Raw genomic sequence first — 57003 nt, 5'->3', positions numbered from 1 at the left:
ATCGCCCATGGTCACGGATGTTGCGATAGCTCAATTCGTTCAGGTAATTCCAGACAGTGTTAACCGACCGCGCCCACCCGCGCAGAACGGGCGCATGCCTGTCCTTGATGCGCAATTGGAGGGTTCTGGTGGTTTTCATTCTGGATTGGCCTTCATCCATATTGTTCAGCAAAATAGCGCGTTTTCCATGGTTTTCTCAAGGTTGGTCTAGTGGAGAATTCATTCGCCTCGCTATCCCTCCTCCCCGCACTAAAGTACGGGGTATCTCGCGGAGAAAACCGATGATCAGGCTGGAGTCAGTCAGCATCAAGGCGCTTGCGAATCGGCTCGAATTCAGGCGTCGCCCGGCGTGGCAAAGGGTCTGGGATACCTTGCTCGATCGCCTGCCAGTACCGCCAAGGCACCTTGGCCGAACCCAGTTCGTAGTCCATACCGTCCCAACTGTCCTCGCGGAAGCTGTAGAAAGCCCAATGCAGGCGGTTTCGCTCCAGCACTACCAGCACATCCTCCAGATACTGCCGACACCCCGGCAGACGCCGCATGCAGCCGAACTCACCGACCACCAGCCGCGATCGAGGCAACTTGACGGCGTCAGCCCAGGCCAGGGGCTGTTGCAGGTACTGTTCGACGCGTTGATCACCCCATACCTGCTGCCGACCGGCAAAAGGTGCCGGACCGGGATAGGCGATTGGGCGTTCGCGCGCCATGTTTGGCGCACTGGTGGCCGCATAGGGCTCGTACATATGGACGCTGTAGAGCACCCGGTCGTCGCTCATGGGGGCCGGCCAGTAACTGAAGGCATCCGCCGCTGCGAACCAGCCGGCGTCGAGCATGATCGGCGTGTGGCCGTCGACCTCACGGATCGCGGCGATCACCTGCCGGTATAAACCCGGCAGGTCGCGCGCACCGCCCTTTTCACCTGTGTACCACTGTTGCATGCGCTGGGCAGGCGCATGTTCGGCAAGGCCCCCCTGCTTTTCCGGTGCAGGTTCGTTGATCAGGTTGTAGGCGGCAATGGCGGGATGGTCCTTGAGCTCTGCGGCCAGATCGCGCCAGAAGGCGGCCGCCTGGAACCAATAGGCTTTGTCCTGCCACAAGCGGTCGTCGAAATTGCCGTCGTTGTTCTGTGACCAGCGCATGCCGGGCAGGGACAGCGGCGCGATGACGACCTTGAGACCGGCCTGGTGAGCGCGGTCCAGGGTGCCGCGCAACTGCTGCAGGTCGGCAGCCGGCACGCCTTGGTATTGATCGGCGTTGCCGAGCAGGAAATCACGTTGCGCAGGTTGCCATTTGTCATAGGACAGCCGCACCCAGGTGGCACCATAGCGACGCAGGGCGTCGAAGTAAGCTTGGTCGGGCGGCAGGCGATTGAAGCTGTTACCGCCGTGGCGCGGGGTGTTCCAGAAATCGATGAGGTCGGCGGCGAAAACGGGCATGGCCAGTAACGCCAGGTAGCCGGCGAGGATGAAGTGAAGCATGCGGGCCTCCCTGGCCACGGGACAAGAACGCCAAGGTTACCCACCCGCGCCCAGGCAGGCAGCGATTGAAGCATTGCCAGACATTACCGCTGCTGCGACACCAGCGGTCTTTACAGGGCCAACCCCAGCAGTACGGTGAGCTCCAGCAACTCCAGCAGCGCGCCCGCCGTGTCGCCGGTCGTCCCGCCGAGTCGCTGGCACATTGAGCGACGCAAGGCGAAGAATACGACGACCGCCGCCAACAGAGGGCCGACTACCGCCCACCCGCCCAGCACCAGGCAGCCCGTCGCGCTGGCGAGCAGTACCCAGCCGGCTGCACGACGCGGCAGGTGCTCGGCCAGTGCCTGCCCCAACCCGCCCTGGCGCACATACGGTGTGCCAAGGAACAAGCCAAGCATCGCCGCCCGCCCCACCACCGGTGCCAGCACCAACAACGCACCCGCCCCACGCTCGACCAGCACCCACAGGGCGCAGAACTTGAGCAGCAGGGTCAGCACCAGCGTCACCACGGCAATCGGTCCGCTGCGCGGATCCTTCATGATCCGCAGGGTCCGCTCACGGTCGCCGAAACCGCCGAGCCAGGCATCGGCAGCATCGGCCAGGCCATCGAGGTGCAAGGCGCCGCTGAGTCCTACCCAAAGCGTCAGCAGCAAAGCGGCCTGCAACGGCGCCGGTGCTCCTTGGAGCAGATGACTGGCCAGCCACAGCAGCACACCGAACAGCAGCCCCACCAACGGATAACACAGCAGCGAACGCCCCATGTCACGCGGTTCCGGCATGCCCGCAAGGCGCACCGGCAAGCTGCTGAGAAACTGCAGGGCTATCCAGAACGGCAGCATCTCATGCCTCCTCGATCAATGTGCCATCGGCCTGTACCCGCAGCCGTGCCAACGCGCCATGGCCGACCTGCACCTGCATCAGCTGAGCAGGTGGCAGACCACGGGCCTTGGCCAGCAACAGACGCATCACGCCGCCATGGGTCACCAGCAGCACACGCTTGCCGGCATGCTGTGCGGCCAGGCGGGCGACCGCCCCCTGCACACGCTCGGCGAACGCGGCGACCGGCTCGCCGCCAGGCGGCGTATAGCCATAGGGATCGGCCCAGAACCGCCCCAGCTCATCGGCCTGATCCTGCATGATTTGCAGCGCACTCCGGCCTTCCCATTCACCAAAATGCAGTTCCTGTAGGTCCGCGTCCGACTGCACGGGCAGGCCCAGGGTCTCGGCGAAGCGCGCGCAGCGCTGCAACGGGGAGCTGACCACGACCTGCCATGGCCCCGCAGCGGCCAGCGCTTCGCGCATCTGCTGCCAGCCCTTGGCGGTCAGCGCGTCGTCCAGGCTGCCGCGAAAGCCGCCGCCCAGCTCGGTTTCGCCATGGCGCAGCAGGTCGAGGATCATGCCGGGCGATCCGCCACCGCCGCCTCGGCGAAGGTCGCCATCTGCCCGTGCAGTGCACAGGCCAAGCGCATCAGTGGCACGGCCAGGGCCGCACCACTGCCTTCGCCCAGGCGCAGGCCCAACGCCAGGAGCGGTTCGGCCTGCAGGTTTTCGAGCAGCGCCTGATGCCCAGGCTCGGCGCCCTGGTGGGCGAACAGCAGCCAGGGCTGGCAATGCGGGTTCAGGCGCACCGCGAGCAGCGCGGCGACGCTGCAGATGAAACCGTCGACCAACACCGCGATGCCGGCTTGGGCGCAGGCCAGGTAGGCCCCGGTCAGCGCTGCGATTTCCAGCCCACCGACACAAGCCAGTGCCCGCAGCGGCTGGTCGGCTTGCAGCGCATGCAGCGTGCGCGCGCGCTCGATGACTTCGGCCTTGTGCCGTACTCCCGCCTGATCCAGACCAGTCCCCGGCCCGCTCAGAGCCAGCGCCGGACAGTCCAGCAGCACGCACGCCACAGCGGCGGCAGCGGTGGTGTTGCCGATGCCCATCTCTCCCCCGATGAACAACTGAGCCCCGCTTGCAGCGGCACGCAGCGCGCTGTCCCGCCCAGCCTGGAGCGCGGCCTGCAACTGCTCGTCGCTCATCGCCGGCTGGCGGGCGAAGTTGGCGGTGCCGGCCCCCAAACGCAGGTGCCGCACGCCTGGAAGGTCGAGGCCGAGGTCGATGGTACCCAGGTCGACGACATCGAGGCTGGCACCCAGTTCGCGGGCCAATACGCTGATGGCCGCACCACCGCCAACGAAGTTGCGCAGCATCTGCCCGGTGACCGCCTGGGGATAGGCGGAGATGCCCTCCTCCACCACGCCGTGGTCACCGGCGAACAGCGCGATCGCGACCCGCTCCAGGCTCGGCCGCTCGCAGCCTTGCAAGCCAGCCAGGCGCTCGGCCAGGCCTTCGAGCTGGCCGAGGGAACCGGCAGGCTTGGTCAATTGCCGCTGGCGCTCGCGGGCCTGCTGCAGGGCGGTTTGGTCAAGCGCTTGGCACGCGTCGCGCCACCAGGTCTGGGTCATAATGCGGGTCCTTTGAGCATGAGGGGCAGGCCGGCCACGGTCAGCACGACACGCTGGCAACGCTCGGCCACGGCCTGGTGCAGCCAACCGGCCTGGTCGATGTAACGGCGGGTCAGCTCGCCCATGGGCACTACGCCCAGGCCGGTTTCATTGCTGACCAGGATGAGGGTGCCAGGCAGTTGCTCCAGGCAGTCGAGCAGCGCATCACGCTCGCTGGCCAGGCGTTGTGGGTCTTCGAGCATCAGCAAGTTGGTCAGCCACAGGGTCAGGCAGTCGACCAACAGGCAGCGCCCTGCACCAGCCTCGGTGCGCAGCACGTGGGCCAAAGCCAGGGGTTCTTCGATCAGTCCCCATGTCGCTGGTCGACGCTGGCGGTGCAGGCGCACACGTTCATTCATTTCGCCGTCGAGCGGCTCGCTGGTGGCGATGTAGGTGACCGGCAAGCCACTGTCGCTGGCCAGTTGCTCGGCCAGACGGCTCTTGCCCGACCGGGCACCGCCGAGAATCAGGTTGCGCATCTCAGGCGACTCCACAGAGTTGGCGCAGCAGCGCGGTGTCCAGATGGTTTTCCACCAGGTCCGCAAGGCGTTCGATGTCGCGTTCGCGCAGGGCCTCGTAGTCGACCGTCTGCACATCCTCAAGGCCTGCCCAACGCAGCAGGGCTGCACAGGACGCACTGCCCTCGAAAAGGCCATGCAGATAGGTCGCGAGAATCTGCCCATCGGCGCTGATCGCACCGTCGCAACGTCCATCGGCAAGCTGTAAGGCAGGGTGTTCCAGCGCCGGGCCGCTGGTCACGCCAGCATGAATCTCATAGCCGGCAACCGCCGCTTTCTCCAGGTTCAAGGTGCCGGCGACGTTGCGCAGCTGCTTGTCGGCTTCCAGCACCGTGGCGTAGTCGAGCAGGCCAAGTCCAGGGCTGGACCCAGCCGGGCCTTCCAGGCCTAGCGGGTCGTGCACCTGGTGACCGAGCATCTGCAAGCCTCCACAGATGCCGATGAGCTTGCCGCCATAGCGAAGGTGCCGGGCGATGGCGCTGTCCCAACCGCGCGCACGCAACTGAGCCAGGTCACCGCGCACGCTCTTGGAGCCGGGAAGGATGATCAGGTCCGCCGGCGGAATCGGTTGGCCGGGGCCGATGAATTGCAGGTCCACCTGCGGATGCAGGCGCAATGGATCGAAATCGGTGTGGTTGCTGATGCGCGGTAGCACCGGGACGATCACCTTGAGCACCCGCTCACCCTTGACCGCCTGGCGCACGTCGATGGCGTCCTCGGCTTCCAGGTGCAGGTCGGTGACATATGGCAGCACGCCCAGCACCGGTTTGCCGGTGCGCTGTTCCAGCCAGTCCAGGCCCGGTTGCAGCAAGGCGATATCACCCCGGAAGCGATTGATGACGAAACCCTTGACCCGCGCCTGCTCGCTGGGCGAAAGCAACTCGAGGGTACCGACCAGGTGGGCGAACACGCCACCGCGGTTGATGTCGGCCACCAGGATCACCGGGCAGTCGACCGCCTCGGCGAAGCCCATGTTGGCGATATCGCCGGCACGCAGATTGATCTCGGCAGGCGAGCCCGCCCCTTCGACCATCACCACCGGAAAGGCGGCGCCCAGGCGCTGGTGCGACGCCAGAACCGCCTGCATGGCGATGGCCTTGTAGTCGTGGTAAGCCACTGCATTCATGCTGGTGACCGCACGGCCATGGATGATCACCTGGGCCCCGGTATCACTGTTGGGCTTGAGCAACACCGGGTTCATATCGGTGTGCGGCGCCAGCCGGCAAGCCTGGGCCTGCACCGCCTGGGCCCGGCCGATCTCGCCACCGTCGGCGGTAACGGCACTGTTGAGGGCCATGTTCTGCGGTTTGAACGGCACCACGCCGATGCCCTGGCGCAGCAGCCAACGGCACAGGGCGGTGACCAGCGTGCTCTTGCCGGCATCGGAGGTGGTGCCTTGCACCATGAGGGTGGTCATGCCGTTTCCTTCTGATAGGCGGCCAGCGCCTGGGCCAGGCGTCGTTCGTCCGCGTCGTTGGCGGGCAAGCCCAAGCGCAGCGCCGCAGGCTGCTCGAACAGCCGCACGAGGATGCCGCGGCGGGCGAGAAAATCATGCAACTGCGCGGCGCGTTCGCAGCGTACGTACTGGAACAGATCGCAGCCGCCGGCTGGCGCCAGGCCGTGCTCACGTAACAACGTGGCCAGGCGCTGGCTGGCTGCATTGCAGCGCACGATCTGGCGACCATGGGCGGCCTGATCGGCGAAACAGGATTGCGCCAGCACCCGGGTCGGGCCGCTGACGGTCCACGGCCCGAGCGCCTCGGCCAGACGCTGCAACAACGGCAGATCGGCGACCACGCAGCCCAGCCGCACCCCGGCCAGACCGAAGAACTTGCCGAACGAGCGCAACACGATCAGGCCCGGGCGTTCGGCGCAGTCGATCACGCTGAGGGCAGGCGTGTTGTCCATGAACGCCTCGTCGACCACCAGCCAGCCACCCCGCGCAGCCAGCCGTGCATGCCAGCCCAACAAACGCTCGCGCGCAACGCAGCGGCCAGTGGGGTTGTTGGGGTTGACCAATACCAGCACGTCGAGGCTGTCGATCGCTGCATCTACCGCGTCATCATCGAGTTCGACCAACCTGTGTCCGGCGCGCTGCCAGGCCAGTGGATGCTCGGCATAGCATGGCGACAGCACGCCGACCCGGCCCACGGGGCGTAGGGTCGGCAAAGCCTGGATCGCAGCCTGCGAACCAGCCACCGGCAACAACTGGCGGACGCCGTAGTAGCCCCGCGCCGCCTCTTCCAGGCCATCCTCGGTTTCCGGCAGGCGGGCCCACGCCTCCAGCGCAATCGACGGGATCGGGAACGGCCAGGGAGCAATGCCACTGGACAGGTCCAGCCAGTGCTCACGCGCGATGCCGTAATGCCGCACCGCCCGCAACAGGCGGCCACCGTGTTCAAGCATAGAGATAGCCTCCCAGCGCGATCAGCAGCAACCACAACCAAACGCCACGCTGTACCAGGGTCCAGCCACGCTCGATGGCGTCGGCGTCGGCCATCGGTCCCTCGCCCAGGCGCGGGCGCTCGTGCAACTCGCCGTGATACACCGCAGGCCCGCCCAGTTCGACCGCCAAGGCCCCGGCACCGGCTGCCATCACCGGTCCGGCGTTGGGGCTGTCCCACCGCGGCGCCTGCTGGCGCCAGCAGCTCAGGGCCAGACGGGTCTTGCCAAGCACCGCGTAGGTCAGCGCCACCAGCCGTGCCGGGACGTAATTGAGGACGTCATCGATGCGTGCCGCGCACCAGCCGAAACGCTCGAAGCGCTCGTTGCGATAGCCCCACATGGCGTCGAGGGTATTGCTCAGGCGATACAACACCACGCCGGGGGCGCCTGCCACCACGAACCAGAACAGCGCGGCGAATACCGCGTCGCTACCGTTCTCCAATACCGACTCGGTGGCCGCTCGCGCCACGGCGGGCTCGTCCAGCTCACGGGTTTCCCGGCTGACCAGATAGCCAACCCGCCGCCGCGCCTCCGCCAGATCGCCCAGGCGCAGGGCATTGGCCACCGGCAGCACATGCTCGCCCAGGCTGCGCAGCCCTAGGGCGCAGTACAACGCCAGCACGTCCACCAGCCAGCCGATACCGGGCAGCCAGGACAGGATCAACGCCACCAGAGTCAAGGGCACCACGGCCAGGAACCAGGCGCTCACGCCATGGCTGCGCCAGCCTCGCCCACCGGCATTCAGACGCCGCTCCAGGCTCGCGGCCAAGTTACCGAAGCCCACCAAGGGGTGACGCCGCTTCGGTTCACCGAGCAAGGCATCCAACGCCACCCCCGCAACGGTCAGCAAGGCCACGCTCATGGTTGCTCTCCCCAACGGTTTTCAAACAGCATGTCGCTCAGGGGCCTCTCTTCGGCCCACTGCTCCTGTACCAGCATGGGCGCGGCGTAGAATTCGTGGACCGGCCCCAGACACAGCACAGCCACCGGCTTGGCCCCGGCGGGCATGCCCAGCAGCTCGGCCAAAGCCTGCGGATCGAACAACGATACCCAGCCCATGCCCAGCCCCTCGGCCCGGGCTGCGAGCCAGAGGTTCTGGATAGCGCAGGCGAGCGAGGCCAGGTCCATTTCCGGCAGGGTGCGGCGACCGAAAATGTGCGCGTCGCGCTTGTCCATCAAGGCCGCCACCAACACTTCGGCGCAGTCATCGATGCCTTCGACCTTGAGCTGCATGAACGCGTCGGAGCGCTCGCCCAGTGCCTCGGCCGTGCGTACCCGCTCCGCTTCGACCAGCTCCTGGATGCGCCCGCGCAGCTCGCGCTGGCTGATACGGATGAACCGCCACGGCTGCATCAGGCCGACACTGGGAGCCTGGTGCGCGGCGGCCAGCAGTCGGTGGAGCACTTCAGGGGACACCGAACCTGCAGCGAAATGGCGCATGTCGCGACGCTCGCCGATGACCCGATAGATGGCTGCGCGCTCGGCGGCGCTATAGGCGTGCTCGCTCATGGTCGCAGCAGCGCCGCCGTCGCTTCGGGGCTGGAGGGGAAATAGAAGTGCACATACGAGGCAGTCAGGCGCCCCTGGCGATAGACCGCTTCGTTGCCACGCCCGCCATTCGGGCTCTGGCCGCGAGCGATCGGCTGCAGTTCGGTACTGGTCAGCGAGTGGTGGTAGGTGTGGCCCCGCAAGGTGCCTTCGGGCAATTCCACCGCTTGCAGAGCCAAGGCCGCCAGACGCTTCTGCATGGTCGCCTCGCCTGCCAGCAGGCCGAGCAGCTCAGCGCGCTCACCGGCCACATCGGTCAGTGCCTCGAGCAGGTAGAGCATGCCGCCACACTCCGCCAGCAAGGGCTTGCCGGCAGCGTGGTGAGCGCGTATCGCCTCGCTCATCGGCGCGTTGGCAGCCAGTGCGTGATGGTGCAACTCGGGATAGCCACCCGGCAAGTACAGGCTGTCGACCAATGGCAATTCGCGGTCGTGCAACGGCGAGAAGAATTCCAACTGCGCGCCCAACTGGCGCAACAGGTCGAGGTTGGCACCATAGGTGAAGGCGAACGCCTCGTCCCGCGCCACGCCGATGCGCACGCCGGTCAGCGAGGCGGCGAGCGCTTGCGGCTCGGGTTCGGCGAAGGCCACTGGTGGCGGCAGGGCAGCATCGCAACTGGCGCCGAGCGCTTCGGCGGCAGCGTCCAGGCGAGCATCCAAATCGTTGAGTTCGCTGGCCTGCACCAGGCCCAGATGCCGACTGGGCAACTCGATACCACGCTCGCGCGACAGCCCGCCATACCAACGCAGGCCTTCGGTCAGGCTGCCTTCGAGCAGTTGCGCGTGACGCAGGCTGCCGACGCGGTTGGCCAGCACCCCGGCAAACGGCAGATCGGCCTGATAACGGGCCAAGCCCAGGGCCAGGGCGCCAAAGGTCTGGGCCATGGCAGTGCCATCGATCACCGCCAGTACCGGCACGCCGAAATGCCGCGCCAGGTCGGCGCTGGACGGGGTACCGTCGAATAGGCCCATGACCCCTTCGATGAGGATCAGGTCGGCATCCCCCGCTGCTTCCCACAACAGGCGGCGGCTTTCCTGGGCACCGATCATCCACAGGTCGAGCTGATAGACCGGGGCGCCACTGGCGCGCTCGAGAATCATCGGATCGAGAAAGTCAGGCCCGCACTTGAACACCCGGACCTTGCGCCCGAGGTTTCGGTGCAGCCGGGCCAACGCCGCGGTGACGGTGGTCTTGCCTTGACCGGAGGCCGGAGCCGCGATCAACACAGCCGGGCAGTGACGCGCTTGGCTCACAGTTCGACGCCCTTCTGCGCGCGGATGCCGGCCTGGAAGGCATGCTTGAGCATGCCCATCTCGGTCACGGTGTCCGCCATGTCGATCATTTCTGGCTTGGCCGCACGACCGGTGACGATCACATGCTGCATGGGCGGACGGGCCTGGAGGTCGGCCAGCACCTGATCGAGATCGAGGTAACCATGCTTGAGGGCGATGTTCAGCTCGTCGAGCACCACGAACTGCACAGAAGGGTCCTGCAACAACTGACGCGAAACCGCCCAGGCCGCTTCAGCAGCGGCGATATCGCGCTGACGATCCTGGGTTTCCCAGGTAAAGCCTTCGCCCATGACGTGGTAGCGCACCTGTTCGGGGAAACGCCGGAAGAACAGCTCTTCGCCGGTGCTGTTGCGGCCCTTGATGAACTGCACCACACCACACTGCATGCCATGACCCAAGGCCCGGGCGAGCATGCCGAAGGCCGAGCTGCTCTTGCCCTTGCCGTTGCCGGTCAAGACCAGCAGCAGGCCGCACTCGTTGGGGGAATTGGCGATACGCTCGTCGATGACCGCCTTCTTGCGCTGCATGCGCGCCAAGTGGCGTTCGTCGCGTTCGGTGGATTCGCTCATCAGGGGTCTCCGCTGGCTGACGCCACGGGAAAAAGCGGCGACAGATCGATAGGCAGGCAAACGGAGAACGCGCAGGAGCCGCGGCCACGGGCCACGGTGCACCGCGCATCACCCTCCGTGATGCCGTTGGCAGTAACAGGCCGGTCTCCGGGCTCGTGAGTGGGAACGGGTCCCAGGCCTGCGCGCCTTCCCGGGTACCGCTACCCAGTGGCCATGCGCGACCATCATCTCACCTACCGTTGCGGGGGCAGCGCCGGAATCGCGCCTTGCTGGCGCCCACCGACTTCCCAGTTTCACCCTGCCCAGACAAGCTGGCAGGGCACCTGAAACACGCCGCGAAGGTTAGAGGGTTGCACCCGGAGCGTCAATCGAACACGGGTGAATCGGCCCACACCCGATCGCCCGCCCCGGTTGGCAGCGCCGATCAGGCGCCGAAAAAGCGCTCGACCAGTTCCGCGTCACCCAGGCGCTGGGTATAGGCCGCTTTGTCGAAGGCCTGACCGGTGCGCAATTCGTACACTACGGCATCCTGTGGCTTGGCCACCTGGCGTAACTTGACCTTGAGGAACCGATAGTCCACACCGGCGATTTCAGTCAGCGCCTCGATGCGAAAGTACGAGCCGGGCAAGAACAAGGTCTCCGACTCGAGACGGTTGGCCGAAAACGCCGTTATCGGTACCCCCTTGCTGTAGGCCCCCGCGGGCAATTCAAAGACCACCGAGGTGTCGTCGAACAAACCGGCCTGGCCACTGCTCGCCTGCTGCTCGGGGTCGGAGGCGAACTGCCGGACTTCGTACGGATTTTCAGTGAAGGACATCAGGTCGGTGTTGACCAAGGTGTCCCCCACCTGCAACGGCCCGCCGCGCAGCGCCTGGCCACTGGTGCCGCGCACCCCATGCCCCCCGCGGAACAGCGGCACCTGTGGGCTGGTTGGCAGCAATTCCATCGAGTCAGCGAGCTTGTTGAGGAAGGAGACTTCATCGGCAGCCGTGAAATCGCGCGTACCGTGGCGCAGATAGTCGTTGATCGAGTCGTCCGCCGTGTAGATCTCGATAAGCCCGTTGCGGTATTGGCCATCGAGCTTGTAGGTGTACTCGGGCACACCTTCATCATCGGCATAGCTGAAGCCTTCGCCATCGACGTGAAGGTCGCTTTCATGCTCCACCTGGGCAATCTGCTGCCCTTCGAGCAACGCTTCATGTCGCGCCAGAGCTGCATCGGACATGGCGACGCTGCGCGCTTCGTCGAGGCGCATGTACTCGTCCCAGAACGCAGACGGTTCGGCGCTGGACACTACCGGTGGCGACCCGCCGATCAAGCGCGGTGGCTCCAGCAAGCGCCATCGGCCCTGAGCATCCAGACGCACCGGACGCAGGGGGCCGAAGGCGAACGGATTGTCAGGGTCGACGATCAGCCAATGCTTGAGCTCATTGCTGTAACGCACACGGTAAGGCAGTCCGTCCAGTTCGATCCAGCAAGCGCCGTTGTCGCCGACCCGGATGCCACGCAACTCGTCGCTGCCAACCCACTTGTCGTCGAGGACTTCATTACCCTCCTGCCCCCGCAGGGCTTCCTGGGGCGAAGCGGCTTCGCTCCACTCGGCCAAAGAGACCTCCGCTTCATGAAACGGCGACATGTAGGCAACGGAAGCATGGCTGGCCAGGGTCGCAGCGTTCATTTCCACCATGCTCAAGGTGACGAAGATCGCATCCATGATGGCCGCGCGGAGACTGGCGTTGCGCTCGCGCAGCGTGCGCGCCTGGGTGACCAGGTCGAGGTCGACCGCCAGCTTCAGTGTGCCCAGCGCAGCGCCGGCCAGACCCAGACCACCCAGCAGGGGCGCGAAGTAGCAGGCAAAGCGAATCCCGACGGCGAGGTAGCCGCTGAACATCGCTTCGCGCAAGCGGTGGTTGTCGGTGATCATTTCAGCGGTGCGGCGCATGTTCTGCGCGGCATCCGCTGCTAGCTTGGCGAACAGACCTCCGCTAACCGGCCTGCAGCGCGCCTGGATCAGCGCCCACGCGCTGACGTCGTCGGCGCTGTCGGCCAACTGCCGCAGTGCGGTACGGGCAACATCGGTATCGACATCCAGGCTTGGATCAGGTGCCACCTGTTGCAGTACCTGATCGAAGCCTGCCGGCGTCTGCAAGCGCAGACGCAGCCAATGCGCAAGGTCGTTGCCGCTGGCAAAGGCGCGCAGTGGTTGGCGGTCGTAGGGCATGTACCACACCACGCGCCCCTCGGCACCGTGCAACAGGTAGAACCCGGCAGTGCCCAGGGCGGTGCCCGGGTAAGCATTGACCGACCAAAGACCGGCGCTGGCGCCTGAGCGCAACAGCGCCATCGTCGGCACCAGGCTGGCATCGGTGAACGCTTGCGCCACCTCGGCACGCAGGGCATCGGCATCCTCGCTGCCGATCAAGCCGTCGCGCTGGGCAGCCTTGCACTGGGCAAGCCAGCTGACCTTGGCCAGCAATTGGAAGCCCTGGCCATGGGCGACCCAGAATGCGTCAACCTGCTCGCGGACCTGCTGGCCGAAATCCAGCGCCCAGAAATCGTGCTGAACATCCCGCCCCAGCAGCGGTACTTCATTGTGCTCGTCGAAGGCGGTGGCATCGGGCCCCTGACGATAGAAACCGCCATACAGCTCGAGCTCGTCGCTGGCCTCCTGAAAGCCCGGGGAGAAGCGCTCGATCATCAACTCGGTAAAGCGCAACGACTTGATCGGCCGCTGATAGTGGACGAAACCGGTGAAACTGCGCGGGCTCGAGACGGCCGTATTGAATTGGTGCCACCACACATGATCCGGATCCCATTGCTTACCGGTGTGGCGTTGCAGGATCGTGCGGGCCTGACGACGGGCGAGGGTCAGGGGCTCGGGGTAGTCACGCAGCAGGTCGTCCGCGAGCTTGGCAAGCTCACGCGCACACCCCATTACCTTGAGGTTGTGCCGCAACCCAGCTAGAACATCCAGCATGATCGTCTCCAAGAACATTGAAAGGAGACGACATGCTGACCAGCCCCACGCCCGAGGAGGCGTTAGATAGTTAGGGCGCTGCCTTCAGGCCGGAAAAAACCGATCGGCCAATGCCTGCACGCGCAGCCTGAGGCTGAACAGCGCCTTGTCGAACAACTCGCCGGTGCGCAGATCGTAGACCGGCCCGGCGGCCGGCTTGGGAATCTCGCTCAGCGATACCAGGATGAAACGATAGCCCTCTCCATACACCTGCTTGAGCGCCTCGACACGAAAGTAGTGGCCGGGCAGGAACAGGGTTTCCGCTTCGTCCCAGTACATTGAGAACGCGCTGATCGGTGTGCCGCTCTGGTAGTGCCCGGCGGGCAACTCGAAGATCACAGAGCTGTCATCGAATCGCCAATGTTGCTCGCCCTCGTTGATCAACTCGGCAGCGAAACCCGGAGCCATGTAGGGGTTCTCGGTGAAGGAGGTGAAGTCGGTATTGATCAGCACGTCGCCGACACCAACCCGACCGTCACGGAAATGCAACCCGCCCGTACCTCGATGGGTACTGCCACCTCTGAACAGCGTGACTTCATTGTTGCTTGGCAGCTCCTGCAAGGTATTGGCCAGATCCCTGATGTAATCGTCCTCGTCACCATAGCGATAGCTGCCTGTGCGGAACACATCGTTGATTTTTGCATCGCTGTCGGTGTAGTACTCGATCAAGGCATTGAAATAGCGCCCATTGGCGTCACGATAGCTGTACTCCGGGACGCCATCCTTCATCAGGCAATCCAGACCGTGGCTGTCCAGGTCCGGTACCTGAGTTGGGCTCATCGTGGTGATAGTGGCGTCCTTGAGCAAACGCTTCTGGCGACCCAGGGCGCGGGCCGACACGGTTTGACTGCGGGTACCATCGAACTTGACGTATTCGTCCCAAAGCGCCGACTGCTCGCTGGGCAGAACCGTGTTCTGCGGCGGGCTGACGCCAGCCAACGCCGGTCGCTCGAGCAACTGCCACTCGCCATTGCCATCGAGCTTCACTGGCCGTAACGGCGCGAGCGCGAAAGGGTTGTCTGCCGGCACGATCAACCAGGTTGCCAGGTCCTGGCTGTAGCGCACGCGGTAGTTCAAACCGTGCATGGCGATCCAGGTACTGCCATCGGAGCGCACCTGGATGCCCTGGAGGGGGCCTTCGCTGATCCGCTCCGCCAGCAGCAGTTCGTTGACGTCGATGTCCGCCAGCAACAGGTTCGGCGATGCGGCCACCCGCCACTGGCCAAGCGAGGCATGGGCTTCATGCATCGGCGCCTGAAAAGCCAGCAGGGCGAAGCTGGACTGGAAGCCGAGATCGGACAGGTACAGCGCACCGAACAGGCTTTCGAGCATGGCCTGGCGTAAGGCATCCTTGCGCGCTTGCGCATCCCTTGCACGGGCTGCGGCATCGACGTCGAGCGCCACCTTGACGAAGGTTGCGCCGAGTATGGTCAGTGCGACAGGCCATCCCAAGGGCGCGAACCCGGCGAACACGTTGAGAAACGCCGAGAGGTAACCGCGCAGCATGGCCTTGCGCAGGTCATCGTTGGCGAGCATGTCCCGGCCATTGCTCACCAACTCCTGGCTCGCTTGCTCGGCCATGTGGGCAAAAAGACTGCCCTGGAGCGATCGCTGCCTGAACTGCAAGACCGCCAAGGCACCGTCGTCCGTTCGGCTGTTGGCCAGGCTGCGCAAAACCCCTTTGGCTTCGACGAGGCGAGCCTGATCCCGCAGATCTTCCACCGCCGCCTCGGCGTAGGCGGTCAGCATATCTTCGTCACGCAGCTCCTGGCGCAACCACTTCACCATCGCCATCTCGTCGGCGAACCCGCGTAAGCCATCCACCGCCCAGGGTCGCCACAGCAGACTGCGACCATCATTGGCCTGCAAGGTGAAAAAACAATCCCGGCCCTGGCTGACCAACTCGCAGGACTTTATCGTCAGCTCCGTCGACAGACTTTGCTCACGCAGCTGCTCGACCGTCGGCATCTGCCGCGGCGCCAAACCGGCGATCACCAGGTTACGCAGGCGTGCCAGGTCGGTCGTGCCGATACGCCCTGCCCGGCCGGCCCGCTCGCCATGGGCGAGCAACGTGACCTTGGCGAGCACGCGAAACTCGTCGCCATAAGTGGCGATGAATTGCTCGACCGTACTCCGGTACTGCGCGGCGAAGTCCAGCGCCCACAGATCCTGCTGCACCGCGCTGCCAAGCATGGCGACCTCGTTGCGCTCGTCGAATACCCTGGCATGGGCGCCCTGGCGATAGAAGCCGCCATAGACGTCTAGTTCGTCGGGCGCATATTGAAAACGCAGGTCGAAGCGCTGAATCACCAGCTCGACCAGACTGATCGACGCTACTGGCGACCCACTGTGCTGCCACCCGGAGAACGTGCGATTACTGGTTTGCGCAGTGTCGAACTGATGCCACCAGACAAAGCGTGGGTCGATCTTCCTGCCGGTGTGCTTGAGTAATAGGCGCTTGGCGTGCTCGTTGGCCGCCACGAATGGGTCCGGATAGCTTTCGAGCAGTCGGTCGATCAAATCGACCAGGGCCTTGCCATTCCCCAGAGCCTGGAAGTCATGCTGCACGCGCGCTGTTGTTTCGGTCATGTACTACCCCGATGTCGTTATCGAGCGCACATGCTTGCAGCGCACGCCTTCGACAGGCGGTACATGGCTACGACCTATCGCCGAAATCCTGGCGACGGGTCATGGTACAGGGGCATGCCGGCCAGTCAGGGGTTCTGTGCCAGGTGCCCCGAAGGAATCACGCGCTTGGCCTGCAGGTAGGCCTTGGACCAGTAGCTGTTGGAGAGGTAGTCCAGACGCACGGTGCCGCCTGAGGAAGGCGCATGGACGAAGCGGCCTTCACCCACGTAGATGCCGGCATGGCTCACCTGCGAACCGCCATTGGTGGCGAAGAACACCAGATCGCCCGATTGCAGCGCATTGAGCGGCACGCTTGGCGCACGCATGACGATCATGTCCCGGGTGGTACGGGGCAGGCTGATGCCAGCGGCATCACGGTAGACATAACCGATCAGACCGCTGCAGTCGAAGCCGGCATCCGGCGTATTGCCGCCCCAGCGGTACGGCGTGCCGACCAGACCGATCGCGCGGATCAGCACGTCGGCCGCCACCGGCGAGGCCTCGGCCTGGCTGTTGTAGCTGACCTGCGGCTGCACCACCGGCGCGGGTGCAGGGGCACGACTGGAACAGGCGGCAAGCAGTGCCGCCAGGGAGAGAATTGCAAAACGCGCCATCATCGCCATGGCCAAAGCATCCTGTCTGAGACCGAACGGCCGCAGCCGAAAAGAGTTGAGAATTTAGATTAGACGCTTTCTGTAAATGCGCACGGCGGCGAGCTTTTTTTCAAAGCATCGCCGCCGTGGGAGGATATATCAATTTGATATCAGTTGCGCGCGATATTGGTCGGCGCCATGGCCAAGGCACGCTTGGCCTCGATGAACGTCTTGCTCCAGTAGCGATCACCGAGATTATCGATGCGCACGCCACCGCTGCGGCGGCTGCTGGAATGGATGAACTGGTTGTCACCCAGGTAGATACCGGCATGGCTGACGCGGCCGCGGCCATTGGTGCTGAAGAACAGCAAGTCGCCTGGCTTGAGTTTGTTGCGGGCCACTTTCGGGGCATCGACGTTGATCATTTCGCGGGTCGAGCGCGGCAGGGTCATGCCGGCTTCTTCACGGAACAGGTAGCCGATGAAACCGCTGCAGTCGAAACCCGATTTTTCCGAGGTACCGCCAAAGCGGTAGCGGGTGCCGATCAACGACATGCCGCGCTCGAGAATGCTGTCGGCCAGTGCCGGCAACTGGTAGGGCTTGCTGCTGGAGAATGCTTGGAGGTCATCGTCAGTGGCCACTTCCTCTTCGCCGAAGACGGACGAAGCAGGCGGGCTGACCTTGGCGGCCGCTTGAGCGGTGACCGAGGGGTGATCTGCAGGTTGCGAAACCGGGCCCTGGGAGGCGCAGCCGAACAGCAGAGTCACGAGTGCGAGTGGCACGAGGGGTGCGAAGCGCTTGAGCATGGGCACGACCGTGTCTGTAATCCTTTAGAAGGATGCGACTATGCCTTCTATCAGGATCATTTGCAAATTTTATCGAAAAAGATGTGACTTTTTCTGTTTGCGGCTGCAGCCCAGGTTTTCCGGGGCCTACCAGCCCAGTGTTTCCTTGAGGAAAGGGATGGTGAGCTTACGTTGCGCCTGCAACGATGCCTGGTCGAGACGCTCGAGCAAGTCGAACAACGCACTCATGCTGCGCGTCCCTCGGGTCAGGATGAAGTGCCCCACCTCATCGGTCAGGTGCAGGCCGCGCCGAGAGGCACGCAATTGCAGGGCGCGAAGCTTGTCCTCATCGGACATACCGCGCATCTGGAAGATCAGTGCCAGGGTCAGCCGGGACTTCAGGTCGGCGAGCTTGATCGGCAACTCCCGGGGCGAACTGGAGGCGGCCAGCAGCAGCCTTCGACCGCTGTCACGCAAGCGGTTGAACAGATGGAACATGGCCTCTTCCCAATCGGCTTTGCCGGCGATGACATGCAGGTCATCGATGCACACCAGTTCGTACTGCTCCAGGTGATCGAGCAGTTCGACACCGCGATCGAGCAACTGCGCCAATGGCAGGTAGACGGCCGGTTCGCCCAGTTGCTGGAAGCGGTGGGTGGCTGCTTGCAGCAAGTGGGTACGACCGACGCCCTGTTTGCCCCAGAGATAAATCAGGCTTTCGGTCCAGCCGGCATCGGCCTCGCATAACCGCTCGACATAGCCCAACGCCGCGGCATTGGCGCCCGGATAATAGTTGATGAAGGTGGCGTCATCGCGTAGACGCACACCCAGGGGCAACTGGATCGGTTTCATGCTGACGGGCGGTCGGGGGGACCCTTGCTGAACAGTGTGCAAAGTCTATACCTGCAGCGCGGGCGGCACAATCGCACAGGCGCAGACCCCAAGGAAAATCAACGAGTTGCGCCAAGATCCGCAACCGCTGGGAGTCCCCCCCGGCTCGTTAGAGTTCCGGGTCCACATCTCCGGCATACATGTCCGAGTCTTTGTACAGCCCGTGCACATGGCGCAGCAGCACCATGATCACCGCCGCCACCGGCAGCGCCAGCAGCACCCCGGTGAAGCCGAACAGCTCGCCGCCGGCCAGGATGGCGAAGATCACCGCCACCGGGTGCAGACCGATGCGGTCGCCCACCAGCAGGGGCGTCAGGACCATGCCTTCAAGGGCTTGGCCGACCATGAACACGGCGACGATACCCAGCATCGGGTACAGGTCGCCGCCGAACTGGAACAAACCGGCCACCAGGGCTGCGCCGATGCCGATGATGAACCCCATGTACGGTACGATCGCCGCTAGCCCGGCGAGCATACCGATCAACAGCCCCAGCTCCAGGCCAACCAACATCAGGCCGGCAGAATAGATGAAGCCCAGCGCGACCATCACCAGCAGTTGCCCGCGCACGAAAGCGCCAAGCACTTCATGGCATTCCCCTGCCAGACCCACCACTCGCTCTTCACGATGGCGAGGCAACAGGCTGCGCAGCTTGGCCATCATCAGGTCCCAGTCGCGCAGCAGGTAGAACCCCACCACCGGGATCAACACCAGATTGGCCAGCCAGGCCATCAGGGCCAGGCTCGATGCCGTGGCATGGGACAACAGTACACCGACGATATCGGTAGTCTGCCCCATGTGCGCGCCGATCGCTTCCTTGATCTTGTCGAACTTCCAGAAGCCATCGGCCAGCCCGAGGCGGCTCTGGACCCATGGCAGGGCCACGTGCTGCAGCCAGTCGAGCATCTGCGGCGCCAGCTCGTAGAGGCGCAGCAGCTGCCTGGCCAGCATCGGGATGAGCACCAGCAGCAAGGCCAGCAACACCAGTGTGAACAGACCGAATACCACGATCACACCCCAGGTGCGCGACAGGCCCATGCGCTCCAGGCGGTCGACCAACGGGTCGGCCAGGTACGCCAGGAGAATGCCCACCAGAAAAGGTGACAGGATGTTATGCAGGCTGTACAGCAGTGCAGCCAGCAACAGGGCGATACCCAGCCAGATCCAACGGCGCGAATCCATCATGCTCGGCTCCCCTTACCAGCGAAAACGCAAGCCATCGAAGGGCTTGGGCGGATTCGACGGCGGTTCGCTGCCTGGGGCCGGGGTGACCTCCGGCACAGGGCTGGGAGTGGATACCGACTCGGCCGGGGCTTCCTGAAGCTTGGCCAGACTCAACTGGGCCCGTAGTTGCTCACGGTTGGCGGTCACGCCGTAGGTCAAGGTATTGCCCTCGGCCATCTGCAGGCGCGGCCCGTAAGGCTCGAGCACACGCCCCAGCTCGGCGTAACGCTGCAGGTTGACGCCCTGGAACTGCACCTGCAGTTCGCCGCTGGCACCGGGCTTGGTCACGTAGCGCGGTGCCAGGCGACTGCTCACGGCCAGCATCACGGCATCGGCCAGGGCCGCGGGATCAGAGCCTTCGGCGTTACCCTGTTCGTGCTGGTCGCCGAGCCACAATTGCCACTTACCCTGCCACTTGCCGTCCGCTTCACGGGCATGCACAGCCAGCAGCGCATCGGCGGCGTAACGCTCGGACGCGCTGCGCAGGGGGGCCACGTCGCTGCCTTCAAGTTGCTCGGCATTGGCCACCAGTTGCTCTTGCAGGTCAGCCAGCGGCAGGCGCAGTGGCAACCCGCGGTGCTGGGCTGCGCGGCGCAGGGGTTCGGCACTGGACTGGCCGTCGCCCACCAGGGTGCTACCTTCGACGGTATCGTTCAGCCACCAACCGATGATCGACGGTCGGTTGCTCCCCCACAATGCCAGGCCGGCCTGGCGCAGGGCGCGCTCGGTGCTCCCGGGATCGAACTCCACCATCAGCGATTCAGGCGGGCCGGCGTCGGTCCCGACCTGGTTGATGATCTGTTGCGGGTCCTTGCGCAATGCCGCCAACGCCGGACTCTGCACCGCCTTGGGGTCACCGGTCAGGCGCAGTACGAGGGTTTCCAGGGCTTTGCCGGTGGCCTGGGTACGTGCCTCGGCGCCTTGGCCATCGAGTGGCTCACGAACTTGATAAAGACCGGGGACGGTTGCAGCTTGCGTGGCGACGCTGGCCAGGGCCAGGCATACAGCTACCGAGATGTTGATAAAGCGCATGGGGAATTCCTGTCCGGGTGACTAATGGCGCGGGGCCCGTCGTGCTGGCTGTGACCGCCGACGAAGCGAAACGCTCCCCTTGGGCGGGCATTTCGTGCCGCAGCCTTTCCTATACCTTATACAGCCACCCGGGCGGCAACCAGTCGCAGCCCTGCAAAGCGCCTTATTTCATGTTTTGATGGCCTGCCCGTCGGCCTGAGGATGGCCGCTGCACGGCAACCCTGATAAAATCGCGCGCCTTCACAGACCTCTGACGTTTCAGGCAGCCGCCGCTTCAATGCCGGCCTTGGCCGTCGCGGTCGTTTTTAGAATCCCTCCCTCCTAAAGGCCTGGATCAATGAGCAAGCAACCCTCCCTGAGCTACAAGGACGCCGGTGTAGACATCGACGCCGGCGAAGCACTGGTCGAACGCATCAAGGGCGTCGCCAAGCGCACCGCACGCCCTGAAGTCATGGGTGGCCTGGGTGGCTTCGGCGCCCTCTGCGAGATCCCGGCCGGCTACAAGCAGCCGGTGCTGGTCTCCGGCACCGACGGCGTCGGCACCAAGCTGCGCCTGGCGCTGAACCTGAACAAGCACGACAGCATCGGCCAGGATCTGGTCGCCATGTGTGTCAACGACCTGGTGGTCTGCGGCGCCGAGCCGCTGTTCTTCCTCGATTACTATGCCACCGGCAAGCTCAACGTCGACGTGGCTGCCACCGTGGTCACCGGCATCGGTGCCGGTTGCGAACTGGCCGGCTGCTCGCTGGTCGGCGGTGAAACCGCCGAAATGCCGGGTATGTACGAAGGCGAAGACTACGACCTGGCCGGCTTCTGCGTCGGCGTGGTGGAAAAAGCCGAGATCATCGACGGCTCCAAGGTCGCCACTGGCGACGCGCTGATCGCTCTGCCCTCCTCGGGCCCGCACTCCAACGGCTACTCGCTGATCCGCAAGATCCTCGAAGTCTCGGCCACCGACATCGAGAACACCCAGCTCGACGGCAAGCCGCTGACCGACCTGCTGATGGCCCCGACCCGCATCTACGTCAAGCCGCTGCTGCAACTGATCAAGAACACCGGCGCGGTCAAGGCCATGGCTCACATCACCGGTGGCGGCCTGCTGGACAACATCCCGCGCGTGCTGCCGAAAAACGCCCAGGCAGTGGTCGACGTGGCGAGCTGGCAGCGCCCGGCGGTATTCGACTTCCTGCAGGAAAAAGGCAACGTCGACGAACACGAAATGCACCGTGTGCTGAACTGTGGCGTCGGCATGGTCATCTGCGTCGCCCAGGATCAGGTCGAAGCCGCCCTGGACGAACTGCGCGCCGCCGGTGAGCAGCCATGGGTCATCGGCCACATCGCCGAGGCAGCCGAAGGTGCCGCCCAGGTCGTGCTGAACAACCTCAAGGCACACTGATGCCGAGCACGCCTTGCAACGTAGTGGTACTGCTGTCGGGTTCCGGCAGCAACCTGCAAGCCCTGATCGACAGCAGCAGCGCCGAGAACAGCCCGGTACGCATTCGCGCGGTGGTGTCCAACCGCGCCGACGCCTATGGCCTGCAGCGAGCCGCAGCCGCCGGCATCGACACGGTGGTGCTCGAGCACGCCGGGTTCGATGACCGCGAAGCCTTCGATGCCGCCCTGATGGCGCACATCGACGGCTTCGCTCCGGATCTGGTGGTGCTCGCCGGCTTCATGCGTATCCTCAGTGGCGGTTTCGTACGCCACTACCAGGGCCGCCTGCTCAACATCCACCCGTCATTGCTGCCCAAGTACAAGGGCTTGCATACCCACCGTCGGGCACTGGAGGCAGGCGACGTCGAGCACGGCTGCAGCGTACACTTCGTCACCGAGGAACTCGATGGCGGGCCCCTGGTCGTACAGGCAGTGGTACCCGTGGCGCCTGGCGACACAGCCGACAGCCTGGCCCAGCGCGTCCACCATCAGGAACACCAGATCTACCCACTGGCGGTGCACTGGTTTGCCCAAGGACGCTTGCGCCTGGGCGAACAGGGTGCGTTACTGGACGACCAACCGCTGCCGGCCAGTGGTCATTTGATCCGACCCTAGGAGAATTTATGCGTCGCGCCCTGCTCTTGGCTCTCGCCGTGCTCGCCCTGCCCCTCCAGGCAGCTGAACTGAAGCCTTTCTCGGCCAGCTACACCGCCGACTGGAAGCAGCTGCCCATGAGCGGTACCGCCGAGCGCAGCCTGGTCAAGAATGCCAACGGTACCTGGGACCTTAATTTCAAGGCTTCCATGATGATCGCCAGCCTGACCGAGCAAAGCACCCTGCGCATGGAAAACGACACCCTGCTGCCGCAGAAGTACCACTTCGAGCGCGGTGGGCTGGGCAAGGCCAAGAAGGTCGACCTGGACTTCGACTGGTCGAGCAAGAAGGTCACCGGCAAGGACCGTGGCGATGCCATCACCCTGCCACTCAACCGCGGCGTGTTGGACAAGTCGTCCTACCAACTGGCCCTGCAGCATGATGTCGCTGCCGGCAAGAAGAGCATGACTTACCAGGTCGTTGACGGTGATGAGATCGACACCTACGACTTCCGTGTACTGGGCACCGAGAAGGTGACCACCAAGACCGGCCAGGTCGATGCGGTCAAGGTCGAGCGCGTGCGCGATCCGAGTCAGAGCAAGCGTATTACCGAGCTATGGTTCGCCAAGGACTGGGACTATCTGCTGGTGCAGTTGCGCCAGGTCGAGACCGACGGCAAGGAATATGTGATCGTGCTGCAGGACGGCACCGTCGATGGCAAGTCGGTCAAAGGCAACTGAGCCAAACCTGCTACAACCCCGAAGCCCCGCCTTGTGCGGGGCTTTTTGCTGCATGGGCCAGGGTTCCATGAAACTTGTTTCATGGCCGTTTCACTTACTTAGGCTGCTAACAAACTCTATAAAGGGATTGTGCGACACAGTGTCGCAGCCAACCTCAAGCAGTGGAGTTTAACGATGACTGTCCATGTAACTGAACGCGACGAATCGAAAATGTCCCACGAAGGCGTGGCCGCTGGCGTGCGGATCTGGGATGTGCACCAACAAGGCGAATTGGTGGGGATGTTCCACAGTGAACAGGAAGCCCATCTGTACCGTGCAGAACTCGAAGAGCTGGAAAGCCAGCGCGCTACGCAATAACACAGACTTTGCAAAGAAAACCCCGCTCAGGCGGGGTTTCTCGTCTTTACCACATCAGGTCGTCCGGGATCTTGTAGGCCGCATACGGATCGTCCTCGTCCGCTTCCTCGACATGGGTGTTGAGCAGCAGGATGCGATTGGGATCGCGCTCCTGGATCTTCACCGCCGCCTCACGCGGAATCACCTCGTAGCCGCCGCCGTGAGAGACGATGGCCAGCGAACCGTTGCTCAGTTTGCTCCGCATCAACGCGTTGACGGCAATGCGCTTGACCTTCTTGTCGTCGACGAAGTTGTAGTAGTCCTCGGTGGTCAGCTTGGGCAGCCGGGTCGCTTCGATCAGTTGCTTGATCTGCGCGGCACGGGCTTTCTGCTCGGCTTTTTCCTGCTGCTGGCGGTTCAGTTCCTGGTCACGCTTGGCCTTTTCGGCCATGGCTTCCTTGGCCAGACGTTGCTGGGTGTCGTCTACCTCGACCTGGCCTTTGTGCTCCAGGCGTTTTTGTTTCTTCTCGGCCTTGTTGGCCTGGGAAACCTGTTTCTGGTTGACCAGACCGGCTTTGAGCAATTGGTCGCGAAGGGAAAGGCTCATGTTTTCACTCACTTATGCATCAGCTCAGCCGCAGCTGGGCAGGTTCTTTTCCTGACGCTTGGCTTCTCCCCAAAGGGCATCCAATTCGTCAAGGTTACAATCTTCGATCGGTCGGCCGCTGTCGCGCAACGCCTGTTCGATGAAGCGGAAGCGTCGCTCGAACTTGCGATTGGCTCGACGCAGGGCATTTTCCGGATCGTGCTTGAGGTGACGGGCCAGGTTGACGGTGGCGAACAGCAAGTCGCCGAGCTCGTCTTCGAGGGCATCGCTGTCACCAGCGGCCATGGCCTGCAAGACTTCGTCGAGCTCCTCGCGGACTTTGTCCAGCACCGGCAGGGCGTGCGGCCAGTCGAAACCGACCGTGGCCGCACGCTTCTGCAGTTTTGCCGCACGCGACAACGCAGGCAAGGCGGCCGGCACGTCGTCGAGCAGCGAAAGCTGTTCGGGGGTGCTTTTTTCGGCGCGCTCCTCGGCCTTGATCTCTTCCCAGCGCGACTTGACCTGGGCCTCGCTCAGGCTGGGCGTATCCAGCGGCGCGTAGAGTTCGCCGGTGGGAAATACATGGGGGTGGCGGCGGATCAGCTTGCGGGTGATGCCGTCGACCACGCCGTCGAACTCGAAGCGCCCCTCCTCCCGCGCCAGCTGGCTGTAATAGACCACCTGGAACAGTAAATCGCCAAGCTCACCTTGCAGGTGCTCGAAATCGCCACGCTCGATGGTATCGGCCACCTCGTAGGCCTCTTCGAGGGTGTGCGGGACGATGCTCGCGTAGTTCTGCTTCAAGTCCCATGGGCAGCCATGCTGCGGATCGCGCAGGCGAGCCATGAGGTGCAGCAGGTCTTCGAGGGTGTAGGTCATGTAAGCAGGTCCTTCAGTGACAACCTCTTCGCGGGGCAAGCCCGCTCCCACCGTTACCCTGCTTGAACCAGGGTGCATTCCACCTGTGGGAGCGGGCTTGCCCGCGAAGGGCGCGCCGTGATCTCAAGGGGTTCGATTACGCCGCGTCTCGATGATGTTCGGCAACTGCGAGATCCTGCCCAGCAAACGCCCGAGGGCATCCAGGCCAGGGATCTCGATGGTCAGCGACATCAGGGCGGTGTTGTCTTCCTTGTTCGAGCGGGTATTGACCGCCAACACGTTGATCTTCTCATTGAGCAACACCTGCGACACATCGCGCAGCAGCCCTGGCCGGTCATAGGCACGAATGACGATGTCGACCGGGTAGGTCTGCACCGGGATCGGCCCCCAACTCACCTGGATCATCCGTTCCGGCTCACGCCCGGCCAGCTGCAGCACCGATGCGCAGTCCTGGCGATGGATGCTGACGCCGCGCCCCTGGGTGATGTAGCCCACGATGGCGTCACCAGGCAGCGGCTGGCAGCAGCCGGCCATCTGCGTGAGCAGGTTGCCGACACCCTGGATCTGGATATCGCCACGCTTGCCGGTGCGCATGCCGGTGGGCTTGCGCACCGGCAGCTCGATCTGCTCGATGCGTTCAGGCTCCAGCAACTGCTGGGCGGCATTGACCAGGTGCGCCAGGCGCAGGTCGCCGGCCCCAAGCGCAGCGAACATGTCCTCGGCAGTCTTGACGTTGGTTTTTTCCGCCAGGCGCTCGAAGTCGACCTGAGGCAGCCCCAAGCGGCTGAGCTCGCGCTCGAGCAGGGTCTTGCCGGCGGCGACGTTCTGGTCGCGGGCCTGGAGTTTGAACCAGTGGACGATCTTGGCCCGGGCCCGCGAGGTGGTCACATAGCCCAGGTTGGAGTTCAGCCAGTCGCGGCTCGGGTTGCCGTGCTTGCTGGTGATGATCTCCACCTGCTCGCCGGTCTGCAGGCTGTAGTTCAGCGGTACGATACGCCCGTTGATCTTGGCGCCGCGGCAGTTGTGACCGATCTCGGTATGCACCCGATAGGCGAAGTCCAGTGGCGTCGCCCCCTTGGGCAGGTCGATGGCGTGGCCGTCGGGGGTGAACACGTAGACCCGGTCGGGCTCGATATCGACGCGCAATTGCTCGGCCAGACCACCGATGTCGCCCAGCTCTTCATGCCATTCGAGCACCTGGCGCAGCCAGGAGATCTTCTCTTCGTAGTGGTTGGAGCTGGACTTGACGTCGGTGCCCTTGTAGCGCCAGTGGGCGCAGACGCCAAGTTCGGCTTCCTCGTGCATGCCGTGGGTACGGATCTGCACTTCCAGTACCTTGCCCTCGGGGCCGATCACCGCGGTGTGCAGCGAGCGATAGCCGTTTTCCTTGGGGTTGGCGATATAGTCGTCGAATTCCTTGGGAATGTGCCGCCACAGGGTGTGGACGATGCCCAGCGCGGTATAGCAGTCCCGCACCTCCGGCACCAGCACCCGCACCGCGCGCACGTCGTAGATCTGGCTGAATTCCAGGCCTTTGCGCTGCATCTTGCGCCAGATCGAATAGATGTGTTTGGCCCGGCCACTGATGTCGGCCTTCACGCCGGTGGCCAGCAGCTCGTTCTGCAGTTGGCTCATCACGTCGGTGATGAAGCGCTCGCGGTCCAACCGGCGCTCATGCAACAGCTTGGCGATCTGCTTGTACTGATCGGGCTCGAGGTAGCGGAAGGACAGGTCTTCCAGCTCCCATTTGATGTGACCGATACCCAGGCGGTGGGCCAGTGGCGCATAGATGTCGAACACTTCGCGTGCCACACGCAGGCGTTTTTCGTCGTCGGCGCCCTTCACTGCACGAATCGCACAGGTACGCTCGGCCAGCTTGATCAACGCCACGCGGACGTCGTCGACCATCGCCACCAGCATCTTGCGCAGGTTCTCGACCTGCGCCTGGGAGCCCAGCACCAGCGACTGGCGAGGGCTGAGACTGGCACTGATGGCGGCCATGCGCAGGACACCGTCGATCAGCTTGGACACCACCGGGCCGAACCGCTGACCGACCTCGGCCAGGGTCACCTTGCCTTCACGCACCGAGCGGTAGATCACCGCCGCGACCAGCGAGTCCTGGTCGAGCTTGAGGTCGGCGAGAATTTCCGCGATTTCCAGACCTGCCTGGAAGCTGGACGTACCATCGGCCCAGGAATGCTTGGCCGGGTTGCCCTTCTTTTCGATCTCGTGGGCGAACTCGCAGGCTTCTTTCAGCGCCACTCGGTCCAATGCCGAGTCCACGCTCACCACATGATCCAACCATGCTTCGAGATTGATACTGCCGTCGGTGTTGACCGGCTGGTGCACTCTCACCTGTACCATCTTTGTTTTACCTTTCCATACAGCGCACCACCCGGGTGCGCTGGCGATCACCGTGTAGCTTCCAGTCCCTGGAAGCCGCACCAAGGGGCCAGCTCGCTAGCCCGCTTCGAATAACGCCATGGCCTCGACATGCGCCGTCTGAGGAAACATGTCGAGGATCCCGGCCCTTTTTAACCGATACCCTTGGGCGACCAGTACCTGGGTGTCTCGTGCCAGCGTGGCCGGATTGCACGAAACGTAGACCAGGCGCTTGGCCTTGAGGCGAGCGATGCCTTGCACCACCTCGAAAGCACCGTCACGCGGTGGATCCAAGAGTACCGCAGAAAAGCCTTCGGCGGCCCATCCGGCGCCTGCCAAAGGCTGCGATAAATCGGCCTGAAAAAACGCGGCGTTATGCACTGCGTTGTTTCGGGCATTGGCCTCGGCCCTGTCGACCATGGCCTGCACACCTTCCACCGCCACCACTTCGCGTGCCTGCCGAGCCAGCGGCAGGGCGAAGTTGCCCAGACCGCAGAACAGGTCCAGGACCCGCTCGTCGGCCTGGGGTGCGAGCCAGGCCAGGGCTTGCTCGATCATCGCCGTGTTGACCTCGGCGTTGACCTGGACGAAGTCGCCCGGGCGCCAGGCCAGTTCCAGTTGCCACGGTGCCAGGGCAAAACCCAGCGTGGCAGCGGCATCGACCGGGGCCGGCTCGCCCTCTCCTTGCAACCACAACTGCGCACCTGCTTCGTCGCAGAAGGCACGCAGACGTGCCAAATCATCGTCCGGCAACGGAGCGACGTGACGCACCAGCACCGCCTCGGCCGTGCCGCTGAACAACTCCACATGGCCGATGACCTGGGGCTTGCTCAGCGAGCGCAACACGGTCGGTAGATGACGAAGAATAGTCTGCAAAGGCTGTACCAGAACGGCGCAGTCATCAATAGCGACAATTTCCTGGCTGGCTTCGGCACGGAACCCGACATCCAGGCGACGGGCCTTGACGTCCCATCGCACGGCAACCCGCGCCCGGCGACGGTAGCCGAACTCCGGCCCGGTCAACGGCGCGGCCCAGGCATCGGGTTGTACGCCAGCGACACGCTGCAGTTGCTCGGCCAGGGTGCGCTGCTTGAGCGCCAACTGAGCCTCATGCGGCAGATGCTGCAGGTTGCAGCCGCCACAGCGGTGGTAGAACCGGCACGGTGGCTCGCGGCGCTCGGGGCTGGCTTGCAGGACCCGCTCCAGACGGGCCTCGACCACCTTGCCACGGGCGTTGAGCACACGGGCTTCGACCGCTTCTCCGGCCAGGGCGCCACTGACGAACCAGGTACGCCCTTCGAGGAAGGCGATGCCACGACCGTCACCGGCCAGGCGCTCGATATCCAGGCGCTGCTTCTTGCCCACAGGGACCTGGGGCGTGCGGTTGCCACCGGCTGGCTGGAAGCGCAGGCCGGTATTGGGTTTCTTTCTGGACATTTAGCGCGGGTCGAACAGGCCGGAGGACAGGTAACGATCGCCACGGTCACAGATGATCGCGACCATCACGGCATTTTCCACTTCACGGGACAGCCGCAGCATGCCTGCGACAGCGCCGCCGGACGACACGCCACAGAAAATACCCTCTTCACGGGCCAGGCGGCGCGTGGTGTCCTCGGCTTCCTGCTGGGACATGTCCAGGACGCGATCGACGCGGGTAGCGTCGAAGATCTTCGGCAGGTATGCCTCGGGCCAGCGACGGATGCCAGGGATGGCCGAGCCTTCCATCGGCTGCAGACCGACGATCTGCACGTTGGGGTTCTGCTCCTTGAGGTACTGCGAGCACCCCATGATGGTGCCGGTGGTTCCCATGGAGCTGACGAAATGGGTGATGGTGCCCTGGGTCTGCTGCCAGATCTCCGGGCCAGTGCTGGTGTAGTGGGCGATCGGATTGTCGCCGTTGGCGAACTGATCGAGCACCACGCCACGGCCTTCGGCCTGCAGTCTCTCGGCCAGGTCACGGGCACCCTCCATACCCTCCTCCTTGGTCACCAGGATCAGCTCGGCGCCATAGGCGGTCATCGCCGCCTTGCGCTCTGCCGTGGAGTTGTCGGGCATGATCAGGATCATCTTGTAACCCTTGATCGCAGCCGCCATCGCCAAAGCGATGCCGGTGTTGCCGGAAGTGGCTTCGATCAGGGTGTCGCCAGGCTTGATCTGGCCGCGCAATTCGGCGCGAACGATCATCGACAGCGCCGGGCGGTCCTTCACCGAGCCGGCAGGATTGTTACCTTCGAGCTTGAGCAGGAGGGTATTGCTGGTTTCGCCAGCGATGCGCTGCAGGCGAACCAGAGGCGTATTGCCGACGCAATCGGCGATGGTTGGGTACTGCAAGGTCATGGCGTGCTTCACAATCCGGACGGCAGGGGCGCCTATCATACCGGCAAACCTTCCGTGGCCATATCACGCAATCTGTGGTCGCTATAGCTACAAGCTATAACGCCATCTCCTGATGGACTGCGCGGGTAGCTGACGATGCCGTTTCGGCAACCGTATGCGCCTTCAGACGCATGCACAGGCGCAGCCCATGCTTGCCGTTTTCCGCCCACAAGGCCCCGCCCTGACGCTGGAGGGCACTACGGGCGATGCTCAACCCAAGACCGAAACCGCCATCCCCGGGTCGGGAGCCATCGAGTCGGGAGAACGGTGCGAAAATCCGCTCAAGGTCCTGCTCCGCCACACCGCCGCCCTGGTCTTCCAGCCATAGCCGCCAGTAGCCTCCCTCGCGCAGGCCACCCAGATGCACCTGGGCATTTTCCGGCGAATGACGAATGGCGTTGCGCAGCATGTTCTCCAATGCCTGGGCCAGATGATTGAGGTTGCCCTGGACCCAGCAATCAGCCGGCAGTTCGCAGCGCAGTCGCTCCAACGACCAGCCGCTTTCATAGCAGGCATCCTCGGCCAGCAGATCCCAGAGGGCCTGGACCTGGATTGGCTCGAGACTCATCGGTGCCCGTTCGGCGTCCTGCCAGGCCAATTGCAAGGTACCTTCGACCAGTTGCTGCATGCAGTCGACCTCGCGTTCCAGGCGTTCGCGCAGGCGCTGCAGGTCGGTTTCACCGTCGCAGGCCACGCGCAGGCGGCTCAGGGGGGTGCGCATTTCGTGGGAGAGGTCGCGCAATAATTGCTGCTGCATCGCTACCGTGCCCTGCAGGCGCTCGGCCATCTGGTCGAAGGCCCGGGCCAGCTCGCCGAGTTCGTCGTGGCGAGCAATGGTCCGCGCGTCCAACCGCGCCGAGAGTTGGTCGGCGCGCCAGGCATTGGCCTGCTCGCGCAACTGGTTGAGCGGGACGATCAGCATGCGGTAGAGCCCCACGCACAACAGCAGGGTGAACAGACCCGGAATCACGCCATTGGTGACGATCCGCCAGAACACCCGGTACTGGCCCGGATTGAAACGCTGCGGCAACTCCATCACCAGCATGCCTTGCTCCGGGGCCTGCGGAAACGGCAGGCTTAGCCAGGGCTGGTCGATGGCGCGTCGACTCATGGGCCAGTCGGCACCGCGCAGGCGGGTCAGGCGCTGCATGATCTGCGGACCGAGAATGGCGCTGTCGAGGGGGCGCAGATGCAGGTCCAACACCCCGATCCAGCCCCGCTCGCGCTGATGCATGTCGGCCACCCAACGGTCCAGCCCTGCCCGTCCGCCGCTGCGCCAGGCCTGCTCGGCCTCGGCGGCATAGCCACGCAGCACCTGCCGGGCCGGCTCGCTGAGAAACGCGTTGCGGGTTTCCATGTGCCGGCCCCAGGTGTAGCTCAGGCCGATCATCAACAGGCAGAAACCCACCAGCAGGATGGCCAGTTTCCAGAACAGCGAGCGACGGTCGAGCATGGTTCAGCCCAACTCGCCGGCACTGAGCACGTAGCCCTTGCCCCATACGGTGCGGATCTGCCGTTCGAGGTAGCCGATGGCCTTGAGCTTGCGGCGGATCTGGCTCACATGCATGTCGAGGCTGCGGTCATGCCGCGAATAGCCACGCTGTAGAACGTGCTGATAAAGGAAGGGCTTGCTCAACACCTCATCCACATTGCGGTGCAGTACCTCCAGCAGGCGGTATTCACTGGGCGTGAGCCCGGCGCAACGACCACCCAGGCTGACATCGCAGGCATCTTCGTCGAAGCACAGATCGCCACTGGCCGGCTCAGGCACCGGCTGACGGCGGCGCTCCAGGGCGACGCGGCGCAGAATTGCCTCGATGCGCACCTGCAGTTCGGCCATGCTGAACGGCTTGGGCAGGTAATCATCGGCACCGCGCTGGAAGCCACTGATGCGATCGGCCTCGGCACCCAGGGCGGACATCAGGATCACCGGCGTGGCACTATGCCGACGCAGTTGTGCCAGCGCATCCAGGCCGTTGAGGCCGGGCAGCAGGATGTCCATCAGGACCACGTCGAACGCCTGCCGACCGGCGACCTCCAGGCCATCCAGGCCGTTGCGGCACCAGGTGACGTGAAAACCACCGCGCTGTAGCTCCTCGTGCAGGTAGGCGCCGAGCACCGGGTCGTCCTCGATGGCGAGGATACTGGAGGCGTGAATAGATACGGGATTCATTGGCAACTGCCATACATTCTCAATTGCGCAATTATTGAGCATGCAAGCCATTCAGGCAACAGCCCATCGACCACCGCTCGGCAGAAGCGAAGCCAAGCTATACAAAGGATGCATTACGCCTGCGAGCGGAGTAACTTTCCGCTTTGATCCGCCACGCAGGCGGCGTGCAGGCACATGACAGGAGACAGGTGTGCTCGATCGTTTGGGAATCAGAAGCCGGGTCCTGCTGTTGGCCCTGCTCCCCGCCAGCCTGATGGCTTTGGTGCTGGGAAGCTATTTCACCTGGCTGCAGCAGAGTGAACTGCGCACCCAATTGCTCCAGCGCGGCAAGATGATCGCCGAGCAACTTGCGCCGCTGGCGGCACCGGCTCTGGCCCGGGACGCCGTGCCGCAGCTCGAGCGGATCGCCGCGCAGACCCTGGAGCAAGCCGATGTGCGCGCCGTGGCGTTCCTCGCCCCGGACCGCACGCGCGTGGCCCACGCCGGCCCGAGCATGCTCAACCGGCCTCCCAGCGGCGGAACCGGCACGCAGGTGCTGGAGCGCAGCGGTAACGATGCCACGCGCTACCTGATGCCAGTGTTCGGCCATCATCGCGACCTGGCCACCGACGCCGTGCCGGCCGAAGCCGAGCGCCTGCTGGGCTGGGTCGAGATCGAACTGTCCCACGACGGCACCCTGCTGCGCGGCTATCGCAACCTGTTCACCAGTCTGTTGCTGATTCTGGTCTGCCTGGTCTTGAGCGGCTTGCTGGCCCTGCGCATGAGCCGGGCGATCAACGACCCCATCGCGCGCATCAAGCATGCGGTCAACCAACTCAAGGACGGGCACCTCGAAGAGCGCCTGCCGACCCTGGGCAGCCATGAGCTGGACGAACTGGCCGGCGGCATCAACCGCATGGCCGAAACCCTGCACAGTGCCCACGAGGAGCTGCAGCACAGCATCGACCAGGCCACCGAGGACGTGCGCCAGAACCTCGAGACCATCGAAATCCAGAACATCGAGCTGGACATGGCGCGCAAGGAAGCCCTGGAAGCGAGCCGCATCAAGTCGGAATTCCTGGCCAACATGAGCCACGAGATCCGCACACCGCTCAATGGAATCCTCGGCTTCACCCATTTGCTGCAAAAGAGCGAGATGACCCCGCGTCAGCTCGACTACCTGGGCACCATCGAGAAATCCGCCGACAATCTGCTGGGGATCATCAACGAGATCCTCGACTTCTCCAAGATCGAGGCCGGCAAGCTGGTGCTCGACAGCATTCCGTTCAACCTGCGCGACCTGATCCAGGACACCCTGACCATCCTCGCCCCGGCTGCCCATGCCAAACAGCTCGAGTTGCTCAGCCTGATCTACCGCGACACGCCGACCTCGATGATCGGCGACCCGCTGCGCCTCAAGCAGATCCTCACCAACCTGGTCAGCAACGCCATCAAGTTCACCCGCGAAGGCACCATCGTCGTGCGCGCCATGCTCGACGACGAGCAGGAAGACAGCGCGCAGTTGCGCATCAGCGTGCAGGACACCGGCATCGGCCTGTCGCCGCAGGATGTGCGCACCTTGTTCCAAGCCTTCAGCCAGGCCGACAACTCGTTGGCCCGCCAGCCCGGAGGCACCGGGTTGGGCCTGGTGATTTCCAAGCGCCTGATCGAGCAGATGGGCGGCGAGATCGGCGTCGACAGCACACCGGGCGAGGGCTCGGAGTTCTGGATCAGCCTGAACCTGCCCAAGGCCCACGACGACACCGAAGAACGCCCGCTGCAACCCTTGCTGGGACTGCGTGCAGCCATCGTCGACGGCCACGATCTGGCACGCCAGGCCTTGGAGCACCAGCTCGAGGACTGTGGCCTGAGTGTCACCCTGTTCGGCTCGTTCGACCAACTGCTGCATGCAGTCCAGGCCGCGAGCCAGGCTGGGCAGCCCTTCGACTTCGCAGTGCTGGGGGCCAACCTGGGAACCCTCTCGCCGGAGCAGTTGGGCCATTACCACCAACAACTGGAGCGACACCAGTGCCAATGCGTGGTGCTCTGCCCTACCACCGAACAGGCGCTTTACCACCCGTACCTGCCCAATGGCCACGGCCAACTGCTGTCCAAACCCAGTTGCACACGCAAGCTGCGCCGCCTGTTGCTGGAGTTGGTACAACCGCGCCGGCCGTTGGGCGAGACAGCCAACGGCAGCGGGCAACAAACGCCGAAGATTCTCTGTGTCGACGACAACGCCGCCAACCTGCTGTTGGTCAAGACCCTGCTCGAAGACCTCGGCGCCGAGGTGTTGGCGGTGGACAGCGGCGTGGCCGCCGTCCAGGCAGTGCAGGACGAACCGTTCGACCTGGTGCTGATGGACGTGCAGATGCCCGGCATGGACGGGCGGGCCTGTACCGAACAGATCCGCCAGTGGGAGAACACCCGCAGCGCGAGCCCCTTACCGATCGTCGCCCTCACCGCCCACGCCATGGCCAACGAGAAGCGCGCCTTGCTTCACAGTGGCATGGACGACTACCTGACCAAACCGATCAGCGAGCGGCAACTGGCCCAGGTGGTGATGAAGTGGACCGGCATGAGCCTGGGTGCCTCACCGCCGGAACTGGCCAGCGAACAATCCGGCGACCCTCGCGAGCTGCCGGTACTCGACCCCGAGGAGGGCTTGCGCCTGGCCGCTGGCAAAGCGGACCTGGCCGCCGACATGCTGGCCATGCTGTTGGCGTCGCTGCAGAGCGACCAGCAAGCCATTCGCAGCGCACGTGAAACCGATAATCGGAGCGTGCTGATCGAACAGGTCCATCGTCTCAACGGTGCCACGCGTTATTGCGGCGTCCCCCAGTTACGCGCAGCCTGCCAGCGCAGCGAGACCTTGCTCAAGCAGGAAAATCCCCAGGCGCAGCAGGCGCTGGATGAACTGGATGCGGCGATCGATCGGTTGGCGGAGCGGGCGTGTTCGACTTGAGGTGTTCGGCGCTCGCTCTCATGACCATCCCAACAATCCAAGGCTGGCCCCTCTCAAAAGACAAGGAACCCCACCCATGCGCACCCTGTTGTTCAGCAGCCAGCACTACGATCAGGAAAGCTTCACCCAGGCCGCCCGCGACAGCGCAATGGACCTGCACTTCCAGTCCGCCCGCCTGACCCTCGACACCGCCGCGCTGGCCCTGGGCTACGAGGTCGTCTGCGCGTTCATCAATGACGAACTGGACGCCCAGGTACTGGAGCGCCTGGCCGCCGGAGGCACGCGGCTGATCGCCCTGCGTTCGGCCGGCTACAATCATGTCGACCTGGAGGCCGCGCAGCGCCTGGGCCTGGCCGTGGTGCGGGTGCCTGCCTACTCGCCGCATGCCGTGGCCGAGCATGCCGTGGCGTTGATCCTGGCCCTGAACCGACGCCTGCACCGCGCCTACAACCGCACCCGCGAGGGTGACTTCACCTTGCATGGGCTAACCGGGTTCGACCTCCACGGCAAGACCGTCGGCGTGGTCGGCACCGGCCAGATCGGGGTGGCCTTCGCCCGCATCATGGCCGGGTTCGGCTGCCAGTTGCTGGCCTACGACCCCTACCCCAATCCCGAGCTGCAGGCCCTTGGCGCACGCTACCTGGAACTGCCCGAGTTACTGCGCCAGTCCAGGATCATCAGCCTGCACTGCCCACTGACCGAGCAGACCAAGCACCTGATCAACGCCCGCAGCCTGGCCGAGCTGCAGCCTGGTTCGATGCTGATCAACACCGGTCGGGGCGCACTGGTCGACACCCCGGCGCTGATCGATGCGCTGAAAAGCGGCCAGCTCGGCTACCTCGGCCTGGACGTCTATGAGGAGGAAGCACAGCTGTTCTTCGAGGACCGCTCCGACCTGCCATTGCAAGACGATGTACTGGCCCGACTGCTGACCTTTCCCAACGTCATCGTCACTGCGCACCAGGCCTTTCTCACCCGTGAAGCGCTGGACGCGATCGCCGCCACGACGCTCGACAACATCATCCGCTGGGCGGCAGGTAAACCGCAGAATCTGGTCACAGGTTGATGCTAGGATACGCGGCATTTCTGGAGGACCCATGGTCGAGCACGATTTCCGTTACACCCTCTTCAATCCGCAACACACCCTGATCGAGTGCCGGGCACTGGTACCAGGGCGCTACCAGGTCACCGGCAATGGTGGCTCGATGCACAAGGGCGACGTCCTGCTGGTCACCCTCAAGGGCAGCAAGGACCTGGCCATGCGCCTGACCGTGGAAAGCGTGCGCCACCTGATCAACCCACGGGGTCAGTGGGTCGCCGTGGCCACGGGCCCGGTGTTCAACGAGCTGGAGATCCTCAACTGGCAGGTCGCCTGCGACAGCTGCGAAGCGCTGCTGGACTTCGAATTCGCCGTCGACGCCAAGCTCGGGAAAAAAGCCCGTCAGCCGGCCGCGACCGCGCGCATCGCCGAACTGGGCTGGGCCAGCCACGGTGAAAAACACCTGTGTCCTCGTTGCCAGGAGAGCGCCAAGTGAAGCATGTCCTGACCGGCGCGCTGATCGCCACTGGCCTGCTCGGCTGCGCTGCCGAACCGTCCAAGCTCGAGCAGGAGCGCAGTTACGTGCTGGAGTGGATCGGCGAACGTCCGCTGATCGATTACAGCCACCTGACCCTGAACCTGGACAGCGATGGCCGCGCGTACGGCAATGGCGGCTGCAACCACTGGTTCGCGTCCTACACCCTGGACGGCGAGCATCTGAGCTTCGGCAAGGTCGGCAAGACCCGCAAGCTCTGCGCCCCGGCGTTGATGGAACAGGAAGCACGCTTCCTGCAGGCCTTGGAAACCGTGCAGCGCTGGGATGTATCGCCAACCGAGCAATTGCGCTTCTGGCCGGCCACGGGTAAACCGCTGCGGTTCTGGCCTGAAGAAGGCTGAGAATGATTGGGGCCGCTATGCGGCCCCAGCAAGCTTCAGGCCCCCTTGAGCGCCTTGATCTTGGCCTGCAGCCCTTCCAGGGTCTGCTCGCCCATCAGTTGCTCACGCACCTTGCCCTTGTCATCGATGATGTAGGTCACCGGCAGCGCCTCGCTGCGCGGCAGGTCGTAGCGCTCGGCCGGGTCCTGGGCGAGCACGGTGAAACCGATGCCCAGGGTGTCGGCAGCCTGTTTCAGGTCCTGGCCCTGCAAGCCATCGAAGTTCACCCCCACCACCTTGATGCCCTGCCCCTCCCACTGCTTGGCTGCGGTGTTCAGTTCGGGAATCTCGGTCCGGCACGGACCGCACCATTCCGCCCAATAGTTGAGCACCAGCCAGTGCCCGTCGATCTGTTCGGCCTTTACCGTGTTGCCGTGCTGGTCCACGCCGTAGTCGGCACCGCAACCACCGAGCAACAGGCTCGCGGTGATGGCCAATACTGCTGCCAAACGCCTTGCCATGGGTCAATCCTTCTCGAAGTTTCAAGCGAAAGGGTCAGTCGCAATGGTTAGAATAGCCGCCACACCCCGCTGGATGCGAACCGACATGACCGACCTGACGCTCTATCATAACCCGCGCTGCTCCAAATCCCGCGGCGCGCTGGAACTGCTCGAAGCCCGTGGCCTGACGCCGACCATCGTGCGCTACCTCGAAACCCCGCCCGACGCCCCCACCCTCAAGGCGCTGCTCGCCAAGCTGGGCATCGCCCCGCGCCAGTTGCTGCGCACCGGCGAGGACGAATACAAGGCACTGAACCTGGCCGACCCGGCGCTGAGCGACGCGCAACTCATCGCTGCCATGGTCGAACACCCCAAGCTCATCGAGCGCCCCATCCTGGTGGCCGGTGACAAGGCCGTGATCGGTCGTCCGCCGGAGAAAGTCCTGGAGCTGCTGCCATGAGCGAACCCTACATCCTGGTGCTGTATTACAGCCGTCACGGCTCGACCAGCGAGATGGCCCGGCACATCGCCCGCGGCATTGAAATGGCCGGTCTGGAAGCGCGCCTGCGCACCGTGCCGGCGATATCCACCGAGTGCGAGGCAGTCGCGCCGGATATCCCGGCCAGCGGTGCGCTTTACGCTACTCTCGACGATCTGCGTCACTGCGCCGGCCTGGTGCTGGGTAGTCCGACCCGTTTCGGCAACATGGCGGCGCCACTCAAATACTTCCTCGATGGCACCAGCAGCCTGTGGCTGGGGGGCGAACTGGTGGGCAAACCGGCCGGGGTGTTCACCTCCACTGCCAGCCTGCACGGTGGCCAGGAAACCACCCTGCTGTCGATGATGCTGCCGCTGATGCACCACGGCATGCTGGTGATGGGTCTGCCGTACAGCGAATCGGCCTTGCTCGAGACCCGCGGTGGCGGCACACCCTATGGTGCCAGCCACCACGCCGGGGCCGACGGCAAACGTGAACTGGACCCGCATGAAATCGCCCTGTGCCGCGCCTTGGGCCAACGCCTTGCGAACACCGCCAAGGCCCTGGAGGCCGCGCGTGGCTAGAAAGCCCAAGGTGTTGCCGGCGCTGGAGTGGCTGGCACCGCGACTGCGCCTGACACGGGCGCTGAGTCTGGCGTTCTTCCTGGGCCTGATCGCCCTGTTGGTGGTGAACAACCTCTGGTTCGCCAACCTGCACGGTGCACGGGTCGAGGTGATCCTGGCGATCGAGCTGGTGCCCTTGGTGCTGTTGCTGCCCGGCATGCTGATAGGCAGCGCCCGGGCACATGCCTGGACCTGCTTCGTAGTGAACATCTACTTCATCAAAGGCGTGCTGGCGGCGTTCGATCCGGCACGGGCCTTGTTTGGCTGGGTCGAGGTGCTGGTCAGCCTGGGGTTGTTCGTCAGCGGGTTGCTGTACGTGCGCTGGAAGTTTCAGTTCGAGCGGCGCATGGTGGGCGAAGGGAGTTAGTTTCTTCGCGGGCTTGCCCGCGAAGAAGACGACACAGGACTCAATGGTTGACGGTATGCGCCAGCATCACCGACAACTGGCACAGCGGTCGCCCGCTCTCTTCGTGCCACTGGTTGAACGCCTGCTGCACCAGCGCCAGGTCGCGCTGGCTGGTGGGTTGCTTGTCGATCACCTTCTGCGCGATCAGCGCAGCCGCCATGTCCTCGGTAGGGATGAAGGTATCCTTGCCGACCATGCGCAGGAAGCGTGGCGCCGACAGCCCACCCAGCTGATTGCCATGCTTGGCCAGGTACTTCCACAGGCCGACGATGTCGGTCACCGGCCAATCGGCAATGAATGCACCGAAGCTGCCGTTTTCCTTGGCCACGTCGAGGACCATCTGGGCGTTGCGCGGCACGCTCTTGAGCTTGCCCAGGTGGCGGATGATGCGCTCGTCCTGCATCAGCCGCTCCAGATGCTCGGCCCCCATCAGCACCACCTTCTCCGGATCGAAGCCAAAGAACACCTGCTCGAACGCCGGCCACTTGGCATCCACCAGACTGTGCTTGAGCCCGGCGCGGAACACGCGCAGGGCCAAGGTCGACAGATAGCGATCATCGCTGATGTCACGTAACTGCGCCGCGGTGCGCGGCTGCGGCAGGAAGGCCTCGAGGGCCTGGGCCGAGCCGAAGCGGTTCAGGCAGTATTCATGCAGCCACTGGTAGTCGCGCATGGGCTCAGATGTTCAGTACGTCGAGGAAGCGCGGGGTGGCGCTCTCGTCGATCTTCAGGCTGGTGAAGTCGAACAGGTTGCGGTCGGCCAGTTGCGACGGCGCGACGTTCTGCAAGGCGCGGAAGATGCTCTCGGTACGGCCCGGATGCTTGCGCTCCCACTCGACCAGCATGTCCTTGACCACCTGACGCTGCAGGTTTTCCTGGGAGCCGCACAGGTTGCATGGGATGATCGGGAATTCCTTCATGTCCGAATAGGCCTGGATGTCCTTTTCGCTGCAATACGCCAGCGGGCGGATCACCACGTTGCGGCCATCGTCGGCACGCAGCTTCGGCGGCATGCCCTTGAGCGAGCCGTTGAAGAACATGTTGAGGAAGAACGTCTCGACGATGTCGTCGCGGTGGTGCCCCAGGGCCATCTTGGTCGCACCGATCTCGTCGGCGAAGGTGTACAGGGTGCCGCGACGCAGACGCGAGCACAGCGAGCAGGTGGTCTTGCCCTCCGGCACCAGTTCCTTGACCACCGAATAGGTGTCCTTCTCGACGATGTGGTACTCGACACCCAGTTCCTTCAGGTACGCCGGCAGCACGTGCTCGGGGAAGCCTGGCTGCTTCTGGTCCATGTTCACGGCGACGATGTCGAACTTGATCGGTGCCACCTTCTGCAGGTGCAACAGAACGTCGAGCATGGTGTAGCTGTCCTTGCCGCCGGACAGGCAGACCATGACCTTGTCACCATCCTCGATCATGTTGTAGTCGGTGATGGCTTCGCCGGCGAGACGACGCAGGCGTTTTTGCAGTTTGTTCTGGTTGACCGAGAGGGTGCCCATAGCGCTTGAATCCGCGAGGTGTGACAAAAGGCGGGTATTTTACGCACAAACGGCGCGATGCTGTAGGCATTCCGTCAAAGACTTCAAGGGAATCAGACCGAGCGCTGACAGCGCAATTTGCTCTAAAAAGCCGGGTTTGTGCCGGGTACGGCTTCCTATACTGCCTCATAAGGCCACATTACCGCTTTGTATCGGTGTCCTGGCCTCGGGCCGCTTGCGCTCCATTGGGGGGCGATTGGCAACACTGAGAGGAGTGACCGGCATGATTCATCACGTAGTGGGGCTGTTTACCCATCCGGATCAGGAGTGGCGGGAGATTCGTGGCGAGGAAGAAAGCATCAGCCACATGTACCTGACCCATACTTTGATTTTGGCGGCGATCCCTGCCGTCTCCGCGTTTATCGGCACGACCCAGGTGGGCTGGGTGATCGGCGAACGGCCAGCGGTGATGCTGACCATGGAGAGCGCGCTGTGGATGAGCATCATGTCCTATCTGGCGATGCTCGCCGGCGTGGCGGTGATGGGGGCGTTCATCCACTGGATGGCGCGTACCTATGACGCGAACCCATCCATGGCCCAGTGCATCGCTTTCGCCACCTACACCGCCACCCCACTGTTCCTCGGCGGGCTCGCAGCGCTTTACCCGCACCTGTGGTTGGGCATGGTGGTCGGTACCGCAGCCATCTGCTACACCGTGTACCTGCTGTATGTCGGCTTGCCGACCTTCATGAACATTCCATCGGATGAAGGCTTCCTGTTTTCCAGCTCGGTGCTGGCAGTGGGGCTGGTGGTACTGGTGGCGATCATGGCCGCGACCGTGATCATCTGGGGACTGGGCGTGGGGCCCGTCTATACCAACTAGCGTTGTACAGAACAGATCGACCGACACTGGAGCATCATGCCAGGGGCCGCTGCAAAGCGGCCTTTGACTGTGCGCTGACCAGCGGCTCGGCAGGTGACGGGAGCTTGCGGCATAATTGCCGATCGAGGAGAACTACCCCGCCATGCCCGAGCTGCTCAAGCAACGCGTCGAAACCTGTTACCAGCAAGCCGAAGCCTTCTTCAAACGCCCGTTCCCGCGCCCGGAAATCAGCTTCAAGCTACGCGGCCAGAAAGCTGGCGTCGCGCACCTGCACGAGAACCTGCTGCGTTTCAATCTACAGCTGTACCGCGACAACCAGGAAGACTTCCTGCGCCAGACCGTGGCCCATGAAGTGGCGCACCTGGTGGCCCATCAATTGTTCGGCGAGCGCATCCAGGCCCATGGCGAGGAATGGCAGCTGATCATGCGCGGGGTGTACGAACTGCCGCCAAATCGTTGCCATAACTATGAAGTCCAGCGGCGCGTGGTGACCCGCTACATCTATCGCTGTCCGTGCCCGGAAAGCGATTTCCCTTTCACCGCCCAGCGCCACAAGCTGGTGCGCCAAGGACGGCGCTATCTGTGCCGGCGGTGCCGGGAGATCCTGGTGTACAGCGGCGAGACCCGCGTCGAATGATCGACCTCATTCGCGGGTAAGCCCGCGAAAGGGCCCGATGCGCCGTTGAAAGAATCCCAGACATGAAAAAGGCGACCCGAGGGTCGCCTTCTTCAGCACTGCAATACGATCAACGAACCGGGACCTCTGCGACACCCAGATCATCGGTCGGCACGTTCAGCTCCAGCGGCGCACCACCGGAAGCCAACTCGGAGGCCAGCTTGTCGTCGTCCATCTCTTTCACCCACTTGGCCACGACCACGGTGGCCACAGCGTTGCCGACCAGGTTGGTCAGGGCGCGGGCTTCGGACATGAAGCGGTCGATACCCAGGATCAGCGCCAGGCCGGCAACCGGCAGGTGACCGACGGCCGACAGGGTAGCGGCCAGGACGATGAAGCCCGAACCGGTCACGCCCGCAGCACCCTTGGAGGCCACCAGCAGCACCAGCAGCAGGGTGATCTGATGGGTGATGTCCATCGGCGTGTCGGTGGCCTGGGCGATGAACACCGCAGCCATGGTCAGGTAGATCGAGGTACCGTCGAGGTTGAACGAATAACCGGTCGGAATCACCAGGCCGACCACCGACTTCTTCGCGCCCAGGCGCTCCATCTTGGCCAGCATGCGTGGCAGGGCCGATTCCGACGAGGAGGTCCCCAGCACGATCAGCAGTTCTTCACGGATGTAGCGAATCAGCTTGATTACGCTGAAGCCGTGGGCACGGCAGATACCGCCCAGCACCACCAGCACGAACAGCAGGCAGGTGATGTAGAAGCAGGCCATCAGGTAGCCCAGTTGCACCAGCGAACCCACGCCGTACTGGCCGATGGTGAAGGCCATGGCACCGAATGCACCGACCGGAGCCAGCTTCATGATCATGTTGATGATGTTGAACATGACATGGGCGAAGCGGTCGATCAGGTCCAGCACCGGCTTGCCGTAGCTGCCCAGGCGGTGCAGGGCGAAGCCGAACAGCACCGAGAACATCAGCACTTGCAGGATATCGCCGTTGGCGAAGGCGCCGACCACAGTGTTGGGGATGACGTTGAGCAGGAAGCCGACCGTGGTCTGCTGCGCGCCGGCGGCGGCATAGGCGGCCACGCTACTGGCGTTCAGGGTGCTGACGTCGATGTGCATGCCAGCGCCTGGCTTGATCACGTTGACCACGACCAGGCCGATGATCAGGGCGATGGTGGAGACGATTTCAAAGTACAGCAGCGCGTAGCCGCCGGTCTTGCCGACCGACTTCATGCTCTGCATGCCAGCGATGCCGCTGACCACGGTACAGAAGATGATGGGCGCGATGACCATCTTGATCAGTTTGACGAAACCATCACCCAGCGGTTTCAGGGCGACGCCGGTTTCGGGATAGAAGTGGCCGAGCAGGATGCCGATGGTGATGGCGAGCAACACCTGGACATACAGAGATTTGTAAAGCGGCTGACGAGTCGTCATGGCTGATTTTCCTCAAGTGTGCCGGTTTCACCCTTCCCAGGGTGGCGGCACCTGAATCGCTAACCCCCCTGCACTTGGGGGGATTTGTCGTTGTGTTCGAGCTGCCTGGGCAGGCCTCTGCCAGAGAGATAGCAAGGGCGATGCCAAAATGCCCATCGAGGGTGCAGAGGCCGTATTTACAAGGGGAAAATGCCCCGAGACAGGGCGATTTGCTGGAGAAGATGTGGCGGATTTCCGCCCGATGGCGGAATTGGTACAGGGCAGATGGCGGGATTCCGCCCGACAGGCCCGGGTCGTTAAGGGTAGGAATCAATCCAGGTGAAAGGTGATGCGGAACGCCGCCCCGCCCAGCGGCGAATCCTCCAGGCTCAACTGGGCGTCATAGCTCTCGACGATATCCTTGACCACTGCCAGGCCGATGCCCTGCCCCGGATGCTGCCGGTCCAGCCGCTCGCCGCGTTCGAGAATCCGTTCGCGCTGGTCGACCGGCACGCCCGGCCCGTCATCCTCCACCGCCAGCACCAGCCGACCAGGGGCTTGCTCCAAACTTACGCGCACTTGCCCCAGGCTCAGTCGGTAGGCGTTTTCCAGGAGGTTGCCGAGCAGTTCCAACAGTGCGCCGCGCTCCATCGGCACCTGGGCCTGTTGCGGCACCTCGATGTCGACCTGCACGCGCTTGTCGCGATAGACCTTGCTCAACGTGCTGCACAGGCTGTCGAGCACCGGACGCAGTTGCACCGAATGACGCACCAGGCCGCTCTTGCGCAAGCTGGCGCGTTGGAGCTGGTAGTCGATTTGCTGGCTCATGCGCTCGATCTGGGTCTGCAGGACCCGCGCCTGCTCCCGCTCTGCGCCGCGCTGGCCCATGCTTTCACCCACCCCCTGCAAGACCGCCAGCGGGGTTTTCAGACTGTGAGCCAGATCGCCGAGCGAATCCCGGTAGCGTTGACGCTGTTCACGCTCGCTGTGCAACAGGCGGTTCAGCGAGCCGGTCAGGCGCAACAACTCACGCGGGTGTTCGCGGCTCAAGCCATCGCGGGCCCCGGACTCGACTTCGTCCAGCTCCACACTGAGCCGGCGCAACGAGCGCAAGGCCCAGGTCAGTCCCGCCCAGAGCAGCGCCAGCAAGGTCAGCAACGCGGCGCCAAACCCCAGGTAGAGGTCGTCGCGCAGGCCCTGGAGCGTGTGTTCGTATTCGCGCACCGGCTGCAGGGCGACGATGCTGTAGGCTGCGCTTTGCCCACCGAGCAATTTGACCTCGACGTCGTAGACGAAGAATTCCTCGCCATCGTCCTGGTGAATGCGTGCGAACTCGTTGCCACGCCCATCGTAGCGGGGGCGATAGTTGATGTGCTTGTCGACGGTGGCCTTCGAGCGCCACACCAATTGCCCGTCGCGGTCGAAGATGTAGCCGAGCAGGCCGGTATAGGGCAGGTTGTAGCGCTCGTCCGGGAGCGTTTCGGGCATCTGCAGTTGGGCATGCTCGATACGCGCGGCGGAAATCAGCGTGGTCACGTCCGAGGCCAGGCGCTGCTCGATCGACTCCTGCAAGGCCAGGCTGAACGCCTTCTGCAGTGCCGGCAGCATGGCCAGCATGAACAACAGCGCCAACACGGTGCCGGCCAGCATCAGGCGTACGCGTAGCGAGCGGATCATCGGCAGCGCTCGGTGAACAGGTAGCCCATGCCACGGACCGTGTCGATGGGCTTGAAACCGTGCTCACCCTCGAGTTTGCGCCGCAAGCGACCGACCAGCACTTCGATGACGTTGGGATCACGCTCCTCGTCATCCGGATAGAGCTGCTCCATCAGGCGGTCCTTGGCCACGACCTGCTGGTGATGGCGCATGAGGTACTCGAGGATGCGGTATTCGTAGGCGGTCAGCGCCAATGGCTGCTCATCCAACGTCGCCTGCTTGCGGTTGAGGTCCAGCAGCAGTGGGCCGGCGGCGATGGTCGACTGGGTGAATCCGCTGGAGCGACGCAGCAAGGCGTTCAGCCGCGCCTCCAGCTCTTCGAACTGGAAGGGTTTGACCAGATAGTCGTCGGCACCGGCCGCCAGGCCTTCGACCTTGTCCTGCCAGTTGCCGCGGGCAGTGAGAATGAGGATGGGAAAGGTCTGGTCCTGGCTGCGCAACTGGCCGATCAGCTCCAGGCCGCTCATGCCGGGCAAGCCCAGGTCGATCACGGCGAGGTCGAAATGGTATTGCCCGGCCTGGTACAGCGCCTCTTCGGCATCGCCCACCGCCTGCACCACGTGGCCACTTTCGCCGAGTCGGGTATAGAGGTGATGGCGCAGCAGGGCTTCATCCTCGACCACCAGCAATTTCATGCCATTCTCCTTTCATAATGGCCTGTAGAAGCCTCGCAGCCGGCTCACCGGCATTCAGGCCTCTACAGATTACCCTGTGAAGCGGCTCAGAACTTGTAGTTGGCCGACAGGTAAGTTTGCGCGCTGCTGGTCAGACGCAGGGTGCCAGCCTTGGGCCCACCGTGCTCGCCCACTTCGGTGGCGGCGTTGCTGCGCAGGTAACGATAGCCCAGCTCTACCGAGGCTTTGTCGGTGATCTCCTGAATCACACCGGCCTGCAGGCCGACCGCATAGCCATAGTCTTTGTCACGGCTCATGCCGGGCGAGTCCTGGGTCAGCTTGGTGATACCGGCGGTGCCGCCGCCGAACAGCTTGGTGGTGTCGCCTACCGGCAGGAACACATCGTAGCTGCCGAGCAGGTTTTCCTGGCGCAACTTGAGGCCACTGTGGTCACCGGAGACGTTGTCGTAGGTCATGTAGTAGCGGCGTTCGTCATTGATCTTACCGACGCGCACGCCCCAGGTATCGTCCTTGCCGATGATGCCGTCGGCGTTCAGGTTGTCGGTATTGCGCTGCAGCAGACCGGACTTCTTCACTTTGTCGCTGGTCTGGCCGTAGGTCAGGCTGGCGAAATTGTCGTCGGCGGCCTGGGCGGTGGTCATGCCAGCGGCGCAAACGGCCAGGGCGGCGATCAATGAGGACAGGGTTTTCATGGTTGGCACTCCGTAGTGGGCGATGTCTGTGTGTGAAGCTAGAGTAAGGAAGGCCCCCTGAACCGCGGCTGAACCCCGGCTGAACCTTGGCTGAACGAAACGACCGTCGACTTTTACCGAACCTGGAGCGTGAACATGCGTGCCCTGCTGGCCTTGACCCTGATTTGCCTCGTCCCGCTCGCCCAGGCGGCGGTGCAGACCCGCGAAATCCGCTACCAGGACGCCGACGGCAACGCGCTGATCGGCTACTATGCCTACGACGACGCCATCGAGGGCAAACGCCCCGGCATCGTCGTGGTGCATGAATGGTGGGGGCTGAACGACTACGCCAAGCGCCGCGCCCGCGACCTCGCCGCACTTGGCTACAACGCGCTGGCGATCGACATGTACGGCGACGGCAAGAACACCGAGCACCCTGCCGATGCCCAGGCATTCATGGCCGCGGCGTTGAAAGACCCGCAAGCGGCAGCCAGGCGTTTCGACGCCGGGCTGGATTTGCTCAAGCTGCAACCCAACACCAACAAGCACCAATTGGGTGCCATTGGCTATTGCTTCGGCGGCAAGGTGGTACTGGATGCCGCACGCCGGGGCGAGAAGCTCGACGGTGTGGTGAGCTTCCATGGCGCCCTGGCCACCCAGACCCCAGCCAAGCCTGGCGTGGTCAGGGCCAAGATCCTGGTGGAACATGGGGCGGCGGACAGCATGGTTACCGAACAGCAGGTTGCAGCCTTCAAGGCGGAAATGGATGCCGCGAAGGTCGACTATCGGTTCGTCAGCCTACCCGGCGCCAAGCACGGCTTCAGCAACCCGGATGCCGACCGCCTGAGCCACGGCGAGCATGGCGGACCGGACATCGGCTACAACAAAGAAGCGGACGAGAAGTCCTGGGCGGACATGCAGGCCTTCTTCAAGCAGGCGTTCGACTGAACCTTGCCGGGGCTGCCTTGCAGCCCCACGGCTGGCACAATAACCGCCATGAACACACTCCCCGCTTGCTGTTCCCCGCTCCAGTACCATTGGCCATTGCCCCAGCCACTGCCCGGTGCAGTGCTGGTCAGTTGCGGCTTCGACCCGGCCCACCTGGCCGCCGACGACTTCCAACGCGCCGGCATCACGCCCAGCACCAGCCTGCAGCGCTCGGTGGCCAAGCGCCAGGCCGAGTATCTGGCCGGGCGTGTCTGTGCCCGCGCCGCCCTGCAGCGCCTGGATGGTCGCGATTACGTCCCGGGCACCGACGAGGATCGCGCACCGATCTGGCCGGCGGGTATCCACGGCTCGATCACCCATGGCAAGGGCTGGGCTGCCGCCGTGGTTGCCGCCGAGGGCAGTTGCCGGGGCCTGGGTCTGGACCAGGAGGCACTGCTCGACGAAGCCCGGGCCGAGCGGCTGCTGGGCGAAATCCTCACGCCAGCGGAGGTCGAACGCCTGGACCACAGCCAACTGGCCATGGCCGTCACCTTGACCTTCTCGCTCAAGGAAAGCCTGTTCAAGGCCCTCTATCCCCTGACCCGCCAGCGCTTCTACTTCGAACATGCCGAAGTGCTGACGTGGTGCGCAGACGGCCAGGCGCGCCTGCGCCTGCTCACCGACCTGTCGCCAGAATGGCGCTACGGCGTCGAGTTGCAGGCCCAGTTCAACGTGCACGACGGCCACCTGCTCAGCCTGGTCAGCGTTTAGCCTCTAGGCCGACGCCTGCTCGCGGGGCCAGTCGAGGCTGAAACAAGCGCCTCCCAGCTCGGCACTGCGCCCCACCGAAGCACGACCGGCGTGCCAATAGATGATCCGCCGCACGATAGACAGGCCCAGGCCGTGCCCACCGGAGGCACGGGTACGGCTGTCGTCGAGGCGGGTGAAGGGCGTGAAGATCCGGTCCCAGAAGCCTTCAGGTATACCCGGGCCGTCGTCCTGCACATCGATCCGGCAACGCTGCTGGCCCAACTGATAGCTCAGGCGCACCTCGCTGCGGGCATGGCGCAAGGCGTTGCTGACCAGATTCTGCAGGGCACGGTGCAGGTAACGTGGCTCGGCCTCGACCCAGGCCGGCTCGCTGCCATGGGCCTGGCAACTGCCACGCAGCAGCCGGACCTGAGCATTGAGCGGGGCCAGCTCGTCGATCACCCGATCGAACAAGGCATCGAGATCCACCCGCTCGAACTTCAGCGCTGGTGCGCCCTGCTCCAGCCGGGCGTAGGTGAGCATCTCGTCGACCAACCGGTCGAGGTCCTGGATATCCCCATCCATGCCGGCGAGGTGCTTGGCGCGGGTCTGGTCGGAAGTTGCGCTTTCGATCATCTCCAGGCCGAAACGCAACCGCGCCACTGGCGTGCGCAACTCGTGGGACACCGCCCGCACCAGCTCGCGCTGCATGTTCAGTGAACGTTGCAGGTGCTCGGCCATACGGTTGAAGGCTGCGGCCAGGCGCCCTACCGAGTCGGCATCGCCCGCGGGCACGCGGGTATCCAGGCTACCTTGGGCGATGCGCGTGGCAGCGATCTCCAGGCCCGACACCCGCCGTTCCAGTTGCCGCACCAGCAAGTACACCACCAGGCCGATCAGACACAGGCCGAGGAACGTGATGAGGATCAACAGCTGCGGCGGATAGGGGTTAAGCGGCTGCAGCGGCCCGATTTCCAGCACCCAGGGCGAGCCCGGCAGGCCTGCGAACACGCGCACGGCATCACCTTCCGGGCCCAGGGCCATGACCGTGTCGCCCTCCTCCACCCGCCGTCGCTGATCATCGTCCAGGCCGACCCGCTCCAGCCGCGTCAGGGCCACGCCGAAGCCGAAACCCTTGCTCTGGCGGAGCTGCGCCAGGCGTTGCTGCTGCTCGGTCACCGGGTAGCGCACCAGCTCGTCGGCCAGCAGGTACAACGTAGCGCGGGCCAACTGCTCGCTCACCTGCTTGATCTGCGCCACCAGCAACAGGTCCTGTTGGCCGACCTTGCGCAGGACCGTCACGGCATGCGGCCCGGTCTCCAGCACCACCACCTGGCCACGATTCAGGCGGGCGCGCTGTCCGCCATCGAGGCTGCGCGCCGACATCGGCTGCAGCGCCAGCGGCACACCGAGCAGCCGTTTCCACATCAGCAGCGAGCGCTTGCGCTCGGTGTCGTTCTGCTGCGCCAGGTTGTCAGCCATCAGGCTGAAGGTCCCCTGGGCCAGGCGTTCGCGGTGTTGGGCCGTACGCACTTCGTTGACCAGGTGCAGGCTGAGCACACCCAGCAAGGCGACCAGCACCAGCACGGCGAGCATGCCGCCATAGATACGCAGGAAGATCGAGTTGTTCATGGGGCATCGCCGACGAACAGGTAGCCCTTGCCGCGCAGGGTCTTGATCAGCCGTGGGTGGTCCGGGTCGTCGCCGATGCGCGGGCGGATGCGCGAGATTCGCACATCGATGGAGCGGTCCTGGCCGTCATAGCCGACGCCGCGCAGCGCGGTGAAGATCTGCTCGCGCGAGAGCACCTTGCCGGCATTGCTGGCCAGCAGCCAGAGCAGGTCGAATTCGGCTCCGGTGAGCTCGATCGGCTGCTCGCCCAACCAGGCCTCGCGCAAGCGGCTGTCGATGCGCAGTGCGCCGAAGGCCAGCGCCTGCTCCCTGGCCTGGGCCGGTTCGCTGCGCCGCAGCAAGGCCTGGAGGTGCGCCAGCAGCAGGCGCGGACGCACCGGTTTGCACACATAGTCGTCAGCGCCCAGGTCCAGGCCCTGCACTTGGTCGAGTTCATCGCTGCGGGCGGTGAGCATGAGAATCGGCCCGGGATACTGGCCGCGGACCCGTCGGCAGATGCTCAGACCGTCCTCGCCGGGGAGCATCAGGTCGAGCACCACCAGGTCGGGCTGGCTGTCGAGGATCCGGCGCACGGCGCGGGCACCATCGTGCTCGATGGTCACCTCGAAGGCGTTGGCCTGCAGGTACTCGGCGGTGAGCTCGGCCAGGCGGGGGTCGTCTTCGACGATGAGGATGCGGGGTGCGGGGTGCGCCATGGCTTCGTGCCTTTTGTTGTTCTATTGCCGGTGCTGGCCCCTTCGCGGGTAAACCCGCTCCTACAGGATGGTCACCGCCCGCTGGGAACGGCGCAGTACCTGTAGGAGCGGGTTTACCCGCGAAGGGCCCAGCACAAGCGACGATGATCGTTTAACCAAAGAGCAATATATGCCCAGGATACTAAGGGCTGCCCAGGGCACTGCCAAGCCGCCGCACGGCCCCCTCGACTGAACCGTTTTTTGTGATAGGGTTCGCGCCCGAAAAAAACTGCACTGGCTCGACGAAGCAGAGAAAAATAGCGCAAACCTCTTGGTACAAGGCCTACAGCGAATACCCACTCTTCACTCACAAAGTACGCACAAGTTATCCACAGGCGATTGCCTTGCAAAGGCCCCAAGACCGCATTATCTTGTATCCCTATCGCAACGAACCACTAGATATTGGGTTTGGCTCACCATCGCCAACACCAGCCGGCGGAGAAATTCAAGCGAAATTTCTCGCAAGGTTTTACGTGGTTCCGTCAGCCAAACCGCTCCAGCGGAAGCATTAAGAGCAACAGCTTTTGGCCCGGCCCTGTCCGGTCCCGACAGCATTTGACTTCGGCCAGGGAGCGGCAGGTTTTTTGCCCCTCATTCCTGATCTGTCCCGAAGTCGGTACGCCCGAGCGGGTGGATGCGCGTGCATGCCGCATCCCCCGGCTGGCCATCGAGCAAGTGGACGGAACGGTGGGCGCGCACAACGCGCCTGAACAATATAGAAACTGTGGAGACACCCACCCATGCAAACCGACACAACTCGCGAGAACTCGCAGGCCAAGGTGCCGCAGGCCGCCGATGCCCATCAGGATCTGGCTGCCACCGCCCCTGGCCAACTGCGCGTGATCAAGCGCAACGGCACTGTCGTCCCCTATACCGACGACAAGATCACCGTGGCCATCACCAAGGCGTTCCTCGCAGTTGAAGGCGGCACCGCCGCTGCCTCGTCGCGCATCCACGACACCGTCGCGCGCCTGACCGAGCAGGTCACTGCCACGTTCAAGCGTCGCATGCCATCGGGTGGCACCATCCACATCGAAGAAATCCAGGACCAGGTCGAACTGGCCCTGATGCGCGCCGGCGAGCAGAAGGTCGCTCGCGACTACGTGATCTACCGCGAGCAACGCGCCAAGGAGCGCGCCACCCGCGTCGCCACCGACAGCGTGGTCGAGCCGCACCCGAGCATTCGCATCACCCTGGCCGACGGCAGCCTGGCGCCGCTCGACATGGCCCGCCTGAACACCATCATCAGCGAAGCCTGCGAAGGCCTGGCCGAAGTCGATGGCGGCCTGATCCAGCGCGACACCCTGAAGAACCTGTACGACGGCGTGGCCTTGAAGGACGTCAACACCGCCCTGGTGATGACCGCCCGTACCCTGGTCGAGCGCGAGCCGAACTACTCGTTCGTCACCGCCCGCCTGCTGATGGACACCCTGCGTGCCGAAGGCCTGGGCTTCCTGGGCGTGGCCGACAGCGCCACCCACCACGAGATGGCCGACCTGTACGCCAAGGCCCTGCCGGCCTACGTGGCCAAAGGTATCGAGTTCGAACTGCTGGATCCGGCACTGGCCAACTACGACCTGGAAAAACTGGGCAAGGCCATCGACCACGAGCGTGACCAGCAATTCACCTACCTGGGCCTGCAGACCCTTTACGATCGCTACTTCATCCACAAGGATGGCGTGCGCTTCGAGCTGCCGCAGGTGTTCTTCATGCGTGTGGCCATGGGCCTGGCGCTGGAAGAGAAAGACAAGGAAGCCCGTGCGATCGAGTTCTACAACCTGTTGTCGTCCTTCGACTACATGGCTTCGACCCCGACCCTGTTCAACGCCGGCACCCTGCGTCCGCAGCTGTCGAGCTGCTACCTGACCACCGTTCCGGACGACCTGTCGGGCATCTACCACGCGATCCACGACAACGCCATGCTGTCGAAATTCGCCGGTGGCCTGGGCAACGACTGGACTCCGGTGCGTGCGCTGGGCTCCTACATCAAGGGCACCAACGGCAAGTCCCAGGGCGTCGTACCGTTCCTCAAAGTGGTCAACGACACCGCCGTCGCGGTCAACCAGGGCGGCAAGCGCAAGGGCGCTGTCTGTGCCTACCTGGAAACCTGGCACCTGGACATCGAAGAGTTCATCGAACTGCGCAAGAACACCGGTGACGATCGTCGTCGTACCCACGACATGAACACCGCCAACTGGATCCCTGACCTGTTCATGAAGCGCGTCTTCGACGACGGCAAGTGGACCCTGTTCTCGCCATCGGAAGTGCCAGACCTGCACGACCTGACCGGCAAGGCCTTCGAAGAGCGCTACGAGTACTACGAAGCCCTGACCGAGTACAACAAGATCAAGGTGTTCAAGACCGTCCAGGCCAAAGACCTGTGGCGCAAGATGCTGTCGATGCTGTTCGAGACCGGCCACCCATGGCTGACCTTCAAGGATCCGTGCAACCTGCGTTCGCCGCAGCAGCACGTAGGCGTGGTCCACAGCTCGAACCTGTGCACCGAGATCACCTTGAACACCAACAAGGACGAGATCGCGGTCTGCAACCTGGGCTCGATCAACCTGCCGAACCACATTGTCGACGGCAAGCTGGACACCGCCAAGCTGCAACGCACCGTGAACACCGCCGTGCGCATGCTCGACAACGTGATCGACATCAACTACTACTCGGTGCCGCAAGCGCGTAACTCGAACTTCAAGCACCGTCCGGTCGGCCTGGGCATCATGGGCTTCCAGGATGCGCTGTACCTGCAGCACATCCCTTACGGTTCCGACGCTGCCGTCGAGTTCGCCGACAAGTCGATGGAAGCGGTCAGCTACTTCGCCATCCAGGCTTCCTGCGACCTGGCCGACGAGCGCGGCGCGTACGAGACCTTCCAGGGTTCGCTGTGGTCCAAGGGCATCCTGCCGCTGGATTCGCAACAGATCCTGATCGAGGCCCGTGGCGCCAAGTACATCGACGTCAACCTGGAAGAAAGCCTCGACTGGGCCCCGGTGCGCGAGCGCGTCAAGAAAGGTATCCGTAACTCGAACATCATGGCCATCGCGCCGACCGCGACCATCGCCAACATCACCGGCGTGTCGCAGTCCATCGAGCCGACCTACCAGAACCTGTACGTGAAGTCGAACCTATCGGGCGAGTTCACCGTGATCAACCCGTACCTGGTCCGCGACCTGAAGGCCCGTGGCCTGTGGGACTCGGTCATGATCAACGACCTGAAGTACTACGACGGTTCGGTTCAGCAGATCGAGCGTATCCCGCAAGAGCTGAAGGACCTGTACGCCACCGCGTTCGAAGTCGAGACCAAGTGGATCGTCGATGCCGCCTCCCGTCGCCAGAAGTGGATCGACCAGGCCCAGTCGCTGAACCTGTACATCGCCGGCGCCTCGGGCAAGAAGCTGGACGTGACCTACCGCATGGCCTGGTACCGTGGTCTGAAGACCACCTACTATCTCCGTGCCCTGGCCGCGACCAGCACCGAGAAGTCGACCATCAACACCGGCAAGCTCAACGCCGTATCCAGCGGTGGCGACAGCGCCCCGGTCCAGGCAGCCGGCCCTGCGCCAGTGCCGAAGGCCTGCGCGATCGACGAGCCTGACTGCGAAGCCTGCCAGTAAGGCCTGATGCCGCGCGGGGTGCCCACGGGCGCCCCGCGCGGCATTTTTGTATCCGCGTCACCGAGAGACCTTGCCCCCTGCGTTGCCCGCCGGGCATTGGGTAGCTACCCCGGGCCTCCGAGGTATCTGCAGACGCCGGCTTGCCGGCGATTGCGTCTGTAGAACCACAACATCTAGTAGATCTAAAAATATTCCAACGCTACATGTGGTAGACCCAGACATTTGCCGCTACACTCTCCTCCCGTGGAAAACGACACGAGATACGTGAACGGATGCGCGCAAAACCGGTCGAAAAATTACCCCGTCCGCACGTGTTGCGCGTCCCGATTCCGAGCGAATTCCGTTATACTTCGCGCCCCTTTGTTCGCGCGCCCTGGCCCCTTCCGAGGCATGGCCGGGCACATGCCAGAACACATTCAGATGTAAACGAGAGTCAGCCTCTCGAGCTGTCCTATCGCCGTAACGGCCTTGCGTACAGGCATCAGATTTTCACTATCCAACCGGTTACCCGAGGGTGACCCTCAAGCAGGAGCCAATGACCATGCTGAGCTGGGACGAATTCGACAAGGAAGACGGCGAAGTCGCCGCCAAAGGCGCCGCCGCCCCACAGGGCAACGCCGCAGCCACCCTCGACAAACTGGACAGCGCCGGCGACGCCGCTGCCCAGGAAGCCCGTGCTGCCACCGCCGACGACTCCGAGGCGGTCAAGCGTGCCAAGGCTGCCCTGAACGACCTCGACATCGCCGAAGGCCTGGCCGAGCTGGAAGGTTCCTCGGCCCGCGTACGCGTTGACGAAAAGCGCATGATCAACTGCCGCGCCGACCTCAATCAGCTGGTACCGTTCAAGTACGACTGGGCCTGGCAGAAGTACCTCGACGGCTGCGCCAACCACTGGATGCCGCAAGAGGTCAACATGACCGCCGACATCGCCCTGTGGAAGAGCCAGGACGGCCTGACCGAGGACGAGCGCCGCATCGTCATGCGCAACCTCGGCTTCTTCTCCACCGCCGACTCGCTGGTCGCCAACAATCTGGCCCTGGCCGTGTACCGTCTGATCACCAACCCGGAGTGCCGCCAGTACATCCTGCGCCAGGCCTTCGAAGAGGCGATCCACACCCACGCCTACCAGTACTGCATCGAGTCGCTGGGCATGGATGAAGGCGAGATCTTCAACATGTACCACGAGATCCCATCGGTCGCGAAGAAAGCCGCCTGGGGCCTGAAGTACACCCGCGCCATCTCCGATCCGGAATTCAACACCGGCACCGTCGAGACCGACAAGGAGCTGCTGCGCAACCTGATCGCCTACTACTGCGTACTGGAAGGCATCTTCTTCTATTGCGGCTTCACCCAGATCCTGTCGATGGGTCGCCGCAACAAGATGACCGGCGTTGCCGAGCAGTTCCAGTACATCCTGCGTGACGAGTCGATGCACCTGAACTTCGGTATCGACGTGATCAACCAGATCAAGATCGAGAACCCGCACCTGTGGGACGCGGCGATGAAGGAAGAAGCGACTCAGATGATCCTGCAAGGGACCCAGCTGGAGATCGAATACGCCCGTGACACCATGCCGCGCGGCGTGCTGGGCATGAACGCGGCGATGATGGAGGACTACCTCAAGTTCATCGCCAACCGTCGCCTGACCCAGATTGGTCTGAAGGAAGAGTACCCGGGGACCAACAACCCGTTCCCATGGATGAGCGAGATCATGGACTTGAAGAAGGAGAAGAACTTCTTCGAGACTCGGGTTATCGAGTATCAGACCGGCGGGGCTTTGAGCTGGGATTGATTTTCCCAGGTTGAATCAGCATTGAAGAAAGGCTGCCGAGAGGTGGCCTTTTTTATTGGGCGTTCGTCTTGGTAGTTGCAGCGTCGCGGATATCGAGCGCCGCGCGGGCGGCGCTCGATCTCATCAACACAACTGTACAAGCGTCGTGCCCTCCGCGCGCCACGCATTTACAGCCCCTTCCTACAGCCAACGATATTGTGAACACAGCCCACGGACGTTAGCTTTGTACAAGCGCTAAGAACGCTTCGCAGCGGAATCCCGTTCCCGTTAGAAACGGCTCTTCTATTTCCGGAAGGCCCACCATGACGACAGCTCCAAACCGCGCTGCTGAGCATCGGCGCTGTACTCAAAAACGATCTGCGGGCGACCGGCGATAGCTTTGGTGGATGCAAGTGTTCCCCACAACCAGCGCTCGCCCCATCCCTCGTAATAGACACGCACACGCTCAGCCATGGTCGTGCCTGCGCTTTATACGCTGACGCTTGGCAGCCTCTTCGTACCGCTGCAAGTCATCGAGACTTTCCACTCTAGGCTGGAACAGCAGTTCCAGTTCTTGTCCACGCCCTAACACCATCGCGATCCGGACCAGATTCTCGAAGCCGACGCTGCGCCCTGCCTCCAGACTGGATACTGTGTTGGTGGCAATTCCCGCTCGTGCAGCGACCTCAGCTTGCGTCAGCCGCTGCGCTAGCCGTTCGCTGCGCAAGCGCTCACAAAGGCGTTTGACGATTTCGGCAGGCTTGCTGAGGCTTAGATCCAGCATCTAGGGCTGTCCTCCATCCAAGAGCATGAAACAAGACGATTGCAGATGGATTTTAACCACAAAAAAATGGGCCTTAAAGATAAATAATGGAATTAAAATACAAAATTTAGGAAATATGCATCCATCATAGGTGCGTAGATGTTCTGAGTATCGAGGTGCCCCTTCGCGGGTAAACCCGCTCCTACAGGGCCAGCGCCGTGCACCAAGAGGGCGGTGAGTCTGTAGGCCGGTCATGCGGCTACTTGGCCTCGACCGGGGGCTCCACGCGCTCTACCACCACCTGCATACGGCTGGTCATGTCCGTCACGATCACCTGCCCTTCGGCATACTCCGGGGTCAGCATCAGCGAACGAATCAGGTGCTGGCTGGTGCCCTTTTTGATGTTCTCGAACGCCACGATGATCGTTTCGTTGCGCCAGTTGCTGATATCGAAACCACCCGCTGCGATGAATTCGCGGATGTCGCGCTCGTCGTCGAAG

54 protein-coding genes, 1 pseudogene and 1 riboswitch (1 of these 56 cut by a window edge) are annotated in these 57003 nt (G+C 63.7%); of the genes and pseudogenes, 18 read left to right on the top strand and 37 right to left on the bottom strand.

Translation table 11 applies throughout. From position 1 onward, the window contains the following. On the top strand, positions 1–211 hold a 211-nt coding region (locus tag E2H86_RS26110), incomplete at its 5' end, for a hypothetical protein (protein WP_207955650.1). Between the two features lie 85 nt (positions 212–296). Here the strand turns inward: E2H86_RS26110 and E2H86_RS22795 are convergent. The 18 genes from E2H86_RS22795 to E2H86_RS22710 all read right to left on the bottom strand — a co-directional run bounded on the left by E2H86_RS22795 (position 297) and on the right by E2H86_RS22710 (position 20506). Continuing rightward, a complete protein-coding gene (locus tag E2H86_RS22795) occupies positions 297–1478 on the bottom strand; it encodes a glycoside hydrolase family 5 protein (RefSeq protein ID WP_133331782.1) in 1182 nt (393 codons plus the stop codon). Between the two features lie 110 nt (positions 1479–1588). Next, the gene (locus E2H86_RS22790; RefSeq protein WP_133331781.1) at positions 1589–2317 is read right to left on the bottom strand and encodes an adenosylcobinamide-GDP ribazoletransferase; all 729 of its coding nucleotides are present in this window, start codon (positions 2315–2317) and stop codon (positions 1589–1591) included. Between the two features lies 1 nt (position 2318). After that, positions 2319–2876, bottom strand: a complete 558-nt coding sequence (gene cobC / locus E2H86_RS22785) for an alpha-ribazole phosphatase family protein (protein ID WP_133331780.1) — start codon at positions 2874–2876, stop codon at positions 2319–2321. Next, entirely contained in the window at positions 2873–3928 is a 1056-nt protein-coding gene (gene cobT / locus E2H86_RS22780; RefSeq protein ID WP_133331779.1) for a nicotinate-nucleotide--dimethylbenzimidazole phosphoribosyltransferase, read from the bottom strand. The genes cobC and cobT overlap by 4 nt, the downstream gene beginning before the upstream one ends. Continuing rightward, a complete protein-coding gene (gene cobU, locus E2H86_RS22775; RefSeq protein WP_133331778.1) occupies positions 3925–4446 on the bottom strand; it encodes a bifunctional adenosylcobinamide kinase/adenosylcobinamide-phosphate guanylyltransferase in 522 nt (173 codons plus the stop codon). Before cobU ends, cobT begins: the two co-directional genes overlap by 4 nt. 1 nt (position 4447) lies before the next feature. Next, the gene (locus tag E2H86_RS22770; protein WP_133331777.1) at positions 4448–5902 is read right to left on the bottom strand and encodes a cobyric acid synthase; all 1455 of its coding nucleotides are present in this window, start codon (positions 5900–5902) and stop codon (positions 4448–4450) included. Further along, the gene (cobD, locus tag E2H86_RS22765) at positions 5899–6891 is read right to left on the bottom strand and encodes a threonine-phosphate decarboxylase CobD (RefSeq protein ID WP_133331776.1); all 993 of its coding nucleotides are present in this window, start codon (positions 6889–6891) and stop codon (positions 5899–5901) included. The genes E2H86_RS22770 and cobD overlap by 4 nt, the downstream gene beginning before the upstream one ends. Beyond that, complete coding sequence (cbiB, locus tag E2H86_RS22760; RefSeq protein ID WP_133331775.1) at positions 6884–7792, bottom strand: adenosylcobinamide-phosphate synthase CbiB; 909 nt, start codon at positions 7790–7792, stop codon at positions 6884–6886. The genes cobD and cbiB overlap by 8 nt, the downstream gene beginning before the upstream one ends. Beyond that, entirely contained in the window at positions 7789–8439 is a 651-nt protein-coding gene (gene bluB, locus E2H86_RS22755) for a 5,6-dimethylbenzimidazole synthase (protein ID WP_133331774.1), read from the bottom strand. Before bluB ends, cbiB begins: the two co-directional genes overlap by 4 nt. Then, positions 8436–9731, bottom strand: coding sequence for a cobyrinate a,c-diamide synthase (locus tag E2H86_RS22750; protein ID WP_133331773.1), 1296 nt, complete (start codon positions 9729–9731; stop codon positions 8436–8438). Before E2H86_RS22750 ends, bluB begins: the two co-directional genes overlap by 4 nt. Beyond that, entirely contained in the window at positions 9728–10339 is a 612-nt protein-coding gene (gene cobO / locus E2H86_RS22745; RefSeq protein ID WP_133331772.1) for a cob(I)yrinic acid a,c-diamide adenosyltransferase, read from the bottom strand. Before cobO ends, E2H86_RS22750 begins: the two co-directional genes overlap by 4 nt. Before the next feature lie 121 nt (positions 10340–10460). Then, positions 10461–10681: riboswitch (cobalamin riboswitch) on the bottom strand. Between the two features lie 82 nt (positions 10682–10763). After that, a complete protein-coding gene (locus E2H86_RS22740) occupies positions 10764–13316 on the bottom strand; it encodes a dermonecrotic toxin domain-containing protein (protein ID WP_133331771.1) in 2553 nt (850 codons plus the stop codon). Positions 13317–13400: 84 nt separating this feature from the next. Next, on the bottom strand, positions 13401–15944 hold the full coding sequence (locus E2H86_RS22735; RefSeq protein WP_133331770.1) for a dermonecrotic toxin domain-containing protein: 2544 nt from the start codon (positions 15942–15944) through the stop codon (positions 13401–13403). A gap of 125 nt (positions 15945–16069) precedes the next feature. Continuing rightward, entirely contained in the window at positions 16070–16606 is a 537-nt protein-coding gene (locus E2H86_RS22730) for a C40 family peptidase (protein ID WP_133331769.1), read from the bottom strand. A gap of 140 nt (positions 16607–16746) precedes the next feature. Beyond that, positions 16747–17382 (bottom strand): C40 family peptidase, encoded by a 636-nt coding sequence (locus E2H86_RS22725; RefSeq protein ID WP_133331768.1) that lies wholly within the window; start codon positions 17380–17382, stop codon positions 16747–16749. A gap of 126 nt (positions 17383–17508) precedes the next feature. After that, positions 17509–18213 (bottom strand): DnaA regulatory inactivator Hda, encoded by a 705-nt coding sequence (gene hda, locus E2H86_RS22720; RefSeq protein ID WP_133331767.1) that lies wholly within the window; start codon positions 18211–18213, stop codon positions 17509–17511. 148 nt (positions 18214–18361) lie between these two features. Next, entirely contained in the window at positions 18362–19435 is a 1074-nt protein-coding gene (locus E2H86_RS22715; protein ID WP_133331766.1) for an AI-2E family transporter, read from the bottom strand. Between the two features lie 12 nt (positions 19436–19447). Further along, complete coding sequence (locus E2H86_RS22710) at positions 19448–20506, bottom strand: DUF2066 domain-containing protein (RefSeq protein ID WP_133331765.1); 1059 nt, start codon at positions 20504–20506, stop codon at positions 19448–19450. Between the two features lie 337 nt (positions 20507–20843). On the opposite strand from E2H86_RS22710, the gene purM reads away from it, so the two are divergent. The 4 genes from purM to E2H86_RS22690 all read left to right on the top strand — a co-directional run bounded on the left by purM (position 20844) and on the right by E2H86_RS22690 (position 23631). After that, positions 20844–21902 carry a phosphoribosylformylglycinamidine cyclo-ligase gene (gene purM / locus E2H86_RS22705; RefSeq protein WP_133331764.1) on the top strand — a complete coding sequence of 353 codons (1059 nt, stop codon included), beginning with the start codon at positions 20844–20846 and terminating at the stop codon, positions 21900–21902. Further along, on the top strand, positions 21902–22555 hold the full coding sequence (gene purN / locus E2H86_RS22700; RefSeq protein ID WP_133331763.1) for a phosphoribosylglycinamide formyltransferase: 654 nt from the start codon (positions 21902–21904) through the stop codon (positions 22553–22555). Before purM ends, purN begins: the two co-directional genes overlap by 1 nt. Positions 22556–22563: 8 nt before the next feature. Then, positions 22564–23274, top strand: a complete 711-nt coding sequence (locus tag E2H86_RS22695; RefSeq protein ID WP_133331762.1) for a DUF3108 domain-containing protein — start codon at positions 22564–22566, stop codon at positions 23272–23274. Between the two features lie 174 nt (positions 23275–23448). After that, positions 23449–23631 carry a hypothetical protein gene (locus E2H86_RS22690; RefSeq protein ID WP_133331761.1) on the top strand — a complete coding sequence of 61 codons (183 nt, stop codon included), beginning with the start codon at positions 23449–23451 and terminating at the stop codon, positions 23629–23631. Positions 23632–23677: 46 nt separating this feature from the next. Here E2H86_RS22690 and E2H86_RS22685 read toward each other — a convergent pair whose 3' ends face one another. The 7 genes from E2H86_RS22685 to E2H86_RS22655 form a co-directional block, all read right to left on the bottom strand. Next, the gene (locus E2H86_RS22685) at positions 23678–24217 is read right to left on the bottom strand and encodes a DUF2058 domain-containing protein (protein ID WP_133331760.1); all 540 of its coding nucleotides are present in this window, start codon (positions 24215–24217) and stop codon (positions 23678–23680) included. 24 nt (positions 24218–24241) lie between these two features. Next, a complete protein-coding gene (gene mazG, locus E2H86_RS22680; protein WP_133331759.1) occupies positions 24242–25075 on the bottom strand; it encodes a nucleoside triphosphate pyrophosphohydrolase in 834 nt (277 codons plus the stop codon). A 123-nt stretch (positions 25076–25198) separates the two neighbouring features. Continuing rightward, positions 25199–27439 (bottom strand): GTP diphosphokinase, encoded by a 2241-nt coding sequence (gene relA, locus E2H86_RS22675; protein ID WP_133331758.1) that lies wholly within the window; start codon positions 27437–27439, stop codon positions 25199–25201. A gap of 96 nt (positions 27440–27535) precedes the next feature. Continuing rightward, entirely contained in the window at positions 27536–28894 is a 1359-nt protein-coding gene (gene rlmD / locus E2H86_RS22670; RefSeq protein ID WP_133331757.1) for a 23S rRNA (uracil(1939)-C(5))-methyltransferase RlmD, read from the bottom strand. Further along, complete coding sequence (cysM, locus tag E2H86_RS22665) at positions 28895–29794, bottom strand: cysteine synthase CysM (protein WP_133331756.1); 900 nt, start codon at positions 29792–29794, stop codon at positions 28895–28897. A 94-nt stretch (positions 29795–29888) separates the two neighbouring features. Continuing rightward, entirely contained in the window at positions 29889–31286 is a 1398-nt protein-coding gene (locus E2H86_RS22660) for a sensor histidine kinase (RefSeq protein ID WP_133331755.1), read from the bottom strand. A gap of 3 nt (positions 31287–31289) precedes the next feature. After that, complete coding sequence (locus tag E2H86_RS22655; protein WP_133331754.1) at positions 31290–32006, bottom strand: response regulator transcription factor; 717 nt, start codon at positions 32004–32006, stop codon at positions 31290–31292. A gap of 190 nt (positions 32007–32196) precedes the next feature. Here E2H86_RS22655 and E2H86_RS22650 point away from each other — a divergent pair, with 190 nt between their 5' ends. The 4 genes from E2H86_RS22650 to E2H86_RS22635 all read left to right on the top strand — a co-directional run bounded on the left by E2H86_RS22650 (position 32197) and on the right by E2H86_RS22635 (position 36886). Then, on the top strand, positions 32197–34950 hold the full coding sequence (locus E2H86_RS22650) for a response regulator (RefSeq protein ID WP_133331753.1): 2754 nt from the start codon (positions 32197–32199) through the stop codon (positions 34948–34950). A gap of 76 nt (positions 34951–35026) precedes the next feature. Next, on the top strand, positions 35027–36016 hold the full coding sequence (locus tag E2H86_RS22645) for a 2-hydroxyacid dehydrogenase (protein WP_133331752.1): 990 nt from the start codon (positions 35027–35029) through the stop codon (positions 36014–36016). Between the two features lie 31 nt (positions 36017–36047). Further along, positions 36048–36485, top strand: a complete 438-nt coding sequence (locus E2H86_RS22640) for a hypothetical protein (RefSeq protein WP_133331751.1) — start codon at positions 36048–36050, stop codon at positions 36483–36485. Further along, the gene (locus tag E2H86_RS22635; RefSeq protein WP_133331750.1) at positions 36482–36886 is read left to right on the top strand and encodes an META domain-containing protein; all 405 of its coding nucleotides are present in this window, start codon (positions 36482–36484) and stop codon (positions 36884–36886) included. Before E2H86_RS22640 ends, E2H86_RS22635 begins: the two co-directional genes overlap by 4 nt. 35 nt (positions 36887–36921) lie before the next feature. Here E2H86_RS22635 and E2H86_RS22630 read toward each other — a convergent pair whose 3' ends face one another. Then, the gene (locus E2H86_RS22630) at positions 36922–37386 is read right to left on the bottom strand and encodes a TlpA disulfide reductase family protein (RefSeq protein ID WP_133331749.1); all 465 of its coding nucleotides are present in this window, start codon (positions 37384–37386) and stop codon (positions 36922–36924) included. A gap of 85 nt (positions 37387–37471) precedes the next feature. Between E2H86_RS22630 and arsC the strand changes: the two genes are divergently transcribed. From arsC to E2H86_RS22615, 3 genes are read left to right on the top strand one after another with little or no spacing between them, the layout of a single operon-like run. Continuing rightward, entirely contained in the window at positions 37472–37825 is a 354-nt protein-coding gene (gene arsC, locus E2H86_RS22625; protein ID WP_133331748.1) for an arsenate reductase (glutaredoxin), read from the top strand. After that, on the top strand, positions 37822–38427 hold the full coding sequence (wrbA, locus tag E2H86_RS22620) for an NAD(P)H:quinone oxidoreductase (protein WP_133331747.1): 606 nt from the start codon (positions 37822–37824) through the stop codon (positions 38425–38427). Before arsC ends, wrbA begins: the two co-directional genes overlap by 4 nt. Further along, complete coding sequence (locus E2H86_RS22615) at positions 38420–38833, top strand: DUF2069 domain-containing protein (protein WP_133331746.1); 414 nt, start codon at positions 38420–38422, stop codon at positions 38831–38833. The genes wrbA and E2H86_RS22615 overlap by 8 nt, the downstream gene beginning before the upstream one ends. Positions 38834–38873: 40 nt before the next feature. Here the strand turns inward: E2H86_RS22615 and E2H86_RS22610 are convergent, their stop codons facing one another. Together E2H86_RS22610 and ttcA are read right to left on the bottom strand one after the other, a co-directional pair. Next, entirely contained in the window at positions 38874–39545 is a 672-nt protein-coding gene (locus tag E2H86_RS22610; protein ID WP_133331745.1) for a DNA-3-methyladenine glycosylase I, read from the bottom strand. A gap of 4 nt (positions 39546–39549) precedes the next feature. Next, on the bottom strand, positions 39550–40374 hold the full coding sequence (gene ttcA / locus E2H86_RS22605) for a tRNA 2-thiocytidine(32) synthetase TtcA (RefSeq protein WP_133331744.1): 825 nt from the start codon (positions 40372–40374) through the stop codon (positions 39550–39552). Positions 40375–40636: 262 nt separating this feature from the next. Between ttcA and E2H86_RS22600 the strand changes: the two genes are divergently transcribed. Then, positions 40637–41236 (top strand): Yip1 family protein, encoded by a 600-nt coding sequence (locus tag E2H86_RS22600; RefSeq protein WP_133331743.1) that lies wholly within the window; start codon positions 40637–40639, stop codon positions 41234–41236. Positions 41237–41378: 142 nt separating this feature from the next. Continuing rightward, positions 41379–41873, top strand: a complete 495-nt coding sequence (locus E2H86_RS22595; protein WP_133331742.1) for a SprT family zinc-dependent metalloprotease — start codon at positions 41379–41381, stop codon at positions 41871–41873. A gap of 109 nt (positions 41874–41982) precedes the next feature. Here E2H86_RS22595 and E2H86_RS22590 read toward each other — a convergent pair whose 3' ends face one another. The 4 genes from E2H86_RS22590 to E2H86_RS22575 form a co-directional block, all read right to left on the bottom strand. Continuing rightward, on the bottom strand, positions 41983–43305 hold the full coding sequence (locus tag E2H86_RS22590; protein ID WP_133331741.1) for a dicarboxylate/amino acid:cation symporter: 1323 nt from the start codon (positions 43303–43305) through the stop codon (positions 41983–41985). A 309-nt stretch (positions 43306–43614) separates the two neighbouring features. Further along, positions 43615–44961, bottom strand: coding sequence for an ATP-binding protein (locus E2H86_RS22585; protein ID WP_133331740.1), 1347 nt, complete (start codon positions 44959–44961; stop codon positions 43615–43617). Beyond that, complete coding sequence (locus E2H86_RS22580) at positions 44958–45635, bottom strand: response regulator (RefSeq protein ID WP_133331739.1); 678 nt, start codon at positions 45633–45635, stop codon at positions 44958–44960. The genes E2H86_RS22585 and E2H86_RS22580 overlap by 4 nt, the downstream gene beginning before the upstream one ends. 86 nt (positions 45636–45721) lie before the next feature. Further along, positions 45722–46327, bottom strand: a complete 606-nt coding sequence (locus tag E2H86_RS22575; RefSeq protein ID WP_133331738.1) for an outer membrane beta-barrel protein — start codon at positions 46325–46327, stop codon at positions 45722–45724. 135 nt (positions 46328–46462) lie between these two features. Between E2H86_RS22575 and E2H86_RS22570 the strand changes: the two genes are divergently transcribed. Both E2H86_RS22570 and E2H86_RS22565 read left to right on the top strand, forming a co-directional pair. Next, positions 46463–47254, top strand: a complete 792-nt coding sequence (locus E2H86_RS22570) for a dienelactone hydrolase family protein (RefSeq protein ID WP_133331737.1) — start codon at positions 46463–46465, stop codon at positions 47252–47254. Between the two features lie 48 nt (positions 47255–47302). Then, positions 47303–48004, top strand: a complete 702-nt coding sequence (locus E2H86_RS22565) for a 4'-phosphopantetheinyl transferase family protein (RefSeq protein WP_133331736.1) — start codon at positions 47303–47305, stop codon at positions 48002–48004. A 3-nt stretch (positions 48005–48007) separates the two neighbouring features. Here the strand turns inward: E2H86_RS22565 and E2H86_RS22560 are convergent, their stop codons facing one another. Both E2H86_RS22560 and E2H86_RS22555 read right to left on the bottom strand, forming a co-directional pair. Beyond that, positions 48008–49615, bottom strand: coding sequence for an ATP-binding protein (locus tag E2H86_RS22560; protein WP_133331735.1), 1608 nt, complete (start codon positions 49613–49615; stop codon positions 48008–48010). Next, positions 49612–50310, bottom strand: a complete 699-nt coding sequence (locus E2H86_RS22555; protein ID WP_133331734.1) for a response regulator transcription factor — start codon at positions 50308–50310, stop codon at positions 49612–49614. The genes E2H86_RS22560 and E2H86_RS22555 overlap by 4 nt, the downstream gene beginning before the upstream one ends. Before the next feature lie 779 nt (positions 50311–51089). On the opposite strand from E2H86_RS22555, the gene E2H86_RS22550 reads away from it, so the two are divergent. Both E2H86_RS22550 and E2H86_RS22545 read left to right on the top strand, forming a co-directional pair. Then, positions 51090–53969 carry a ribonucleoside-diphosphate reductase subunit alpha gene (locus E2H86_RS22550; RefSeq protein ID WP_133331733.1) on the top strand — a complete coding sequence of 960 codons (2880 nt, stop codon included), beginning with the start codon at positions 51090–51092 and terminating at the stop codon, positions 53967–53969. A 541-nt stretch (positions 53970–54510) separates the two neighbouring features. After that, positions 54511–55761, top strand: coding sequence for a ribonucleotide-diphosphate reductase subunit beta (locus tag E2H86_RS22545; RefSeq protein WP_133331732.1), 1251 nt, complete (start codon positions 54511–54513; stop codon positions 55759–55761). Between the two features lie 300 nt (positions 55762–56061). Here the strand turns inward: E2H86_RS22545 and E2H86_RS22540 are convergent. The 3 genes and pseudogenes from E2H86_RS22540 to E2H86_RS22530 form a co-directional block, all read right to left on the bottom strand. Continuing rightward, positions 56062–56214 (bottom strand): annotated as a pseudogene (locus E2H86_RS22540) (type II toxin-antitoxin system HipA family toxin); the annotation flags it as partial. Beyond that, entirely contained in the window at positions 56207–56524 is a 318-nt protein-coding gene (locus tag E2H86_RS22535; RefSeq protein ID WP_133331731.1) for a helix-turn-helix domain-containing protein, read from the bottom strand. The pseudogene E2H86_RS22540 and the gene E2H86_RS22535, both read right to left, overlap by 8 nt. Positions 56525–56762: 238 nt before the next feature. After that, positions 56763–57003, bottom strand: partial view of a hypothetical protein gene (locus E2H86_RS22530; RefSeq protein WP_133331730.1) — the 3' portion only. It continues 215 nt past the right edge of the window; 241 of the gene's 456 nt are visible here — the last part of the coding sequence; the start codon falls outside the window, past its right edge; it ends in the stop codon at positions 56763–56765.

It is taken from the genome of Pseudomonas putida, from assembly GCF_004357765.1.
Taxonomy (GTDB): Bacteria; Pseudomonadota; Gammaproteobacteria; order Pseudomonadales; family Pseudomonadaceae; genus Aquipseudomonas; species Aquipseudomonas putida_U.
Note: the sequence above shows the minus strand (reverse complement) of the source record. Positions and strands in the feature narration are given on the sequence as shown.

Coding starts and splice junctions, on each gene's coding strand:
- E2H86_RS22575 (WP_133331738.1), bottom strand. CDS start 46,327: ATGAAAACCCTGTCCTCATTGATCGCCGCCCTGGCCGTTTGCGCCGCT.
- E2H86_RS22550 (WP_133331733.1), top strand. CDS start 51,090: ATGCAAACCGACACAACTCGCGAGAACTCGCAGGCCAAGGTGCCGCAG.
- E2H86_RS22735 (WP_133331770.1), bottom strand. CDS start 15,944: ATGACCGAAACAACAGCGCGCGTGCAGCATGACTTCCAGGCTCTGGGG.
- E2H86_RS22565 (WP_133331736.1), top strand. CDS start 47,303: ATGAACACACTCCCCGCTTGCTGTTCCCCGCTCCAGTACCATTGGCCA.
- cobT (WP_133331779.1), bottom strand. CDS start 3,928: ATGACCCAGACCTGGTGGCGCGACGCGTGCCAAGCGCTTGACCAAACC.
- E2H86_RS22725 (WP_133331768.1), bottom strand. CDS start 17,382: ATGCTCAAGCGCTTCGCACCCCTCGTGCCACTCGCACTCGTGACTCTG.
- E2H86_RS22600 (WP_133331743.1), top strand. CDS start 40,637: ATGATTCATCACGTAGTGGGGCTGTTTACCCATCCGGATCAGGAGTGG.
- E2H86_RS22645 (WP_133331752.1), top strand. CDS start 35,027: ATGCGCACCCTGTTGTTCAGCAGCCAGCACTACGATCAGGAAAGCTTC.
- E2H86_RS22690 (WP_133331761.1), top strand. CDS start 23,449: ATGACTGTCCATGTAACTGAACGCGACGAATCGAAAATGTCCCACGAA.
- E2H86_RS22580 (WP_133331739.1), bottom strand. CDS start 45,635: ATGAAATTGCTGGTGGTCGAGGATGAAGCCCTGCTGCGCCATCACCTC.
- relA (WP_133331758.1), bottom strand. CDS start 27,439: ATGGTACAGGTGAGAGTGCACCAGCCGGTCAACACCGACGGCAGTATC.
- E2H86_RS22710 (WP_133331765.1), bottom strand. CDS start 20,506: ATGCGCTTTATCAACATCTCGGTAGCTGTATGCCTGGCCCTGGCCAGC.
- mazG (WP_133331759.1), bottom strand. CDS start 25,075: ATGACCTACACCCTCGAAGACCTGCTGCACCTCATGGCTCGCCTGCGC.
- cobU (WP_133331778.1), bottom strand. CDS start 4,446: ATGCGCAACCTGATTCTCGGCGGTGCCCGGTCGGGCAAGAGCCGTCTG.
- E2H86_RS22730 (WP_133331769.1), bottom strand. CDS start 16,606: ATGGCGATGATGGCGCGTTTTGCAATTCTCTCCCTGGCGGCACTGCTT.
- E2H86_RS22610 (WP_133331745.1), bottom strand. CDS start 39,545: ATGCGCGACTACCAGTGGCTGCATGAATACTGCCTGAACCGCTTCGGC.
- E2H86_RS22560 (WP_133331735.1), bottom strand. CDS start 49,615: ATGAACAACTCGATCTTCCTGCGTATCTATGGCGGCATGCTCGCCGTG.
- cobD (WP_133331776.1), bottom strand. CDS start 6,891: ATGCTTGAACACGGTGGCCGCCTGTTGCGGGCGGTGCGGCATTACGGC.
- cobC (WP_133331780.1), bottom strand. CDS start 2,876: ATGATCCTCGACCTGCTGCGCCATGGCGAAACCGAGCTGGGCGGCGGC.
- E2H86_RS22660 (WP_133331755.1), bottom strand. CDS start 31,286: ATGCTCGACCGTCGCTCGCTGTTCTGGAAACTGGCCATCCTGCTGGTG.
- E2H86_RS22795 (WP_133331782.1), bottom strand. CDS start 1,478: ATGCTTCACTTCATCCTCGCCGGCTACCTGGCGTTACTGGCCATGCCC.
- hda (WP_133331767.1), bottom strand. CDS start 18,213: ATGAAACCGATCCAGTTGCCCCTGGGTGTGCGTCTACGCGATGACGCC.
- E2H86_RS22770 (WP_133331777.1), bottom strand. CDS start 5,902: ATGACCACCCTCATGGTGCAAGGCACCACCTCCGATGCCGGCAAGAGC.
- E2H86_RS22545 (WP_133331732.1), top strand. CDS start 54,511: ATGCTGAGCTGGGACGAATTCGACAAGGAAGACGGCGAAGTCGCCGCC.
- wrbA (WP_133331747.1), top strand. CDS start 37,822: ATGAGCGAACCCTACATCCTGGTGCTGTATTACAGCCGTCACGGCTCG.
- E2H86_RS22535 (WP_133331731.1), bottom strand. CDS start 56,524: ATGCTGGATCTAAGCCTCAGCAAGCCTGCCGAAATCGTCAAACGCCTT.
- E2H86_RS22640 (WP_133331751.1), top strand. CDS start 36,048: ATGGTCGAGCACGATTTCCGTTACACCCTCTTCAATCCGCAACACACC.
- E2H86_RS22790 (WP_133331781.1), bottom strand. CDS start 2,317: ATGCTGCCGTTCTGGATAGCCCTGCAGTTTCTCAGCAGCTTGCCGGTG.
- purM (WP_133331764.1), top strand. CDS start 20,844: ATGAGCAAGCAACCCTCCCTGAGCTACAAGGACGCCGGTGTAGACATC.
- cobO (WP_133331772.1), bottom strand. CDS start 10,339: ATGAGCGAATCCACCGAACGCGACGAACGCCACTTGGCGCGCATGCAG.
- bluB (WP_133331774.1), bottom strand. CDS start 8,439: ATGAGCGAGCACGCCTATAGCGCCGCCGAGCGCGCAGCCATCTATCGG.
- purN (WP_133331763.1), top strand. CDS start 21,902: ATGCCGAGCACGCCTTGCAACGTAGTGGTACTGCTGTCGGGTTCCGGC.
- E2H86_RS22555 (WP_133331734.1), bottom strand. CDS start 50,310: ATGGCGCACCCCGCACCCCGCATCCTCATCGTCGAAGACGACCCCCGC.
- arsC (WP_133331748.1), top strand. CDS start 37,472: ATGACCGACCTGACGCTCTATCATAACCCGCGCTGCTCCAAATCCCGC.
- E2H86_RS22595 (WP_133331742.1), top strand. CDS start 41,379: ATGCCCGAGCTGCTCAAGCAACGCGTCGAAACCTGTTACCAGCAAGCC.
- E2H86_RS22740 (WP_133331771.1), bottom strand. CDS start 13,316: ATGCTGGATGTTCTAGCTGGGTTGCGGCACAACCTCAAGGTAATGGGG.
- cysM (WP_133331756.1), bottom strand. CDS start 29,794: ATGACCTTGCAGTACCCAACCATCGCCGATTGCGTCGGCAATACGCCT.
- cbiB (WP_133331775.1), bottom strand. CDS start 7,792: ATGAGCGTGGCCTTGCTGACCGTTGCGGGGGTGGCGTTGGATGCCTTG.
- E2H86_RS22685 (WP_133331760.1), bottom strand. CDS start 24,217: ATGAGCCTTTCCCTTCGCGACCAATTGCTCAAAGCCGGTCTGGTCAAC.
- E2H86_RS22655 (WP_133331754.1), bottom strand. CDS start 32,006: ATGAATCCCGTATCTATTCACGCCTCCAGTATCCTCGCCATCGAGGAC.
- E2H86_RS22590 (WP_133331741.1), bottom strand. CDS start 43,305: ATGACGACTCGTCAGCCGCTTTACAAATCTCTGTATGTCCAGGTGTTG.
- E2H86_RS22570 (WP_133331737.1), top strand. CDS start 46,463: ATGCGTGCCCTGCTGGCCTTGACCCTGATTTGCCTCGTCCCGCTCGCC.
- E2H86_RS22715 (WP_133331766.1), bottom strand. CDS start 19,435: ATGATGGATTCGCGCCGTTGGATCTGGCTGGGTATCGCCCTGTTGCTG.
- rlmD (WP_133331757.1), bottom strand. CDS start 28,894: ATGTCCAGAAAGAAACCCAATACCGGCCTGCGCTTCCAGCCAGCCGGT.
- E2H86_RS22585 (WP_133331740.1), bottom strand. CDS start 44,961: ATGATCCGCTCGCTACGCGTACGCCTGATGCTGGCCGGCACCGTGTTG.
- E2H86_RS22695 (WP_133331762.1), top strand. CDS start 22,564: ATGCGTCGCGCCCTGCTCTTGGCTCTCGCCGTGCTCGCCCTGCCCCTC.
- ttcA (WP_133331744.1), bottom strand. CDS start 40,374: ATGGGCACCCTCTCGGTCAACCAGAACAAACTGCAAAAACGCCTGCGT.
- E2H86_RS22630 (WP_133331749.1), bottom strand. CDS start 37,386: ATGGCAAGGCGTTTGGCAGCAGTATTGGCCATCACCGCGAGCCTGTTG.